This is a genomic window from Rhodoferax sp. WC2427 (genome assembly GCF_040822085.1).
Taxonomy (GTDB): Bacteria; Pseudomonadota; Gammaproteobacteria; order Burkholderiales; family Burkholderiaceae_C; genus Rhodoferax_B.
On the sequence record NZ_CP162006.1, the window covers coordinates 3,382,847 to 3,440,517 of the forward strand.

The following is a 57,671-nucleotide window of genomic DNA, read 5'->3' on the forward strand; positions in this document are numbered from 1 at the left end:
TCCCATGGCCACCTCCACCCAAGTTGCCTACCAGTTCATGCCCTGGGTCCGCCGGGGTTTGAGTGTGGCGCTGACCGCCAGCGACACCCTGGGCGCAGGCCCGCTGCTTCCGGCGCGCGCCACCGCCCAGGTCAACGTAGGCCTGGCTGCGCCGCACGCGGGCACGCCCATCGACCCGCTGGCACTGCAACTGCACGGCCCCGGCGATGTGGTGGCCATCGACACCCGGCTGGTGCTGCGCACCGACCCCAAGCCGCACGCGCGCAACTTCGAGCCCAACTACCTGGCCATCGTGGACTTCGACCCGCCCGACTTCCCGTGGATGCTGACCCCCGCCCTGGCCCATGCCGACGACCGCCTGCGCCCCTGGCTGGTGCTGCTGGTGCTGGAAAAATCCAAGGTGGGCACGCCCAAGATGCCGCCCCAGGGCCCGCTGCCCACAGTGCGCATTGCCGCCGCCGACGTGGCCACCGAGCTGCCGCCGCTGGGCGAATCCTGGTCCTGGGCGCACGCGCAGGTGGTCAGCCACAAGGACGACAAGCCCGGCATCCAGGCCGATCTGCAAGCCGACCCGACCCGCAACGCCTCGCGCCTGGTCAGCCCGCGCCGCCTGCTGCCGCTGACCGATTACGTGGCCTGCGTGGTGCCCGCGTTCGAGCCGGGGCGCTTGCGCGGCCTGGGCCAGGCCGAGGCCCAGCCCGCCGCCATGGCCACCCTGGGCCCGGCCTGGGACGTACAGCAACGCAAGGATGTGCTGCTGCCGGTGTACTACCACTGGGAGTTTTCCACCGGGCCGGGCGGCGACTTTGAATCGCTGGCGCGGCGGCTCAAGACACCCACCGCCTACGCGGGCAACGCCGAGGTGGCCGCCCTGCTCAGCCGCGTGGGCACCGCACCGATGGGCGTGGACCCGGTGCTGACCGGCTTTGTGCAGGGTGCGGTGGCCACCATGGAAGGCGCGCTGGTGCCCATCCGCTACACCCCCGGTACGGCACCCGACCCGACGCAGGCCGACAGCCTGGCGCTGATCGTCAACACCCCGCAGGCCAACGTGGCCGACCCGGTGGCCGACGGCCCCACCAATGCCGCCGGGCGGCGCATCGAGGTCAAGCCGCAGATGGTCGGTGGCTGGCATGCCAAAAAGCACCAGGTGGCGGTGGACGAGGCCGCCACCCACTGGGTGGCCGGGCTGAACCTGAACCCGCGCTACCGCGGGGCCGCAGGCTATGGGGCCGAGGTGGTGCGGCAAAACCAGGAAATCTTCATGGACGCCGCCTGGGGCCAGATCGGCCGCATCCAGGAGGCCGAAATGCGCTTCAACCTGACCCGGCTGGCCATCGAGGCGCAGCGGGCCCTGAAGGCCAAGCATTTCGACACCCTGCCGCCCGAACGGTTGCTGCAGGTGATGGGGCCCGCGCTGGGCCGCATCGAGGCCCGGGCGGTCAACGGTACGGCCTACCGCATCGGCAGTGCGGCCGGTTCGGTGGCCGGGCAGATCGCCCGCAGCAGCCTGCCCGTCGCGCTGGCCGACACCACCATGCGCCGCGCCACCACGCCCCAGCGGCGCAGCCTGCGCATGGCCGCACGGCTCAACGCCAACCTGCCCGCGCTGGCCGGGCAGACCCAACGCTACCTGGGGGCCATGGCTGCCGCCACCCAGCGCAGCGCCGCCTTCACCGTGAACGCATTTTTGCCCGATGGCATCGTCAGCAGCAAGATGCTGGATGCCATGGATCTGGAGGGTGCCGCCGACCGCCTGCTGGACCTGCGCGGCCTGGGGCTGGGCCAGACCACGGTGGGCCAGGCACGGGCACTGCAGACCGCCGGCAAGGGGGCCGCCATGGCGCTGGCCAAACGTGGCATGCCCGGGCTGCAGATCCGTGCGGGCCAGCACCTGGGCGTGTTCACCGACCTGCATGTGGAGCGCTTCAGCCAGTTGGCCAGCGCCATGCCCACGGTGCAGTCCACCGACTGGGGCGTGGTGGCCAGCACCATCGAGTCGCTGGGCCACCGGGGGGTGGAGGGGGTGTTGGTCGAGGCGCGTGCCGCAGGCAACAACCAGCAATCCAGCCTGCAGTTCAGCACCCTGAAGCTGGATGCCCGCAGCGGCAACCTGCGCCTGAACCGCGCCCTGGTGCGCGAGTTCGACAGCGCCCGCCGCGACACCACGCCCGCCGCCCGCAAGGGCGCGACAGCCCGCGCCTTGGCCGGTACCACCCTGGGCAGCCTGCGCATTGCCGACAGCCGCAAGTTCAGCACCGCGGGCGTGTTTGCCGCGCTGCCGATCAATGCGGTGCAATCGGTGGTGCTGGATGCCGAGAAGCCCCACTTCAGCGTCAACACCGGGTTCGAGATCGTCGGTTCGCTGGCCGCCCCGCACGACCTGGCCGTGGCCACGCTGACCCTGCCACCCGCACTGCGCCAGCGCGCGGTGCTGAACCGCTATGCCGTCGCCACCCGCGGTAGCCAGCAGCTGTGGACCGACGGCTTCGCGCAAAGCCAGGTGCAGGTGCAAGCCGTGGATTTCAGCCTGGTGGCCGCCCGCAGCGCCATCACCGTGGCCACCCAGCCCGACACCACGCTGCGCGCGCGGCTGGCCAGCACGGTGTCGGTGGCACACCTGGCTGCCACCGAGGGCAACGCCTTTGTGTCGGCCTATTTGTCCACCACCGATGCCTTCGCCCGCCAACGCTTCATGGTGCCCGCGCTGTTCGACCGGGTGATGGCCTGGCCCACGCTGCCAGAGCCGCTGTACCAGCGCCTGTCTACCTGGAACAAAAACGCCTTTATGCCGGGGGTGGATGGCATTCCGCAAGACCTGGTGATGCTGGCCAAGGTAAACCAGCATTTCATCGACAGCTTCATGGCCGGGGCCAACTGCGAGATGAACCGCGAGCTGCTGTGGCGCGGCTTTCCCACCGACCTGCGCGGCACCCCGTTCCAGCGCTTCTGGGACCGCAGCAGCATCGGCCCCGCGCCCACCTACACCTACACCCCGCTGGACGACATCCAGCCCCTCCACCAGTGGGGCGCGCAGCCACTGGGCCTGCGCAGCGACGCCATCAGCCCGTTCATCCGGCGCACCAACGGCGAGCGTATCAACCCGGTGGTGCTGCTGGTGCGCGGCCAGTTGCTGCGCCGCTACCCCAACACCGCTGTCTACGCCTGGAAGAAGACCCCGGGAGCCGACACCCTGCTGAAAGACGCGCAAGGCCTGCCGCCCGACGGCGCGCTGGCCACGCCACGCTTTAGCGGCACGATTGGCGACGACATCAGCTTCTTTGGCTTTGACATCGACGACGAAAAGGCCGCCGACTGGTGCTTTGTGCTGGAAGAGCAAATGACCGAGCCGCGCTTTGGCTTCGATGTGGATGAACCCGCCCCCGGCCAGGCCCGCACCGGCCCACCCCGGCGCAACGCCTTGCGCACCGCCATGGCCACGCCGCTGCACAGCCAGTACAACGCCTACAAGGCCTTGTCGTGGAGCAACCTGGCCGTGCCCCCCGGTGGCTTTGTCACGCTGGCCGGCCTGCGCCAGGCTCCGCCACCGGCATTTGCGAGCTTCCCCATGCTGACGGCCCAGGCCAACGCCGCAGAAATCGCCCGCGCCCTGCTGCAACAACCGTTCCGCGCCTACTTTGTGGGCGCCGACCTAGTTACCTGAATTCCCCGTTAAGGACGCCGCCATGCCCGCACTGAACCTGAATCTGGACGCACTGCAGGCCGCCCGCGCCGAGCTGGTGCGCCAGCGCGATGCCCAGCGCAGTGCCACCCTGGCCTGGCAGCAGGCCCAAGCCGCACTCGATACCCTGGCCCGCACCGGTGCCAGCGCCGATGCGTTGCAAGCGCAGGCCCAGCAGGTGGCCGACCTGCGCCGTACCGCCCAGGCGGCCCTGCAAGGCACGGCACAGCGCCTGCAAGGCATCCAGAACCTGTCGCAAGACCTGCTGGCCCACCTGCAACTGCCGCAGGACAACCCGGCCCCGCTGGTCGAGGCCCTGGATGCCGCCCACCCGGTGGCCCTGCTGCCGGTGGCGGTGCAGACCCGCTACACCGCCGATGCCAGCGAACTGATGGTGCGCATTTATCCCGATGCCATCCACAGCTTTGGCCACGAGCCGGGCCTGAGCGAAGCCGAAACCGCCGAGGGCAAACGCTACTGGGCAGAGCGCTTTGCCACCCCGAGCGACACCGAGTCGCCCTGGCTGCAGATCGCCCGCATCTACACCCCGGCCCGTGCCGCCTGGATTGTGCGCAGCACCACGCCCACCAACTTTGACCAGCTGGGCCGCCGCATCGACGATGCCGACGCGGTGCTGGTCAGCCCCGAGTTTGACGACGCGGCCATTCCCCAAGCCAGCCGGGTCGGTGCCACCGTCTACGCCACCGCCCTGCCCGACCGCTTTGTGGTGGTGGGCCAAAGCCGGGGCCGCGAGGTGTTCCGCGTCTGGGGCCAGCCGGTGGCCGACCTGCTGCCGATGAACCCGGCGTTCGACCCGCTCACCGCCACCGACGAAGCCGAGGCCGAGAAAGACCCCTTTGGTGGCGACCGCGCCTGGCTGGTGGACTTCCCCGCCGCCGTGAAGGCGGGCATGGCCATCCGCGTCACTGCCAACGATATGCGCAACGGGGCTACGCTGTCCGACCCCATCGACCGCCTGGTGGTGCTGGGCGTGGACTGGACGCAGACCCCCGACTCCGCCGCCACCCTGCTGGCCAGCCTGCTGGACAACCACCAGCACAGCGCCGGGCTCAAGCTGGTGGCCCAGGGCACACCCACCAACAACACCAGCACCACCCGCGCCGCTTTTGCCGCCAACGGGGCCGACCTGCTGGCCGACATGGACCCGCAAACCACCAGCCAGCGCTCGGCAGACGGGGCTTTTGAGCTGGCCACTGCCGGGGGCCGCCTGCAAGGCCTGCTGGGCCTGCCGGTGGAGGTGTTTGACGCAGGCACGGTGCCCGGCGCCACGCTGCGCGAATCGGCCAGCGCAGGCCACATGGTCAACGCGCTGTGGAGCGCCACCCTGGGCTACACCCTGCGCTACTTCTGGAACCCGCGCGACACGGCGCAGGCGCTGATCAGCGACGCGGCGGTGGAGCAGCTGCGCGCCTGGTCGGTCCGCTACCTGCGCCCCGGCGGTCCGCTGTCCACCCTGCGCGTGGGCCAGCAGCCCTACGGCATCCTGCCCATCTGCGCGCGCGATTTCGTGCCCAGCCCGCGTTCCGCATTGGAGCGCGAACTCACCGAGGCGCTGGACTGGCTGCGTCCGCACTGGGACAGCGTGGTCTACAAGGTGCCCACACTGCGCAACCCCAGCGCCGAGAGCCTGCACCAGGTGCTATCCATGCAACCCTGGGCCTGCGCCAAGCGCTACAACGAAGTCATCGGCCCGGCCACCACCCAGAACAACCCGGCGTTTGCCGAGTTGGTGCAGTTCCAGGGCGCGTTTTTGCGTGGCCTGATGGGCCAGTTGCTCAGCCGCAAGAGCGCCGCGGTGCAGGTGCCCTACCTGTCGCTGTGCGCCATGCGGCCCAAGCAGAATTCGCTGGATGCCGTGCCCTGGGTGCAGCGCGACCCCGACAACATGCCCCGCGAACGCGAGGGCGCGGCCCTGCTGCAGCCCAACTACATCGCCACCCTGCACAACCACCTGGGCGACCCGGTCAGCGACCTGCGCGCGCGCATCGTGCCCATGCAAAACGGCAACTCGCTGCTGGAAGCCATGCTGGCCTTTGCCGCCGACGAAGAAATCCTCAAATCGGGCCACGCGCTGTTCTACGCGCATGTGCAAAACAGCGCCAGCGTCAGCCCGCTGGTGAAAAGCCAGTTCCAGCGCATGGGCCTGGCCGAGTACGTCGGCGTGGCCACCAGCACCCTGGTGGGCGACCAGGTGGAAGTCAACACTGCCCGCAGCATGATGGGCGTGCGGCTGGAGGGCACCACCGCCAACCGCTCCGTGGAGGGGCACATCGCCCAGTACCTGGGCCAGTCGGCCACCTTGTGGCCCGAGCAGATGCAAAACATCGCCAGCTTCAAGGACAGCCTGGCGTTTTTGCAAGACTGCAACGCAGGCGAGCTGCAGCAGGCCTTTCGCACCACGCTGGACCTGTACGCCCACCGGCTGGATGCCTGGATCACCGCCCTGGCCACGCACCGGCTCGACACCCTGCGCGCGGCCCGGCCCCAGGGCCTGCACCTGGGCGCATTTGGCGTGGTGGAAGACTTGCTGCCCGATGTGGTGCGCCGCAGGCAGTTGCCGCCCGGCCAAAGCCAGGCGTTGGACAGCCTGGGCTACATCCATGCGCCTTCGGTACAGCAAGCCACCGCCGCCGCCGTGCTGCGCAGCGGCTTTCTGGCCAACGGGCAAGCCCCCGGCCAGGCGTTTGACATCGACCTGCGCTCCCAGCGGGTGCAGCGCGCCAAGCAGCTGCTGGAGGGCATCGCCAACGGCCAGTCCATGGCCGCCCTGCTGGGCTACCGCTTCGAGCGCGGCATGACGCACAGCGCGGGCCAGGCGCTGGCCCAGTACATCCTGGAGTGCCGCCAGGCCTACCCGCTGCGCCCCGCCGGGGCCAGCCCGCAGGACGAAGCCAGCGAGAGCATTGCCGCCCGCGACGTGGTGGACGGCGTGCGCCTGATGGATGCCTACCGCACCGCCCGCGCCGCGGGCACGGCCTTCAAAGTGCCGGGCGTGCCCGACGCGCTGCTGCTGCCCCACGCCGAGATCGCCGTGCTGATCGACGACCTGCTGGAGCAGATGGACGCGGTGTCCGACCTGCTGGTGTCCGAGAGCGTGTACCAGATGGTCAGCGGCAACCTGGACGGCGCCGGGGCCGCCATGATGACCCTGGACAAGCAAACCCGCCCACCCGAGCCCCGTGTGGCCGACACCCCGCACAGCACCCGCGGCTACACCCAGCGGCTGGTGGTGGCGCTGGAATCCGCAGACCCCGGCCCCTGGGCGGTGGAGGGCGAGCTGACCGCCCGCATGGAGCCGCGCCTGAACGCCTGGCTGGCCCGGCTGCTGGGCGACCCTGGCCGCTACCAGTTCCAGGCCCAGGTATTCAGCCCGCCCACCGGGGATAACGGCGACTGGGTCGTGACCGACACCGTGCTCACCGCTGGCATCGCCGAGCTTGGCCTGTCACCACTGGCGCTGGTGCTGCACAGCGAAGCCCAGCAAGGCGCGGGCCAAAGCGGCGTGCAGGAGCGCCTGGGGCAGCTGATGGGCAACAAGCTGCGGGCACAACTGGGTGCCGCCGCCGACGGCCTGGCCGTGGTGCTGCAGGCCGACGCGCCCGAGGCCGGGCAAATCGGGCTGGTCGCCTTCGAGTCACTGGCCTGGGTGCTGCGCCGCCTGCTGGCTAAAACCCGCCCGTTGCGTCGCATGGACATGGTGCAAGCCCGCGACGGCGTGGAGAGCGCCGCCACCCAGGACGATGGCGAAGCCGCCGGGGTGGACCTGGCCGAGCTGGAAGTACGTTGTCAGGATGCCGAACGCCAGGCCGATGCCGTGCTGGCCCTGCTGGCCGATGCCAGCGCCGCCGCGCCGGAAGACCTGGATACCCTGGATCCGCTGGATCCCGCCACCCCCGCACTGCTGGCGCAAACCCACACCGCCCTGGCCGCCGCCTATGCCCTGGGCTGGCGCAGCGCCGCAGGCCATACCCCGGTGGCCGCAGGCGACGGCCAGGGCCAGCCGCTGAGCGATGACGACACGGCAGCCCGTGCCGTAGGCCGCGCCCGCGCCTTGCTGCTGGAAATCGGCGGCCGCACCACGGCAGCCCGCACCGCGCCGGTGTCCGACGGGCGCGGCGGGCAACTCCAAGCCTTGTTGGACCGCATCCACGCGGTGATGGGCAAGGATTTTCCGGTGCTGCCGCTGTTCACCCTGGGCGCATTTGCCGCAGATGCCGCCGCCAGCCTGGGCGACCGCGACATGCTGCTGGGCAAGGCCGCGCTGGGCAACGACGACGCGGCCATTGCGGGCTGGTTGCCCAAGCTGGCCTGCGTGCGCGAAGCCAGCGCCCTGCTGGCCGACACCCTGCTGGCGGCAGAGGCGCTGGGCGAAGACAGCGGCTACCTGGACGACCCGCTGGACTTCCAGCTGCTGCAGTTCCCGCGCAACCCGTTAAACCACTGGGCCGCCCTGCCCCCCGCGCCCAAGCAAAAGCTGCAGGACCTGCGCGGCGTGGTGGCGATTGCGGCGCACGCCCCCGGCGGCCTGCGGGCGCTGGATGCGGCCAGCACCCTGTCGGGCCTGTTTGTCGATGAATGGATGGAAACCATCCCCTCCGACACCGAGACCACTGGCGTGGGCTTCCATTTCGACGCACCCGGGGCCCGCCCGCCGCAGAGCATCTTGCTGGCCGTGCCCGCCGACCCCGCCGCCGACCACTGGACACTCGAGAGCCTGCTGGACACCGTCAATGAAGCCATGGCCCTGGCCCAGCTGCGCGCCGTGCGCCCACAGGACCTGGAAGGCCTGGGCCTGCTGCTGCCGGGCATCTTTTTGTCCAACAACTTCAAGCAGGACGTGCCCTCCATCGACTTCGCCAGCATGGTCAGCAAGAACCTGTACGCCCTGCGCGCCGCCAGCGGTGTGGCCAACGGCAAAGCCACCATGGCCGCAGGCACCGCCCAGTTCGCCACCAAATCCTGAGGAACCGCCATGCCCATCTCCCTTACCGCCGCACGCATCTCGGTGGTCTCGGCGCTGATTGCGCAGCCCGAGCCCTCGCACACCACCTGGTCGCGGCTGGAGCCGCTGCCCACCAGCGACGACGTGGCCGACAGCCTGCAGGCCCGCATTGCCGACCCGCTGTGGATGCTGGCGCGGCAATGGCAGTTCAACGAGTTCCAGGGCGAGGACGCGGGCAGCCCCATCGCCGCCGCGCTGGCGGTGGCGGGCCTGCCCGTGAGCAGCCTGCTGCCCCGCGCCGATGCGCTGGACGGCACCCCCCTGCCGCCCGGTGCCGCGCCGCTGGAGGCGCTGGTGGAACACGAGCAGGTGTTCCAGGTCCACCCCAAGCTCAACGCCCAGGCGGGCCAGCAACTGATGCGCAGCCTGCGCGCCGCCGGGCTGGGCACTCTGGCCCAGGCGCTGCGCAAGCAGTTCCCCGCGCCCCTGCCCGCCCCCGATGATGCCGCCGCCGACAACGCCGGGTTTGTGTGGCACACCCTGCTGGACCAGCGCGCCATCCACGCCCAAGCGCTGGCCCAGGCCTTCGGCGCCCTGCCCGACCGCGCGGCCGAAGAGGCGTTTGGCAGCATCGCGGGGGCCAGCATCGCGCAGATGGATGCCTTTTTGGCACTGCTGCACCACTGGGTGGACTGGCTGGCGGAGTTTGCGCTGGACGGCACCGCGCCCGGGGCCAGCCCCTACTGGAAGCCCGAGCGGCTGGAGTACAGCTTTGCCCTGGGGGCCCAGGGCGATGGCGCACCGGTGCGCCTGGTGGCCGACGAGTACACCGACGGGCGGCTGGACTGGCACAGCTTTACCCTGGGTGCCGCCCACGCCGACGCAGGCGGGCCGGACCAGACCGTGTCGTACCCGACCCAGCCGCCCAAACACCTGCCCTTGCCCACCACTGCCCGCTACCCCGGTATGCCCGCCGACCGGTACTGGGAATTTGAAGATGGCCGCGTCAACTTCGGCATGTTGGGCGCCGCCAAGAGCGACCTGGCCCGGCTGGCCGTGCTGGAGTACGCGCTGGTGTTCAGCAACGACTGGTTCACCCTGCCGCTGACCCTGCCGACGAACGCGCTGTACACCGTGCAGAAGCTGGACGTGCGCGACAACTTCGGCATCACCCTGGCCATCCCAGCAGCGGGCTGGAACATGTTTGAGCTCAGCCTGCAGCCCGGCGCGCCGCAGCGGCTGGACAACACGCTCTACCTCTGCCCTGCCCTGCACAGCCTGGAGGGCCCGCCGCTGGAGCACGTGATGCTGGTGCGCGACGAGATGGCCAACATGGTCTGGGGTATTGAGAAGCGGGTTCAGGGCAGCTCCGGCGAGCCCATCGACCGCAAGTTCGAAAGCACCCGCCTGTCCACCACCCAGACCCTGCGGCCCACGGTAATAGCCGACGCGCCGCCCGCCAGCGCCGGTGCCCTGCTGCAGTACACCCTGCAAACCCCAGTGGCAGCGCACTGGGTGCCGTTCCTGCCGGTCAAGAAGCAGGGGGCCGACGTGCTGCACTGGAGCATCCAGCTGCAGCGCGGCGTGGTCACCCACCACTACCAGACCACACCCGCACGCATGGCCGAGCCGGTCAACGCCAGCTACAGCGCCTTCATCCAGCGCCTGCGCGACAACGCCTTTGTAGAAACCACCGGTGCGCTGGGCACCGAAGACCACCAGCTCGAAGGCTTCATGTTCCACCCCCGCGGCAGCCTGCTGCGGCAAGACCCCAACGTGGACGTGAAAACCGACTTCCTGCGCATCGCCGAAGAAGAGGTACCCCGCGACGGCATCAGCCTGCAGCGCCGCTTCAACTACGCCCGCGACAGCCAGGGTCGCGCCCTGCTATGGATAGGCCGCAACAAGCTGGTGGGACGCGGCGAAGGCGCCAGTGGCTTGAAGTTTGATGTGGTGAAGGCGTGACCGCTATGCAATTTGCAGTAAATCTTGCAAGAAAAATAGGCCGCTAGCGCCCATTCCATCAGCACGACAAGCTACTAAAAATAGAGCTAAATGTGCTGCAATGTGCCGGGTGACACCGCCACGGTGGACGGGGCCGAAATGCGGCCCCAGGCGGGCACAGCTACATCCTCCAAAGTGAGGATGTGGAGTGGCGGATTGCATCCTAAAGTGATCTAGCGCCAAGGGTTTTTGCCACGGCGCGCCATGCCGCCCCTCTGCAACCCACTCACTGAAAGGCTTGTATGACTGCCCCCGCCACCACCACTCCAGACAACTACGGCCTCCGCTACTGCACACAACCGCTGCAACGGCCCCGCGTGTTCGCACCCGATGTGTCGGCAGGCCGCGTGAGGGCCATCACCAACTCCGACAAGAAATGGGCCGCAGGTACCCAACTGACCTACTACTGCTTCCAAACGGGCGATGCCGTTCCCACGGCCTGGCAAGGCTCGGCCGCCGACCGGGCCGCAGTGGATGCGGCCTTTGAAAAATGGTTTGACCTGGACATTGCCATCTCTTTTCGGCGTGTGACCCGGCCTGAGGATGCGCAGGTGCGGATTGGCTTTGAGCCTGCAGGTGGCTCCTGGTCGTATGTCGGCCGCGACGTGGCCAACGTGCGCGACCCGCTGGAGCGCACCATGAATTTTGGTTGGCCCCTGACCACCCCCTATGGCGGTGACACCGCGCTACACGAAATCGGCCATACGCTGGGGCTGGAGCATGAACACCAGAACCCGTTCTCCGGCATCGTCTGGAACGAAGCGGCGGTGCGCAGCTACTTCCGGGGTGGGCCCAACTTTTGGCAGGACGATGCGATCAACCACAACATTCTGAACAAAATCAACCCAGACGACGTCAAAGGCACCAAGTGGGACCCCGACTCGGTCATGGAATACCACTTCGGCCCAGGGTTGATACAGGAACCGGCGGGCTACCGCGAGGGACTCACACCGCGCGGCGGGTTGTCCGAATTTGACACGGCCTGGATCCGGGTGGCCTACCCCGCAGCGGCGGTCGCCAACATCCCCCAGCTGCAGGTCGCCATGTCGCTCAAACTGGACCTGCAAGCAGGGCAAACGCGGGTGTTCAGCTTCCAGCCTCCGCGCACCCGCACCTACCGCATCGGCACCTTTGGTGACTCCGACACCGTGTTGGTGCTGTTTGAAGTGACGCCCAGCGGCAATGTCCAGATTGGTGGCGACGACGACAGCGGCGTAGACCGCAACGCCCTGCTCCGGATGCGCCTGAGCACCGGCCGCACCTACCAGATCGGGATCCGCCTGTTCTACGCGGAAACCGCCAGCGAAACGTCACTGATGGTCTGGTGACGGCGTTCGTCGCTCACACCACCCGCAGCCAAAACCAGTATGCCGCCAGCGCCACCAGCAGCCACGAGCCGCCACGGACCACCGCGCTGGCGTACCAGGGCTGGCGCACCACTACCTGCGACAGCAGCACCCAGGCGGCGACAGCGGTCAGTTGGCCAGCTTCCACGCCCAGGTTGAAGCCGGCCAGCGCCCAGGGCAGCAACCCAGCGGGGGCGGCGGCTTCGATCAGCAGGCCCGCGAAGCCGTAGCCGTGCACCAGGCCGAACACCAGGGCCAGGCGCTCGGGGCGCAGTACCCGCACGGGGTAGATGTTGAGCAGCGCGGTGAAGGCGATGGATGCGGCAATGGCGGGCTCGACCCAGCGCGGCGACGCTTCGGTCCAACCGAAGGTGGCCAGTGCCAGGGTGATGGAGTGGCCCACGGTAAAGGCCGTGACGGTGCGCAGCAGCGACCACCAGGGGCTGCGGCCCGCCACCGGTGCGCCCTGCCCTGCGGCCCGGCCCAGGCGCAACTGCAGCGGTAGCACCAGGGCCAGCAGGAAGGCCATGTGGTCGTAGCCCTGCAGCAGGTGGTGCATGCCGAGCTGCAGGTAGTCCCACAGCGTTGCGGCAATGCCATGGATCGCGCGGGGCGGGGCGGCCACGGCCTGGCGCAAGGCCAGCGGCAGCGCCTGCTGGGGTGCGGCGGTGGCCAGCAGGTCATGGCCGTCGAGGTGGCCGGTGACGATCAGGCGGTGGTTGCTGTCCTCTGCCTTGAACAAGGTGTAGCGCAGGTCCAGGGCCGTGCCGGGCGGGCAGGCGGCGGGGCTGGTGGCGCGCAGGTAGGCGCCGTCGCTGCGGGCCTCCAGGCCGTCAAACGTCCAGTGCAGTGTGCAGCCGGGGCCTGCACCGACCAGGCCGGTGTGGCTTTGCAGCAGGGCCAGCGCGGCGGGGGTGGCGGCCTGCACTTCGGCCCAGGTGACCTGGCCGTCGGCATTGGCATCGACCGGGATGAGCAGGTCCAGGTCCTTCAGGGCCACGGCGAGCTGCAGGGTCAGCGCGCTGCCTTGCTGGCGCACGTCCAGGTAGGCATCGCTGCCCTTGTGGGCCCAGGCGGGAGCGCTGAGGCACAGCGCGCACAAGATGGAGAGCAGGCGTTTCATGGGCGGCTCCGCGCGTCGACGATGCCGACTTGCTGCATGTCTTTTTGCAACTGCTGCACCGCCGCCGTGTCTTGGGCCTGGCGGGCGCTTTGCAGGGCCACCCACCAGTCGATGGGTTCGCGCTGCAGCTCCAGGTTGCGGCGGGCGATTTGCAGCGCACCGGGCGCGTCGTCGTCCAGCCACAGGGCGACCAGGGCTTGCTCGCGGCTGTGCAGGCTCAGGTCGTCGCCGCGGCGGGCGAGCTCGGCGTTCCATTCCCCCAGGGTGGCGCGCAGGGTTTTCCATTCGGGGTTGTTCAGGCGGCGCAGGGCGGTGGCCTGGCGCAGCAGCACAGCGTCGGTTTGGGGCAGCGGCTGCAGCACGGCCAGGGCCTGGGCGGTGTGGCCGGTGCGCAGCAGCAGGTCGCTCAGGGCGATGCTGGTGTAGAGGTCGGGTGCCGCCTGCAGGCTGCGCTGGTAGGCGGTGCGGGCAGCGGCATCCCGGCCAGCGCGTTCTTCGCTCTCGGCCAGCAGGGACTGTAGCCAGCTGGTCTGTGCAGGATCTTGCGTGGCGGCCAGCAGCCGGGTAAAGCCTGTGCGGGCGGCGGCGCTCTGGCCTTGCAGCGACTGGGTTTCCAGCTGGCAGGCCAGGGCGTAGAGGTTTTGCCCGGCGCGGGCCACGGCTTCGCAGGCACGCAGGGCCTGGTCGTAGCGGCCCGACAGGCGCTCCAACGCGGCCAGGTTCAGCCAGCCCTGGGCGTGCTGGGGGGCACGGTGCACGGCGGCTTGCAGGAGGCTGCGTGCGGCCTTGAAATCGTGGCGGCCCTGCTGCACCGTGGCTTGCAGGATGGCCATGTCCACCGGTGCGTCCGGCTTGTCCCACCAGGGGGCCAGCACGGCCTGGGCACGGCCCCAGTAGCGGGTGTCGCCGGTCTGGCGGGCGGTGGCGATGTGGGCGCGGGCCTGGGCGGCGGCGGCAGCCGGGTCGGCGGTGGCGGTGGCGGTGGCCATGGCGGCGGGGCGCACGCGGGTGATGGTAGGCAGGCGCTCGACCACTTCGTCGCCCCGGCTGGGGTGCAGCGCGGTGGCGGCATGGGCCGGGGCGCACAACAGCAGGCAGGCGAGCCAGAAGATGGGGGGGATGCGCATGGTGGGAAAATTTGGGTTGCTATTGAATAAGTAGCTGCTTGCGCTGATGGAATAAGCGGTAGGGGCCGATTTCTTGTAAATCCTGCCCCTCCCCAACCCTCCCCCGCAGGGGAGGGGGGGAGACAGGTCAGATGTCCGCGGGGTCGTCCGATTCGCTGGTGGCCAGTTTGGTGTCGGCCAGGACCACCGGGTCACGGCTGTCGCTGGTGTTGGCGATCTGGGCCTTGGAGAAGGCGACCACATCGTCCACCCGGGTTTCCACGCCCACCGGAACTTCGGTGGTTCCAGCCACGAACTGGTCGGCCACGGGGCCATCCCCTCCCCCGCCGCCACAGGCCGCCAGCATGCCCACGGCGACCGCGGTGGGTGCTATCCATTTGAAGTGCAACATGGTGCGGGTCCTTATCAGTTAGAGCCAGAGTTAGGCGTGTTGAGGTAGGGGAAACGCGTGAGGAAGGGCACGGTGGCCTGGTCCACGCCGTCGTGGATATTGGCCGACTGGGCACCCAGCGGCACGCTGGAGGCTTTGCAGGCCGAGGTCAGGCTGGGCACGCCGGGTACGCCATTCAGGCCCAGGCTGTTGTTGTCGCCGTTGATGACGCACAGGCCGCCGAGCATGGCCACCAGGGCGATGTCCACCACGTCGTCCTTGGGGCGGCGGCCGTTGGGGAAGCCCGCCAGGTCCACCGCTTGCGACAGGTTGGCCGTGCCGCCTACGCGCAGTACCTCACCGGCCACGCCCAGGCGGTTTTGCAGGGCAAACGGCACGGGGGTGATGGCAGTGTTCAGGCGCAGCACCTCGGACGGGGTGGCCTTGGCGGGCTTGTTCACGCCGGTGATGCCGGTCAGGAACACGGTGGCCAGGTCGGTACGCGGCAGGTTGGTGGGTGCCACGGCGGTGGGGCTACCAGCCAGCACCAGGCCCAGCAAGGCGGGCAGCGTGGGGTTGGTCACGTAGGTCAGGAACTGGCCGTCGTTCTCGGGCTTGGAAGCGTTGAATTTGTCTTTGTCGGGCAGGCCGATCACCACCTCGTTCACCAGGGGGTTGCCCAGGCGCGACACCTGCACCCAGGCACCACCGGCTTTTTCGCTGGCCTGGTGGCCCGACGGCGGCTTGCCGTTGAGCAGCCGGGCCTGGCGCAGGCTGGCCGTGGTCCACCCGCCAATGACCGGCTCTGCGCCCGCTGTCAAACAGCCTTTGTTGACTTCCAGCGCGATGGTGGTGATGTTGGTCTTTTGCACCACGGCCTGGCCGCCCATGCCGACCGCGTCCTTGTTGGCCGGGTCGAGCAGGAAGCCGACGGGGGCATTGACCAGGTCAAAGATCGGGCCCAGATTGACGGCAAAACCGTCCTGGCGCTGGCCGACGAAGACCTTGCCATCGTCCATGCCAGCGGGGCAGCCTGGCACCTTGATGCTGAAGACGTGCTTTTGGGCATAGGCCTCGTAGGCCGCCGCACCGCCCAGGGTTTTCGCACCGATGTAGTCCACCGGCTTCTCAAAGGTGGCGCCGCCGCTGGCCTTGGTGACAGCAGACACGGTGCCTTTGCGCCGGTCGCCACGCACCACGTTGACGGTGTAGGTCTCGTTGACATTGAGGTTGGCATCGTTGACGTTGGCCACGGCACCGGCCTGGACCAGCGGAATCGCCACGTTGGCGGTGCCAATGGGCAGGGCCACGTTGTTGAGCTTGTTGTTGAACTTGAACTGGAAGGTCAGGTGTTCCTTGCCGTCGCCCACGTTGTCGATGTGGATCTCGTACAGCGCGTTCGGGTCCATGGCAAAGTAGTTGGGGCCGCCGTACGGGGCCTGCAGGGGCTGGTAGTTGGCGATCATGGTGACGAAGTCGGAGCGGCCACCGCTGCCGTTGTTGGCCACGCCCTCGTAGCTGCGGAACATGTAGAAGTCGGTGCCGTCCACCTTCGGGCTGGTGGTGATGAACGGCGCCTCGCGGTGGCTGGACGCGAATGCCGCGCCGGTCAGCGCGAGCAGCAAACACGCTGCGGTGATGGGGTTGCGTTTGAATTGCATGGTGATCTCCTGGGGGTCATGTCCATTGGTGCCAATAAACACTATTGGCTCTTGGGATACGCAGGCGGCTTTACCGTGGATTCACAAACCGGCACTATTTCTCGCAATCAGTCTGCATGCAGCGACTATCTGCTTCACCTTTGATAGCTGCTCATGCTTATGGAATAAGCGCAATATGCCTATTTCATGGAAAAAATATTTCACCACCCTGGATGGCCAAGCGCTCAACCATCGGGCCCGAAAACTGCGGCAGTCTTGTTACAAAATTTTTGAACCTGTCTTGATATGTATCAAGCTCGCCACATACAGTGGGGCTTTGAGCTTGAAAGCTGCTGGCCGCACGGGCCTAATCGCAGCCTGTTACCAAATGTAGTTACCGCTGCACCGAAGGAGCCCTATGCGATCCAACCTGCCCGTCACCACGCAAGAGTACGAGTACCCATCCAACGAGATGCTGGTGTCCACCACCGACACCCGGGGCCACATCACCCACTGCAACAGTGCGTTCGTGCAGGTCAGCGGCTTTAGCTACGACGAACTGGTGGGCCAGCCACACAACCTGATCCGCCACCCCGACATGCCGCCCGAGGCCTACAAGGACATGTGGAGCACCATCGGCCGTGGCCGCCCCTGGACCGGCATGGTGAAAAACCGGCGCAAAGACGGCAGCTTCTACTGGGTCGAGGCCAACGTCACCCCCATCATGGAAGGCGGCAAGCCGCGCGGCTACATGTCGGTGCGCACCAAGCCCACCCGCCAGCAGGTGCAGGATGCCGACGCGCTGTACGCCCGCATGCGCAGTGAGCGCGCGGCCAACCGCCCGACCTTTCAACTGCGTGGCGGCACCGTGCGCCCGCTGGGCTGGCGCGGCGCGCTGGCCCGTCTGGCCCACGTTGGCATGACCCAACGCTACATGCTGGTGCTGGCGGCCATGGTGGGCGTGGGCGTATTGCCGATGCTGCTGGGCGTAACGGGCCAGTTGGGCGTGCTGCTGCAAGTGGGGCTGCAACTGGTCTGTGCGGCGGTGATGGTGCTGTGGTTCAAGACCCATGTGACAGACGTGGTGCTGGAGGCCGAACGCTTTGCCAGCGACCTGTCGGGCTGCAACCTGAACACCGCTATTTCGCTGAACTACCCGGCCCCGCTGGGCTCGCTGGTGCGCTGCCTGTGGCAGATCCAGATCAATATGCGGGCAGTGATCGGCGATGTGAACACCGAAATCCATGGCTTCACCCAGGTCGCCGCCGAAATCGCCTCGGGCAGCCTGGACCTGTCGGAGCGCACCGAATCCCAGGCCAGCAGCCTGCAGCAAACCGCCGCCAGCATGGAGCAACTGTCCGGCACGGTCCAGCAAACCGCCGAAACCGCCTTGCAGGTGGCGCAGCAAAGCGACAAAAGCACCCACGTGGCGACCCGGGGCGGCGAGGCGGTGCACCAGGTGGGCCTGGCGATGCAAAACATCGACAAGTCGTCTAAAAAGGTGCAAGAGATCATCGGCGTGATCGAGGGCATTGCCTTCCAAACCAACATCCTGGCGCTCAACGCCGCCGTGGAAGCGGCCCGCGCGGGCGAACAGGGGCGCGGTTTTGCGGTGGTGGCTTCCGAGGTGCGGTCCCTGGCGCAGCGTAGCGCCGGGGCGGCCCGCGAGATCCGCACGCTGATTGCCGAATCGGCCGAGCAGATCGCGGCGGGCAGCCACCAAATGGCGGACGCGGGGCGCACCATCGACGAGGTGGTAACTTCGGTCAAAGAGGTAGGCGCACTGATCCGCCAGATCACCCAGGCCACCGTGGAGCAATCAGACGGCATTGCCCAGGTGAACGAAGCGGTGAACCAACTGGATGCCGTAACCCAGCAAAACGCGGCGCTGGTCGAAGAATCCGCAGCCTCCGCCGAGGGGCTGAGCGGCAGCAGTCTGGCGCTGGCGCGGTCCGTGCAAGTGTTCGTCCTGGCGTGATCCGTCCGGGTATGTTGCCAGACGACACGGGCCTGTCGGCCTTGCCAGAGCGGCCCTGCAAACCGCTGCTGCGCGCAACCAACCTGGCCGAGGCGCTGCAAACCATGGCGACCTGCCAGTTCGAGCCCGCGCTGAACTCGCTGGGCAGCCAGATCGCCATCATCGACCAGCAAGGAACCATCACCTACGTCAACCAGGACTGGATCGAATTCGGCGTCCACAACGGCACCGCTGCCGACTACCCGTGGGTCGGCAGCGACTATCTGGAAGCCTCCAAAGGCTTCAGCGCCGTCGAGTCGGAGCAAGAGGCCTCTTTGGTGGATGGCATCCGCAAGGTGCTGAGCGGCTTGGCGCCCACGTTTGACTGCGAATACTCTTGCCACAGCCCCGACGAGAGGCGCTGGTTTGTCATGCGGGTCGTGCCTTTGCACACCCACCCCGGGCTGTACGTGGTGTCCCACCACAACATCACACGGCGCAAGGAGCAACTGCTGGCAGGCCAGGCGGCCCTGGAAGAATCGGCCCTGCACAGCCAGGCGGTTCTGGACAATATGGTCGATGGCGTCGTCACCATCGATATGCGCGGACGCATCCAGTCCTTCAACCAGGCCGCCAGCCGGATGTTCCAATACACACCGGCCGAAGTGCTGGAGCGCAATGTCTCCATGCTGATGCCGGAGCCACACCGCGGCCACCACGACGGCTACCTGCTGCACTTCCAGCACACCGGCGAAGCCCGCGTTATCGGCAAGCCGCGCGAGGTCGAAGGTGTGCGCAAGAATGGTGAAGTGTTTCCGATGAGCCTGTCGGTCTCGCAGATCATGCGCTCCGGGCAGCCCACTTTCATCGGCATCGTACGTGACATCACCCAGCGCCGACTGCACGACGAAGAAATCCGCCGACTGGCCTTCTATGACCCGCTGACCAGGCTACCCAACCGCCGCCTGCTGATGGACCGTTTGCACCAGGCCATGGCCAGTTCTTGCCGCAGCCTGCACCATGGTGCGGTGATGTTCCTGGACCTGGACCATTTCAAACAGCTCAACGACGGCTGGGGCCATGATGTGGGTGACGAGCTGCTGCAACAGGTCGCCGCCCGCCTGAACGCCTGCGTGCGCGAGGCCGACACCGTGGCCCGCCTCGGCGGCGACGAATTTGTGGTGTTGCTGGAAGCCTTGAGTCCGCTGTCCTCCGAAGCGGCCACCCAGGCCGAGGCTATTGCCAACAAGATCCTCTACACGCTGGGGCAGAGCTACAAACTGCGCGGCCAGATGTACGACAGCACCCCCAGTATCGGCATCGTGCTGTTCGCCCAGGACCGGGACAGCATGGAGGATTTGCTGAAAAAGGCCGATGTCGCCATGTACCAGGCCAAATCGGCGGGCCGCAACACGGCCCGCTTCTACGACCCGGCGATGCAGGCCGTGGCCATGGCGCGTACCGAGCTGGAACGCGACCTGCGCCATGGTTTGAGTACCCAGCAGTTTGTGCTGCACTACCAGATCCAGGTGGACAGCAAGGGTGTACCCACCGGCGCCGAAGCCCTGGTGCGCTGGCAGCACCCGCTGCGCGGGCGCGTCTCTCCGGGCGACTTCATCCCGCTGGCCGAAGAAACCGGCCTGATCCTGCCCCTGGGCCAATGGGTGCTGGAAACCGCCTGCACCCAACTGCAGGCCTGGGCCCAAAACCCCACCACCGACCACTGGAGCATGGCCGTCAACGTCAGCGCCTGGCAGTTCGCCCAGGTCGACTTTGTGGCCCACGTGACGGCAGCGCTGGCCAAAACCGGTGCCCGACCGCACCTGCTCAAGCTGGAGCTCACCGAGAGCATGCTGGTCAACGACGTGGACGACGTGATCGCCAAGATGAACGCCATCAAGGCCTATGGCGTGAACTTTTCGCTGGACGACTTCGGCACCGGCTACTCGTCGCTGTCGCACCTCAAAAGCCTGCCGCTGGACCAGCTGAAAATTGACCAGTCTTTTGTGCGCGACGTGCTGACCGACCCCAGCGATGCCGTCATCGCCCGCACCATCGTGGCTCTGGGCCATAGCCTGGGCCTGAAAGTCATCGCCGAAGGCGTGGAAACCGCCGAGCAACGCCACTTTCTGGCCGGTATTGGCTGCGACGCGTTCCAGGGCTACTACTTTGGACGGCCCGAGCCCGCAGACATGCTGGCGCAGCGGACCTGATCAACCTAGATCCGGCAGTTGAACCCGCCCGAGGGTGCTGTGATCGGCATGCCAGATTAGGCGCGACAACAACGCGGGCTACTGCCCGCTAGGCGGAGCAACGACATATGGCGTGGCGAGCGCAGTGCCCTCGGGTGGGTAGCGTTCTCACCCAAGAGGTGATGGCCATAAATCGCCACAAACCTAAGCCCAGAGTGGCCTACCAGACCAGCACAAGCGGTCAACTGCCGGATCTAGGTTCAGGCTGCCGCCGTACTGGCCCGCTCGATCAGTTGGTAGGGCAGCTTGCGGCTGCTGGGCTCGGGGCCATCGGCCAGAGATTGCAAAATCGCCTTGGCCGCCACCCGGCCAATGTCGGCCGTGGGCGGTCGCACCGTGGACAGGGGCGGCTCCAGCTGGCGTCCAATGGGAAAGTCGCCAAAACCCAGCAGCGCCAGTTGCCCAGGCACGGCGATCCCCTGGCGGACAGCCTGCATCAGGGCCCCGCAGGCCAGATGGTCGGTGGCAAAGGCCACCGCCGTCACCCGCGCGCCCTTGGCCGCCAGTATCTTGGGCAGCACTGCCCGGCCCGCGTCAAACGCATCGCCCATGGCCGCGCGCAGCACCGTGGCACGGGCACCCTGGGCCTGCACCGCGGCCACAAAGCCTTCGCCGCGCTCGTGGGCCCGAAAGTCTTCGGCCACACCGCTGTCCACATAGGCCAGCGAGGTATGGCCCAAGGCCAGCAGGTGCCGGGCCATGGCCTCGCCCACCGCAAAGTGGTCAAAGCCAATCTGCGCAAAACCGTCTGCATCGGCCCGCGTGGTGGGGTGGTCCCAGATTTCCACCACCGGGATACCGGCGGACTGGGCATCGCGCAGCAAACGCAAGGCTCCGAGCGTGTGGTGGCGGCCCGTAACCACAATGGCCGCCGGGGCCCAGCCGGTGAGCACCCGCAACTGCTCTTCTTCCCGCTCCTGGGAATAGCCGGTGGACAGCAGCAACAGCTCGTAGGCACTTTCACGCAGACCCTCGGTCAAGCCCTGGATGGTCTCGGCAAAGATGGAATGGCCCACGTTGGGGATCAGCGCCGCCACCAGCCGTGACGCGCCGCTGGCCAGTTGCCCGGCCTGCTGGTTGGGCACGTAACCGGTCTGCTCTATCGCCTCGCGGATCCGCAGGGCGGTGGCTTCGGCCACCAGGGTGGGCTGGCGGATGTAACGCGAAACGGTAATACGGGTCACGCCCGCGGCATCTGCCACATCGTGCAGCGTAGGCCGCCCATGGCCGCGCCGCTGGCGCTTGATCGGGTCCGGGTTCATTTTTGATGTGCGCTAGGGTTTTTGCTAATGCACGAAGTTTCCACTGCCGTTAATGTTACCGGTAACAGTCAAACCGATCATCCCATTTCCGAAAGCCCTTATCCATGACCCAATCCCTCGCAGATTTGCGCAGCCGCCGGTGGTTCGCCGCGGGCGACATGCGTGGCTTTGCGCACCGCCAGCGCATCCAGCAAATGGGCCTGCGCCGCGAAGATGTGCTGGAGCGCCCCATCATCGGCATCATCAATACCTGGAGCGACCTGTCGCCCTGCCACGCGCACCTGCGTGAACGCGCCGAGAGCGTCAAGCGCGGCGTGCTGATGGCCGGCGGCATGCCATTCGAGCTGCCCGCCATGAGCCTGGGCGAGGTGATGGTCAAGCCCACCACCATGCTGTACCGCAACTTTCTGGCCATGGAAGTGGAAGAGTTGCTGCGCTCGCTGCCGCTGGACGGTGTGGTGCTGCTGGCCGGGTGCGACAAAACCACCCCCGGCACGGTGATGGGGGCTATCAGCGCGGGCCTGCCCATGCTGTTCTGCGCCGCCGGGCCCATGATCAGCGACCGCTACCTCAAACGCGGCGAGCCCACCCGTGCCGTGGGCGCAGGCACCCATACCCGCATGTTCTGGGACGAATACCAGGCAGGCCATATCAGCGAAGAGGAATGGGTGGGCCTGGAGGCCAAGATGACCCGCGCGCCCGGTACCTGCAACACCATGGGCACGGCCAGCACCATGACCTCCATCATCGAAGCGCTGGGGCTGGCCTTGCCGGGCTCCACCTCTATCCCCGCGATGGATGCGGGCCACAGCCGCATGGCCGCCGACTGCGGCACGCGCATCGTGCAAATGGTGTGGGACGACCTGACCCCGGCCAAGATCCTGACCAAGGGCTCGTTTCAAAATGCCACTGTGGCGCAGATGGCGCTGGGCGGCTCCACCAACGCCGCCGTGCACCTGATCGCATTGGCCCGCCGCGCCGGAGTCAACCTGCAACTGGAAGACCTGGATGCCATCGGCCAGAAAGTGCCGGTGCTGGCCAACCTGTACCCCAGCGGCGACAAGCTGATGGAGGACTTCCACTACGCCGGTGGCATGCCCGCCCTGTTGAACCGGGTGCGCGCCCATTTGTCGCTGGACGAAATGACCGTCACCGGCCACAGCCTGGCCGAGAACATTGCAGGCCGCGACAGCCTGGACGACAGCGTCGTGCGCCCGCTGGACAACCCGGTCAGCCCTTCTGGCGCGCTGGCGGTGCTGCGCGGCAACCTGGCCCCGGATGGCGCGGTGATGAAGCCCAGCGCCGCCAGCCCGAAATTCTTCCACCACCGTGGCCGCGCCCTGGTGTTCGACTCGCCCGCCGAGATGAACCAGCGCTGTGCCGACCCGGATCTCGACTGCGACGAGAACACCGTGCTGGTGCTGCGCAATGCCGGGCCGGTGGGCGCACCCGGCATGCCCGAATGGGGGGGCCTGCCCATTCCCAAGAAGCTGCTGGCCCAAGGCGTGCGCGACATGGTGCGCATCTCCGACGCCCGCATGAGCGGCACCCACTACGGCAGCTGCATCCTGCACGTCAGCCCCGAGGCGGCGGTGGGCGGCCCGCTGTCGCTGGTACGCGACGGTGACGAAATACGGGTCGATCTGACCACCCGCAAGCTCGAACTGCTGGTGGATGAAGCCGAACTGGCCGTACGCCATGCCGCGCGGGTGCCACCACCGCGCACCTACCAGCGCGGCTACATCCGCCTCTACCAGGAGCATGTAACCCAGGCCCATGAGGGCTGCGACTTCGACTTCCTCCAAGGCACGGCACCCACGCCGCAACCTCCCATTTACTAAAGGTCCCCCATGAACCCTTTCAAGCAACTTCTGCAAACCACCGGTGCCGCCACGCCGGTCGGTACCTGGATCATGTCGGCCAGCCCCCTCGTCGCCGAGGCCATGGGCCACGCCGGATTCGACTGGGGTGTGGTCGACATGGAACACACGCCGCTGGACCTGATGGACCTGGTGCACATGCTGCAAGCGGTCTCGGGCACCCCCTTGCTGCCGGTGGTGCGCGTGCCCTGGAACGACACCGTGAACATCAAGCGCGTGCTGGACGCCGGTGCCACCACCCTGCTGGTGCCCTTTGTACAAAACGCCGAGCAAGCCCGTGCGGCCGTAGCCGCTACCCGCTACCCGCCCGAAGGCTGCCGTGGCATGGCGGGCATGAGCCGGGCCTCCAAGTTCGGCACCACGCCCCAGTACCTGACCACCGCCAACGCGCAGATGACGGTGATCCTGCAGCTGGAAACCACCGAGGCCATAGCCCAGCTGGAGGCCATTGCCGCGGTACCGGGCGTCGATGCGCTTTTCATCGGCCCGGGCGACCTGTCGGCCACCATGGGCCATGTGGGGCAGCTCACCCACCCCGAGGTCCTGGCCGTCACGGCCGATGCCGTGGCCCGCGCCAAGGCCCTAGGCATGCCCATTGGCACCGTGGGCGGCACCACCGAGGTGGTGGCGCAGTACCGCGCCATCGGTTTCGACTTTGTCGCCATTGCCTCCGACCTGGGCCTGCTGATGCGCAGCGCCCAGGCCGCGCTGGCAACCGTACGCAACACGGGCGCAAGCCCAATCACCCCTACCAACGGAGGCTACTGATGGCTGCTGTAGAACTACGCCGCGTCGTCAAAACATACGACGGCAAACACACCATCATCCACGGCCTGGACCTGGACATCCGAGAGGGCGAATTCTGCGTCTTCGTGGGCCCATCCGGCTGCGGCAAAAGCACGCTGCTGCGCATGATCGCCGGGTTGGAAACCATCACCAGCGGCGAGGTGCGCATCGGCGGCGAGGTGGTCAACGACAAGCCCCCGCGCGCCCGCGATATCGCCATGGTGTTCCAGGACTACGCGCTGTACCCGCACAAGACGCTGTACGACAACATGGCCTTTGGCCTGCGGCTGCGCAAAACGCCCGAGGACGAAATCAAGCGCCGGGTGATGGATGCCGCCAAACTGCTGCGCATCGACCACATGCTGGACCGCCGCCCCGCCGCCTTGTCAGGGGGCCAGCGCCAGCGCGTGGCCATCGGCCGGGCCATCGTGCGCAAGCCTGCGGTGTTCTTGTTCGACGAACCGCTGTCCAACCTGGATGCGCAGCTGCGCCAGGAGATGCGCACCGAGATCAAGCGCCTGCACCAGCGCCTGGGTGCCACCATGATCTACGTGACCCACGACCAGGTGGAGGCCATGACCCTGGCCGACCGCATTGCCGTGCTGAGCGCCGGGCACAAGATGCAGTACGACACGCCCGATGCCATCTACAACCGGCCCGCCGCGCTGTTCGTGGCGGGCTTTACCGGTGCGCCGCCGATGAACCTGATCGATGCCAGCCTGGCCCACGGCGTGGCCGATGTGGGCAACAGCGTGCAGATCACCCTGCCGCCCCGCTTGGCGGCCCACGGCGGCGCATGCAAGCTGGGCGTGCGCCCGGAGAACCTGCGCCTGGCCCCCCAGGCGGGTGACATCGTGCTGCCCGCCAGCGTATCCCTGCTGGAGCCACTGGGATCGGAAACGCTGGTGTCGTTCAAGGTGGGCAGCTCGGAGCTGATTGCCCGGGTGTCGGCCTCGTTCCGCGAAGCACCGGGCACCCAGCTGGCCGTGCACGTACACCCCGACCACCTGCACCTGTTCAATCCGCAAAACGGCGCAGCGCTGAACTGAGCCACTAAAACCCCAAGGAGACACTCATGCACACACGCAACACCTTTCTCGGACTGCTGGGCTCGGCCCTGCTGGTCAGCGGTTTGGCCACCGGCAGCGCCCTGGCCGACACCAAAATCCGCGCCTTCGCGGGCGGGTCCGGGCAGCGCCCCGACCTGATGCGCAAGCTGTTCGACCAGTACCAGGCCAAGAACCCCGGTGTCACCATCGATATGGAAACCGGCGGTGCCACTTCGGAGCTGCAACGCCAGTACCTGGGCACCGTGCTCAACGCCAAGGACCCGTCCATCGACGTGTTCATGATCGACATCGTGAACCCCGCGCAGTATGCCGGTGCGGGCTGGATCGAGCCGCTGAACAGCTATATGGGCGATACCGCCACGGCGATGAAACCCTACCTGCCCGCCTACGCGTCGGCCAACGTGATCGACGGCAAGATCGTGGCCATGCCTGCGTTTGCCGACGCCATGTTCATGTACTACCGGCGCGACCTGCTCGAAAAACACAAGATCGCCGAGCCCAAGACCTGGGACGAGTTGGCCGCCGCCGCCACCAAGATCCAGAAGGCCGAGGGCGATGCCAACCTGCAAGGCCTGTCGATCCAGGGCGCACCGATCGAAGGCGCGGTCTGCACCTTCCTGCTGCCTTACTGGAGCCAGGGCCACGAGTTCAACGACGCCGCAGGCAAGCTCACCTTGGACAAAGCCGCCGCCGCCAAGGGCCTGAACCAGTGGCTGACCATGGTGGACCAGGGTGTCGTCAAGAAGAACGTAGCCGAAGTCAAAACGCCCGACACGGTGAACGAGTTCAAGGCCGGCCAGGTGGTGTTTGCCGTCAACTGGGGCTTTGCCTGGGACCGTTTCAAAGACGATGCCGACAGCAAGGTGGTGGGCAAGGTCGGTGTGATGCCCTTGCCCGCGGTGGCGGGTGGCAAGAGCGCCACTTGCATCGGCGGCTGGCAATGGGCCCTGAGCGCGTTCAGCAAAAACAAGCCCGAGGCGGCCAAGCTGATCAAGTTCCTGTCCAGCCCCGAAGCCAGCAAGTTCCTGGCGGTGCAGGGCTCACTGCTGCCCACCGCACTGGGGGTCTACCAGGATGCCGACGTGGTGAAAGCTGTGCCCTGGTTCAAGGATGCCGCTGCCGTCGTGGCCGCGGGCCGCAGCCGCCCGCAGTCGAAAGACTATGGCCAGGTCAGCGACATCATCCGCACCACCACCAGCGCCGTGCTGGCCCGCACCAAGAAGCCCGACGAAGGTGTGGCCGAGATCGACTCGCGCCTGCGCCGGGTCATGCGGTGATGGCTGCGCTGATGCACCCCAAAGAGAACCTACCGTGGCACTGATCAACCGTCTGCGCGACCCCAGCGACAAGACGCTGGCGGTCATGATGCTGGCTCCGGCCTTCCTGCTACTCGCACTGATCGTGGTCTACCCGATTGGCAGGCTGATCTGGAACAGCTTTTTTGACCTGCGACTCTCCGGCGGCGGCGATGCGAAATTCGTCGGGCTGGACAACTACGCCCTGGTCCTGCAAGACCCGGACTTCTGGAACGCCACAAAAAACACGGTGCTGATTACCCTGATCACCGTGCCCGGTGCGCTGGTAGTGGGCCTGGGCCTGGCGATGCTGGCCAACCTGCCGTTCAAGCGGCAATGGCCAGTGCGCCTGGCGCTGCTGCTGCCCTGGGCCTTGCCCCTGGCTTTTTGCGGTTTGATCTTCGCGTGGTTCTTCCACTCGGAGTACGGCGTGGTCAACGATGTGATGCGCCGTGCAGGCCAGCAGGCGCCGCGCATGTGGCTGCTGGAGCCGACCTGGGCCTTCGCAGCCATCTGCATCACCATTGTCTGGAAGACCAGTTCCTTCATGGCGCTGATCCTGCTGGCGGGCTTGCAGATGATCCCCAAGTCGCTGTACGAAGCGGCCGAGGTGGACGGCGCGTCCAAACTGCAGCAGTTCTGGCAGATCACCATCCCGATGCTGATGCCGTCCATCATTGTGGCGTTGATCTTCCGCACTATCACCGCGCTGCAGACCTTCGACATTCCCTACACGATGACCAAGGGCGGGCCCGGCAATTCCACCGAAACACTGGCCATGCTGATCCACAAGACCACAATCGACTACCTGGACGTGGGCTATGGCTCCACCCTGGCGGTGTTCATGTTCGTACTGTCCCTGTGCGTCACCGGTGTCTACCTCAAACGGATTGGAAACAACGCATGAACACGCTATTTGAAGGGCGCTCGCTGCGCTTCATTGCCGCCACCATGGTGGTGCTCAACGGCTTCTTTCCGGCCGTGTGGATTCTGCTGACCTCGCTGAAAACCGAGGGCGAGTTGGTGCACAAGCCCATCACCTACCTGCCGCACGAGCTGGTGCTGAGCAACTACGTGCAGGCCTTTGCCGACCAGCCGCTGCTGAAGTACCTGGGCAACAGCCTGGCAGTGGCCGGCATGTCCACCCTGGTGTCGCTGGTGGTGGCCGCGTTTGCGGCCTACGCCATCGCCCGGCTGAACATGAAGTACCGGCAACTGGTGCTGACCTGCATCGTCGCCTCCAGCATGTTCCCGCTGGTCACGCTGCTGGTGCCCATCTTCGAGACCATGCGCAACCTCAACCTGCTCAACACCTACACCGCCCTGGTGCTGCCCTACACGGTGCTGAGCCTGCCGGTGTGCACCCTGGTGCTGGTGAGCTTCTTCCAGAGCATCCCCAAGGACCTGGAAAACGCCGCCATGATCGACGGCTGCACCCGCATGGGCGCGCTGTGGCGGGTGGTGGTGCCCCTGGCCGCTCCGGGCGTTTTTACCGCGGGCATTCTGGCCTTTGTGAACGCCTGGGACGAGTTCCTGCTGGCCTTGTCGCTGAACGCCAGCGCCTCCATGCGCACCCTGCCGGTCGGCATTTCGCTGTACCAGGGGGAATTCACGTTTCCCTGGCCCGTGATCTCCGCCGCCTTGGTGGTGGCCATCGTCCCCATTGCGGTACTGATTGCAGCCTTCCAGGAACGCGTGGTCGGCGGCCTGACCCAGGGCGGCCTCAAAGGCTAAGCCCCTTCCATTGATTTCCAACCCACTGAAAGAAGACCCCATGCACTCCACTTCCAAACTGTCCATGCTGGCCGCTGGCGCACTGGCCTTTACGTCCTGCGCCATGGCGCAAAACGTCACGATGTACGGCCGCGTCGATGTCGGCCTGCAGAACATCAGCAATGGAACCACCCGCACCGGTGTGGACAGCGGCACCTACACCGCATCGCGCCTGGGCTTTCGCGGCACGGAGGACCTGGGTGGCGGACTGTCGGCCCTGTTCTTCATGGAAATGGGCATCAACGTCGACAAGGGCGAAGCTGCGGGCGGCTCACGCCTGTTCAACCGGGGCTCGTATGTGGGGCTGTCCAGCGCCAGCGCGGGCACCGTCACGCTGGGCCGCCAGTACGTACCGATCTTCTGGCCCTTCCTGTTTGCCGACGACGCAGGGCCGCTGCGCCTGCACGGCTACAGCGTGGTGCAATCCATCCAGCGCAGCAATTTGTTCAAGGCGAACAGCAGTGCGCTGAACACGCCCGTTGCCAACGGCGGCCTGGCATCGGCCAGCAGCGGCATCTACAGCGTAGGGATCACGTCGGGGTTTGAAAACAACCTGATCGTCTACAAGACACCCACCATGGGCGGTCTTACCGTGAGCGCCGCCTACGGCGCCCCCGAAGGCTATGCCGACAGCGCCAAGGTGATGGGGGCCAATGCCGAGTACCGCCAGGGCGACCTGTACCTGGGCGCGGGCTGGAACCGCAAGCAAGGCCAGGTCACCGGTGGCACGGCCCCCCAGAAGATCAACGAATCCATGGTGGGCGGGATGTACTCCGTCACCAAGGAGTTCAATGTTTGGGGCAATGTGCACGGCTGGGACCTGGAAGCCGGTGCCGTTACAGGCAACAAGTTCAAGGGCCACGACGCGATGGTGGGCGTGTCCTACAAACTGCCCACTGGCCAGCTGTGGGCCAACTATGCGGCCAAATCGGTCAACAACTGCACCGACTGCGGCTCGCGCGGCTTCGGCGTGGGCTACCACCACCTGCTGTCCAAGCGCACCGATGTCTACGCGTCTTACGGCCGCGTCAACAACGACAACAATTCCGCCAACAGCCTGAACAGCTTTGCACCCACCACGGCAGGCACTGCCGTACGCGGCATCGGCGTAGGCATTGCGCACCAGTTCTAAACCCATTTCCATTCAGATAAAGAGTCAAGCCATGGCACAGACCATTCGTTACGGCATCATCGGCTGCGGCAGCATGGGCCGCGAACACATTGAAAACCTCAAGGCCCTGGCGGGTACCCAGGTCACCGCCATTGCCGACCCGCACGCGGCCAGCCGCGCGGCGGCGCTGGAGATACTGCCCGCGGGCGTGCAGGTCTTCGAGCACCACCAGGCGCTGCTCGACAGCGGGCTGTGCGACGCGGTGGTGATCGCCACACCCAACTTCACCCACATCGAGATGATGCGCGCCGCGCTGAAAACCGACCTGCACATCCTGGTCGAAAAGCCCCTGGTCACCCGCATCGAAGACGGAGTAGAAATGGTGGCCCAAGCCCAAGGCCGCAAGGGCATCGTCTGGGTGGCGCAAGAGTACCGCTACATGCCACCGGTGGCCGAGATGATCCGCATGGCGCACGCGGGTGCGGTGGGCAAGCTGCACCAGGTAGCCATCCGCGAACACCGCGAACCCTTCTACCCCAAGGTGGACGACTGGAACCGCTTCAGCGCCAACACCGGCGGCACCCTGGTGGAGAAGTGCTGCCACTACTTCAACCTGATGGACCTGATCCTGGGCGAAAAGCCGGTGCGCGTGTTCGCCTCGGGCGGCCAGCGCGTCAACCACCTCACCGAAGAATACGGTGGCCGCCGCCCCGACATCCTGGACAGCGCCTACGTGATCGTCGAATACGCCAGCGGGGCCCGCGCCATGCTCGACCTGTGCATGTTTGCCGAGAACTCGGTGGACAACGAGCATGTGGTCATCGTCGGCGACGAAGGCAAGCTGGAATCGCTGCTGCCCTCGCTCACGCTGCGCCATGGCCGCCGCGAGGACTGGGGCCGCCGCGAAACCTGGGGCCAGCCCTCGGGCACCGGCAAGGGCGTGGCGGTACGCCGGGTGTGGGATACCAACATCAAGTACGCAGGCCAGCACTTTGGCGCTTCCTTCATCGAGCACCAGCATTTCGCCGCCGCCATCCGCAACGGCACGCCGCCCGAGATCACGCTGGAAGAAGGCCTGCGCAGCGTGGCCACCGGCCTGGCCGCGCACCGCAGCATAGAAACCGGCCGTGCCGTGCTGATGAGCGAAATACTGCCCGCAGGCTGGTGATGGCAGACCACCACGGCATCACACTGCAGGCCGGGCCGCTGCGCCTGGCCGTGCGGCCCGACCTGGGTGGCAGCCTGGCCGGGCTGTGGCACCAGGGCAGGCCGGTACTGCGCTCCACCGAGCCGGGCCTGCTGACCGGGCCCCGCCAGTCGGCCTGCTTTCCGCTGCTGCCCTATTCCAACCGGCTGGGGCATCGGCGCTTCGCGTGGCAGGGGCAGAACTACACCGCCGAGCCCAATTTCGACGACAGCCCGCACTCGCTGCACGGCGTGGGCTGGCTGCGCGCCTGGCAGGTGGTGCGCCAGACCGCTGACCACCTGGGCCTGCGCTACACCCACACCCCCGACGGCCACTGGCCGTTCGCCTTCGAGGCCGAGCAGGACATCGCACTCACACCGCAGGCACTGCGGCTGGACTTGCGGCTGCGCAACACCGACGCGCGCGAGCAGCCCGTGGGCCTGGGCTGGCACCCCTACTTTCCCCAGCGCGACGGCAGCCATCTGCAGGCGGATGTGACCAGCCGCTGGGAGCGCGATGCCCTGCTGCTGCCCACGCATGCCACGGCCCAGCAGGGCATTGATGCCTCGGTGCGCTCCGTCGACCTGGACCACTGCTTCGGCGGCTGGCCGGGTGTGGCCCTCATCCGCGACGCACAATTTGCGCTGCGCCTGTCGTCCACCCTGCCCTACCTGGTGGTATTCACGCCGCCGGGGCAGCCGCACTTCTGCGTAGAGCCAGTCAGCCATGTGAACAACGCCATCCAGCATGCAGACCCCGTGAGCCAGGGGCTGGTGGCGCTGGCACCCGGTGCCGTGGCTACCGCGTCGCTGACGCTAGACGTGGAGGCGCTGTGATGGACATCCGAGCTCTCCCCGTGCCCGCCAACCTGCTGGGCGAATCGCCCCTGTGGCACCCGCTGGAACAGGTGTTGTACTGGTGCGACATTCCAGGGCGGCAGTTGCACCGCTTCGACCCCGCGTCCCAGCAGCACCACCAATGGGCTTTCCATACCGAAGTCGCCTGCTGCGCAGCGCGTGCCCAAGGCGGCCTGCTGCTGGCCCTGCGCGACGGGCTGTGGCATTTCAACCCCGAAGGCGGCAGCCGTATCCAGGTGGCCGCTGCGCCCTACCCGCAGGCCACCGAGCGCTTCAACGACGGCAAGGTGGACGCGCAAGGCCGCTTCTGGTGCGGCACCATCCACGAGCCACGCGATACGCCCAGCGCCAGCCTGTACCGCTGGGCCGATGGCCAGCTGCAGCGGGCCGCGGGCGACATCACCGTCAGCAACGGCCTGGCCTGGAGCCCATCAGGCCGCACCCTGTACTGGGCCGACACCCCGGCGCACGTGGTCTATGCCTGCGACTTCGATATGCAGCAAGGCAGCCTGTCGCACCGGCGGCCGTTTGCCCGTTTCACCCCGCGCGATCCGGCTACAGACCTGGCGCACTACCGTGGTCGCCCGGACGGTGCCACCGTTGATGCCGAAGGCTGCTACTGGGTGGCGATGTTTGAAGGCGCCTGCCTGCAACGCTTCTCGCCCCAGGGCGAGCTGCTGCACATCCTGCCCCTGCCGGTGCGCTGCCCCACCATGCCCTGCTTTGGCGGGCCGGACCTGCGCACCCTGTTCATCACCACCTCCCGCGAGAAGCGGCCCGCGCAGGAACTGGCCGACATGCCTTGGTCCGGCCAGGTGCTGCACCTGCGCGTGGAGGTTCCCGGCCTTGCCACCCACTTCGTGAATTCACCATGACCCACGCCACCACCTACTACCCCTCCCTCAAAAGCCGCGTTGTCTTCATCTCGGGCGGCAGCTCCGGCATCGGTGCCGAACTGGTGCGCGCCTTTGCCGCCCAGGGCGCGCAGGTGGCCTTTTGCGGCCTGCGCTCCGACGGCGGCCAGCCGCTGGTCGAAGAAATCACCGCCGCCGGACACCCCACCCCCTTCTTCGCCCCCTGCGACGTGCGCGATGTGGAGGCCTACCAGGCGCTGCTGGCCGATGTCATCCAGCGCCTGGGCCCCATCCGCGTGCTGGTCAACAACGCCGGGCGCGACGACCGCCACGCCATGGAAGACGTGACCTCGGCGATGTGGGACGAGCGCCTGGCGCTGAACCTCAAACACTACTTCTTCGCCATCCAGGCCGTGGCCCCGGGCATGGCTGCTGCCGGAGGCGGCTCCATCATCAACATGGGTTCGGTGTCGTGGATGCGCGGCCGCCCCAACCTGGTGGGCTATACCACCGCCAAGGCCGGCATCCTGGGCCTGACCCGCACCCTGGCGCGCGAGCTGGGCGCGCGCAACATCCGCGTCAACGCCATCGTGCCCGGTGCCATCGTCACCGAGCGGCAAACCACGCTGCACCGCGACCCGGCCGCCGACCAGCAGTTCCTGGACGCGCAGTGCCTGAAGATCCGCCTCGACCCCGGCCACGTGGCCCGCCCCACGCTGTTCATGGCCGCCGACGACAGCGACGGCATGACCGGCCAGCACGTGCTGGTCGATGCCGGTATCGCCCAGCAATCCGTGATTTCCTGAAACCGTATGACCACCATGACCTCCCCCCTGGCACTGCTGAACGACCCCACCCTGCTCCAAACCGACGGCCTGATCGGGGCCGAATGGGTCGCCGCAGCGCAGCGCTTTACCGTGCACGACCCCGCCACCGGCCTGCCGCTGGCCTCCGTTGCCAACCTCGATGCCAGCCACGCGTTGCAGGCCGTGGCGGCCGCCGAGGCCGCAGGCCCGGCCTGGCGCGCCCGCCCGGCCAAGGAACGCGCCAGCCTGATGCTGCGCTGGTTCCATCTGGTCCACCAGCACGCCGACGACCTGGCCCGGCTGATGACGGCAGAGCAGGGCAAGCCCCTGGCCGAATCGCGCGGCGAGGTAGCCTTTGGTGCCAGCTTCATCGAGTGGTTTGCCGAGGAATCGCGGCGCATCTACGGCGAGACCATTCCCACCACCGACCCCGACAAGCGCTACCTGGTGATCCGCCAGCCCATTGGCGTGTGCGCGGCCATCACGCCGTGGAACTTCCCCATCGCCATGGTCACCCGCAAGCTGGCCCCGGCCCTGGCCGCTGGCTGCACCGTGGTGCTCAAGCCCGCCGAGCAAACCCCGCTGTGCGCGCTGGCGCTGGCCGGGCTGGCGCAGCGCGCCGGTCTGCCGCCGGGGGTCATCAACGTGGTGCCCGGCGATGGTGCCAACTCCATCGCCATTGGCCGCGCCTGGTGCGAGAACGATGCCGTGCGCCACCTGTCGTTCACCGGCAGCACCGAGGTGGGCCGCATCCTGATGCGCCAGTGCGCGCCCAGCATCAAGAAGCTGTCGCTGGAGCTGGGTGGCAATGCGCCCTTCATCGTCTTTGACGATGCCGATCTGGATGCCGCCGTGGAAGGCGCCATGGCCAGCAAGTACCGCAACGCCGGGCAAACCTGCGTCTGCGCCAACCGCTTCTATGTGCAAGACAGCGTGTACGACCGCTTCGTGGACAAACTCGCCGCCAAGGCCCGCGCCATCCAGGTCGGCAACGGCTTCGACGCGGGCGTGCAGCAAGGCCCGCTGATCGATGCCGACGCACTGGCCAAGGTAGAAGCCCACGTACAGGACGCGCTGGCCCTGGGCGCGCGCCTGGTCTGCGGCGGCGCACGCGTGGGCGAGCGCAGCTACGCCCCCACGGTGCTGGCCGATGCCACGGCCGCCATGCTGTGCGCCCGCGAGGAAACCTTTGGCCCCATGGCGCCGGTGTTCCGCTTCCATACCGAGGCCGAAGTGATCGCCCTGGCCAACGCCACCGAGGCCGGGCTGGCCAGCTACTTCTACAGCCGCGACATCGGCCGCATTTTCCGCGTGGGCGAGGCGCTGGAGTACGGCATGGTGGGGGTCAACACCGGGCTGATTTCCACCGCCGAGGTGCCGTTTGGCGGTGTCAAGCAGTCGGGCCTGGGCCGCGAGGGATCGCGCCACGGCATGGACGACTACGTGGAGCTGAAATACCTGTGCCTGGCGGGCATGGCATCCTAGTACTCAGGCACGTAAGTAGAGGAACAAAATGAAAGTGATGATTTCGCGCGCAGGCCTAGGCGCAAAACGCAGACATAGCTCTGGCTATGGCGAGGCTTTGCAACGACGGGATGGGTGCGAAAGCGCGCTTTCATGTTCCGATACTTGCGTGGCTGAGTACTAGGCCCATGACCTTATCGCAGCACCTGCTTTTTCTGCTCTGCGCGGCCACCGCAGGCTATGTGCAGAACCTCACCGGCTTCGCCTTCGGGCTGGTGCTGCTGGGCCTGGTGGGCCTGCTGGGCGTGGCCTCGATTGCCGACGTGGCCAATGTGGTCAGCATGCTCACGCTGGTCAATGCCGCGGTGCTGTACTACGCCACACGGCCCAAGTTCGAGACCCGCATCCTGCTGCCCACGCTGGCAGCCAGCCAAGTGGGCGTGGTGGCGGGCGTGCTGCTGGTGAACTGGCTCAGCAGCGGCCTGGTGGTGGTGCTGGGCCTGTTGCTGGGCCTGACCATCATTGGCTGCGCGGCGTTGCTGGCCCGCACCGCGCAGGCCCTGGCACAGCGCTCGTCGACCACCAGCTTCGTGGCGGTGGGGCTTGTCTCCGGGGTGCTGGGCGGGCTGTTTTCTACCGCCGGGCCGCCGCTGGTGTACCACCTGTACCGGCAGCCCCTGCCCCAGCGTGCCATCCGCGACACCCTGGTGGCCATTTTTGCCGCCAACGCGGTGCTGCGCCTGGGCATGATGCTGCCCACCGGGCATGTCAGCAGCAACGCCCTGCTACTGAGCCTGGAGACGGTGCCGCTGGTGCTGCTGCAAACCGGGTGGATGGCCCGCCACCCGTCGCGCTTGCAGCCCGCCACGGTCAAACGCATCGTCTGCCTGCTGCTGGCGCTGGTGGGTTGCAGCCTGGTGGCTTCGTCCTTGCACGCCCTGCACATTTTTAGATAAAAAGTGGCTCCTGCGCTTATTCCACCAGCACAAGCAGCTTCTATTTTTGTAGCAAGCCTGTTTTGCGGCGCTGCAGGCCCCCCATCACGCCCAGGCCCAGCAGCACCAGCGCCAGGCTTTCAGGCTCGGGAATCTGCTGCTGGGTGAAGGTGGCACCCAGGTCGGCATCGCTGAGGGCAAAGACGAAGATCTTGTTGTCGCCCGCCAGGCCCGGCACAAAGTCGTTGTCGTTGGCCACGTACAAGGTGTGCGACAGCACGCCGTCCAGGGTGATGTCGTCGCCGAACGCCAAGCCTTCGATCTTGGACGGGATCTGGTCGGCGGCAATGCCGTTGGCGGTGAGCACATTCACCAGGTCCAGCACCAGGGTCTTCTTGACTGCGGCGGCTTTCAGCGCGGCCTGGTCGGCGGCAGATCCGGTGAGGCTGCCCACGTCGGTGGCACCGGCCAGGTCGATGCGAAAGAGCTGCTTGACCACGGCGGTGCTGCCGTCGCCCAGGCCCTTGCCGTCGCGCTCGTCCACCAGGAACTGGTGGTTGTTCAGTGCCACGATTTCGCTCACGCCGGAGCCGGTGGTGAGCTGGTAGGCGTATTCGTGCGTGGCGCCGGTGGCGATGTCGATGGTGACGATGCGCACCATCTTGTTTTTGTCCTGCTCCAGCGAGGCCTGCATGATGCCGATCAGCGTGGTGCCGTCGGGCGAGATCGCCAGGCCTTCCATGCCCTTGTTGGTCACCCGGCCCGTGGTGTTGCCCGCGATTTCCACCGCGCCCTGGGCGCTGAGGGTGCTGATGGCCAGGTTGTTGGGCAGGGCAAAGGTTTTGAGACGCTGGCCGGTGGCGCGGTCGAACTGGTACACAAAGGGGCCGTATTCGTCCGAGATGAACACGCTCTTGCCGTCTTTGGAGACGCGCACCGCCTCGGGGTCGAGCCGGGCGTTGTTCGGGCTGGTGGAGGGCTGGCTGGCATCGAAATTGTCCGAGCGGCCGGTGAAGTAGTTGACCCCGGCGCTGTTCTGCACCGGTGCGCCGTTCGGCAGGCCTGCCGCCGTGCCGCTGCCGTAGACCAGCGGGCTGGCGCTGCTGAGCAGCGTGGTGGCGGTGAGCGTGGGGGTCAGGGTGTAGGGCAGCTTGCCCGAGGCGGTGGCCGCCAGGTCCAGCTTCAGGGTCTGGAAGCGGGCGATGTAGGAGGTGGTGTCGTCCACCTGGCTGTTGTAGGCGGTGGCGTTGGGGCCGCGGTCGGGCGTGGCCACAAAGGTGTTGCCACCGGCCCAGGCCAGGCCGGAACCCAGGCCGCCCAGTACATTGCCGGCCAGGCCGTTTTCCAGGGTGCCGGTCAGGCCCGACAGGTCGGCGCTACCGCCCAGGGTGCCGATGGCGATCAGCGTGGGCGTGGCCTGTGCGGCCGTGGCGGCGAACAACGAGGCAAGGACGAGCGAAAGGATGGAGGTGCGGTGCATGGTGCGTAGGGTTGGTTAACACCCGCAAGGACGCTGCGGGCCAACCCGGCAGCGTAGGCACCTCCCGTGACCGTGTGATGACTTACTGCCGCGCGGTGCGGATGTTGGCGGGCAGCGTGCCCGGGTGGCTGGTGCGGAACGGGTTGATGTCCAGCCCGCCGCGGCGCGTGTAGCGGGCGTAGACCGTCAGCTTGATGGGCTGGCAGCGGGTCCAGAGTTCCATGAAGATGCGCTCCACGCACTGCTCGTGGAATTCGTTGTGGTTGCGAAAACTCACCAAATATTTGAGCAGCCCGGCCTGGTCGATCTGCGGGCCGCTGTAGCGGATCTGTACGCTGCCCCAGTCGGGCTGTCCGGTGACCAGGCAGTTGCTTTTGAGCAGGTTGCTGGTCAGCACCTCGGACACCGGGGCTTCAAGCAGCGCGGCGCTGAGCAGCGTGGGGTCGGGGCTGTAGGTGTCGAAATCCATGTCCAGCCGGTCCAGGCTCAGGCCGTCGAGCTCGTGCACCGGTTCACGGTCAAACATCTCAGGCAGCAGGACACGCACGCCCACGCTGGCCGGTGTGTCGCTGCCGCGCCAGGCGGCTTCGCTGATGTCGGTGCGGATGCGGGCCTGCACCGCGGCGGCATCGGCAAAGCGGGTGTTGTTGAAGCTGTTCAGGTAGAGCTTGAAGGACTTGCTCTCCACGATGTTGGGCGTTTCGCAGGGCACGGTGATGTGCGCTAGCGCCACCTGCGGCTTGCCGCGCAGGTTCAACCAGCTCAACTCAAACGCCGTCCACAGGTCGGCCCCGAAGAACGGCGTGGTGGTGTCGGTCAGGCCGATTTCGGCGCGCTTGGTGGCGCGGGGAATGGGGAACAGCAGCGAAGCATCGTACTGGTCGATGTAGGCCGAGGATTTGCCCAGCTGGGACTGGTCGGGGGTGTTGGCATTGCTCACAGGGGTTTACTCTCTATTTGATAGCTGCTCACGCTTATTGGACAAGCACAGGCAGCCTATTTGATCAATTAAATTCGTGCTGCCGCAACCATTTGGTGGCGATCCACTTTTCGCCCGCCAGCACCGGCGCGCCGCCGTGCAGGCTCTGGCTGCAGGGGTGGGGCCGGTCGTAGCTGAAGAACACGGCGTTGCCGCGCTGCGGGGCCACTTCCAGTTGCACATCCGGAAACAACGTCGCACCGCCCAGCTCGGGGGACTGCAGGTAGATGATCAGCGTGGCCACGCGCTGGCCGCCGCGCTCCAGGATGTGGGGGGTGCCCGGCTCGTGCGGGTCAAAGTAGTCGTAGTGCGGCTTGTACTCCGCGCCCGGCTGGTACTGCAACACCTGCAGGCCTTCGCCATGGGTCTCGGGCCACTGCAGCAGGTGGGCGATGCGGGATTCGATGCGCTGGATGAGGGGGTTTTCGCCGCGCTGGAAAAACATGCCGTCGCTGGTGCGGTCGACGTGCACTTCTTCGCCGCCGCTTTGGGTTTCCACCGTCAGCGAGCGGCTCAGGCGCGGGCGCGCCAGTTCCACCAGCGCGTCGCATTCTTCGTCGCTGAGCAGGCCGCCCAGCACCACCAGCCGCGGAATGCGCAGCACCGACAGCACCGCCACCTGGCGGTCGCCCGCGTCCAGCCACAGCGGCGAGCCGTCCAGCGCAGGGCTGGGCACCGGGGCCGCTGCGGGCTTGGGGGCCTGGTGCTGGTGGGCGGCCATCGTGGCGTGCAGGGTGGCTGCCGCCACCGCTTCGTCCCAACCCGACGCCAGCATGGACGCCAGCACCACGTCGGGTGCAAACCCGGCATCGGCCTGCTCGACGATCCATTTGCGCAGCGCGGGGGTGGCGGTCTGTGCGGCGGCACCGGGTTTAGGCATGGGCGGCTCCATTGCGTCTAAACACCAGCCGGTCGGGCTCGGAGCGGGCCGCATCAAAACCATACCCCTCCCGATCGAAGCCCTGCAGCTGCCCGGGCAGGCTCAGGCGGTGCTCGGCGGCAAACCGTACCATCAGTCCGCGCGCGCGTTTGGCCATGAAGCTGATGACCTTGTACTGGCCGTTGCTGCGCAGCTCTTCAAACACGCACTCGACCACCCGGGCCTTGAGCGCCTTGCGGTCCACCGCCTTGAAATACTCTTGCGAGGCCAGGTTCACCACCACCGGCGTGGCATCGGCGCGCAGGCGCTGGTTCAGGTAGACCGATATCTGCGTGCCCCAGAACTTGTACAGGTTAGCCCCCTGCGGGTTGGCCAGCCGGGTGCCCATCTCCAGCCGGTAGGGTTGCATCCAGTCCAGCGGGCGCAGCACGCCGTACAGGCCGCTGAGGATGCACAGGTGCTCCTGCGTCCAGGCCAGCGCGTCGGCGGGCAGGCTGGCGGCGTTCAGCCCACCGTAGACATCGCCATTGAAGGCCAGTACCGCCTGCTTGGCGTTGCGGGCGGTGAAGGTGGGGCTCCAGGCCTGGTAGCGGGCCACGTTCAGGGCCGACAAGGCATCGCTGAGGTGCATCAGCTCGGCAATTTGCAGGGGTGACTTCTCGCGCAGCAGCGCAATCAACTGGGCCGACTGCCGGGTAAACAAGGGCTGGGTGTGGTGCTGGCCCGTGGCGGGCGTTTCAAAGTCCAGGGCCTTGGCAGGCGACAACAAAAACAACATGGGCAAACATCCTTTGCCGCCATTATCGGACGCAACCCCGCAGGCGTGCCCGGGCCCCGCCTGCCGTTTTGCCCCCGGCATATAACAATCCAAGGGGAAGTGCTAGGATATTTGCACCCGCGTCCATTTATGGAACACCCCGCCCAGGCGCTGAGATGCCTTTATCTACCTGCGAAAAATGACATCGCTCTCCAGCCAGTTACTGAGACGCGTTTTTGCATGGTATCTGGTGCTGGTATTGACGACTTCATTGGTGCAGCTTTATTTCGTATACCAATCGATAGACAAAAATATCAGGGCGGAAATATTAAATATTGAAACAGCGTTTGTGCCCGGCATGCGGCAGGCTGTGTGGAATTTCGACCCGGAGATGATCGAGGTGCTGGCCAAAGGCGCGGCGCGGGCCTCGGTGGTTACCGGGCTGGTGGTGGTGGACAAGGAAGGCGTGGTCCAGACCACCCAAGGCCGGGTACCCACCACGGCCGACAACAGCGCCCTGCCCTTTTGGCAACGAACGGCAGTGCGCACCATCGCCCTGCAGTCCTTGGGCAGCGGCAACGGCAACACCAATGGCCTGGACGCCATTGGCACCATCCGCATCTACACCCATTTTTCGGTGATTTTCGAGCGGCTGACCTCCAGTCTGCTGGCCTTGGCCACCAATGCCCTGCTGGTGGGCCTGGGGCTGTGGGTGGTGCTGGCCTTGTCGATCAACCGGGTGCTGTCGCGCCCGCTGGTGGCATTGACCCAGGCGGTGACCTCTCTGAATATGGCCGCCGATCCGTCCAAGTACCAGAACATCCCCTACCCGGACAAAAATGAACTGGGGGTATTGGTGGCGGCACTCAACAGCCTGTGGCTGCGCCTGCTGGAGGCCAAAGAATCGCTGGAAGCCACGGTCGACAACCGCACCCAGGAGCTCAAGGCCACCAGCCAGCAGCTGGCCCTGCGGGCCGGGCAACTGGAACGCAGCGCAGAGCAGCTGCGGCGCATTCTGGAAGACAGCCCGATTGCGGTACGTATCCTGACGCTGGACAAGAAATTTGTGTTTGCCAACAAGCGGTTTTACGACCTGTTCAATGGCGGCAGCAGCACCGTCTCCCGCACCGACATGGAGTACATCTACAAAAACAAGGAAGACTATTACACCCTGGCCCGGATGATCCGCATCTCCGGAACGGCCGGCCCGCCGCGCCTGATGGAGTTCATCAAATCCGACGGCACGACGTTTTGGTCCATGACGACGGTGGTGAAAGTCCATTACGACGATACCGAATGCTCACTGGGCTGGTTTTTTGATGTGACCGAACTGCGCCAGGCCCGCGAAGCCGCCGAAGCCGCCACCGAGGTCAAAGCCAATTTCCTGGCCAATATGAGCCATGAAATCCGCACCCCCATGAACGGCATTATTGGTTTGAGCCGACTGGCGCTGAAAACCGATTTGAATCCCAAGCAGCTGGATTACCTCCAGAAAATCCAAAGCTCGGGCAACCATTTGCTCGGCATCATCAACGATATTCTGGATTTTTCCAAAATCGAGGCGGGCAAACTCAATATCGAAAACATCGATTTCTCGCTGGGCCATATTCTGGACGACATTGCCGACATGATGGCCGAGAAAGTCCAGCTCAAGGGGCTGGAGTTTTCGGTAGACATCGACGCAAGCGTGCCACCCGTGCTGGTCGGCGACCCGCTGCGGCTGCGGCAAATCCTGCTGAACTACTGCAACAACGCCCTCAAATTCACCGAGACCGGCCACATCCGGCTGGTCGCGCGCGGCAAGATGGCATCGGCCACCAGCGTGCTGTTGCGCTGCACGGTGGAAGACACCGGCATCGGCATGGCCCCGGCGCAGCAAAGCCAGCTGTTCCAAAGCTTTTCGCAGGTGGATGCGTCCATCACCCGGCGCTTTGGTGGCACCGGCCTGGGGCTGGCAATTTGCAAGCACCTGGCGGGGTTGATGGGCGGCTCGGTGGGGCTGGACTCCAGCCTGGGCCAGGGCAGCAGCTTCTGGTTTACCGCCCTGCTGGGGGTGGTCCAGGCCCAACCGTCGGCCAGCCCGCACACCGCCACGCCCGTGGCAGACGACAACCCTGCGAACCTGGCGGCTCTGGCAGGCGCGCGCATCCTGCTGGTGGAAGACAACGAAATCAACCAGATGGTGGCGGCCGAGCTGCTGCAGTCCACCGGGTTTGTGGTGGCGATTGCCGAGAACGGCCAGATCGCCGTAGACATGGTGCAGGCCCAGGCCTATGACATCGTGCTGATGGACATGCAAATGCCGGTGATGGATGGCCTGACGGCGACCCGCGCGATCCGCCAGATCCGCCGCCTCGACCACCTGCCCATCGTGGCCATGACCGCCAACGCCATGCAGCAAGACGCCGAGCGCTGTGCCGCCGCTGGCATGCAGGACTTTGTGACCAAGCCCATCGAACCGCTGCGCCTGTGGGCCGCCCTGCTGCGCTGGGTCAAGCTGCCGCAAGGCCTGGCGCGGCCGGTCGCCCCCGCGTCGGCAGTGGCGCTGGACACGCCAGAGCCCGAGCTGCCGAATGTGCCAGGCCTGGACATCGCTGCGGGCCTGAACCGCGTGGCGGGCAACCGCAAGCTCTACGCTTCGCTGCTGCAGCGCTTTGCCCAGGGGCAAAAATCCCTGGTGGCCCAGGTGCAGGCAGCGCTGGAGGCGGACGACTGGGCGCTGGCCGAGCGCCTGGCCCACACCGCCAAAGGCGTGGCCGGCAATATCGGCGCGCTACCGATCCAGCAACTGGCGCAACCGCTGGAAGCTGCGATTGCTGCGCGCAGCCCGCGCGCGCAGATCGATGCGCTCTTGCATGCCCTCGATGTGCCACTGCAAGCCCTGGTGGCCCATCTGGCCCATCTGGCCCCGCTCGACGGCGCGGCAGCACCTGCAGCCCAACTCCACCCACCACCAGTGGATCCGCGGCAGGCACGCTTTTTGTGCGCGCAGCTCGAAACCCTGCTCCTGGACAGCGATGCCGACAGCATCCATTTTCTGCAACAGCACGCCAGCAGCTTGCGCCAGGTGCTGGGGACACAGTTTGAAGCTTTGGAAAAAACCATTGGGGATTTTGATTTCGATGCAGCCACGCAGTGTCTACAACACGCGATGAAGGCGTAAGCTGTTGCAATTTGTCACCCACTCAAAGGAAATCGCCATGCGCATCCCATTGGTTTCTCTGGTCCTGCTCGGCGCGGCGGCCGCGGGGCATGCGGCGGTGCAAATGGCCACGTTTCCCATTCCCGGGCATGTGGAAAGCGACACCAAGGGCCTGTTTATCGAGCTGGTCCGCGAAGTGGCCAAACAGGCGCAGACCGACATCCAGATCCAGGTCATGCCGCCACCCCGGGCGGTACAAGGCTTTTTGGGCGGCAGCTTCGGCGGCCTGTTTCCGGCGCTGGATGTCAACTTTGCGGCCAACCAGCCCATCGCCCGTACCAGCGAATCCATCGACTGCAAAGAAGATTTCGTTTTCACCAAAAAGGGCAGTCCGTTCCTGAAAACCCTGGCGGACCTGAAAGGCAAGCGCGTGGGCATCACCCGCGGCTACCCCTACGCGCGCGAGGTCACCGACAGCAGCGCCTTCGCGGTCGAGACCGCCAACACCGACGAGGCCAACATCCAAAAGCTGGTGGCCGGGTACCTGGACGCCTTTGTGCTCGACGAAAAGACCGGCCTCAAGGCGTTCGAGAAACTGGGCATGGCAGCGCAGATGCAGTACGCCGCCAAGGTGCCGGTGTCACGGCAAGACGTGTACTACGCGTTCCAGAACACCGCCGAGGGCAAAGACCTGGCCGACAAGTTCTCGCAGGCCCTGAAAAAAATGAAGCAGAGCGGCCAGTTCCAGAAGATCACCCAGGGCATCACTTTCGCCCACGGCTGCGCCAAGGCAAACTAGACCGAACGATCGTTATTTCTCGTACGCCACCAACCGTCGGCGTTCATCCTCGCTGAAATGGCTCTGCTGTAGCTGGGCCAAAGCCTGCTGGCGCTGGTCTTCCGAGCCCGTGCCTTCGGCGCTGAGAATGGCATTGCGCGCTGCCAGGTAAGCCGCCATGCGGCTCTGCCAGGCTTGCTCCTCGCGGTCCACCTCGGCCAGCCGCGATGCGGCCTGGGTGCCAAAAGCCTGGGACCGCATGCGGTAGACATCGTCGTCGCTGGCACCTTTGGCACGCATGTCCAAAGCCTGCTGCTGGTTGTTGAGCAGAGCCTGGTTGGCGTTGCGATCTGCCAGCAAGGCCGCAGGCAGGGCCGCATCGAGTGCGGCGAGCTGGGACTTTTTCTGGGCCGCGCTCAGCCGCGCGTCCTGGTCGATAGCCAAGCGGGCCAGGGCATCCGCGTCATAACGGTCTTCAAAGCCAAACATCCCCTGCACCTCTTCGGCAGTGAAATAGCGCTCGCGCAACTGTTGCACCGCCAGCATCCGCTGGCGGATAGCCTGAACGCCGTTACCCGCCAACGCAGGGTCCTGCTCCAGCTCGACCAAGGCGCGCTTGAAAGCCAGGTACAGGCCCAACAGCCGCTTGGCATCCTGGGCCTGGGCGGGCGACAGGGCCAGGTCAAGCTCGTGGGCAATACGCTGGCGGATGGCTTCGGTACTCGCCTCCCCCACGGCACTCAGGTAGTAGTCGAACATCCGCACCAACTGCGTATAGGCCGCCGGGCTGGTCTGCATGCCTGCCACGCGCAGCGCCTGCAGATCGCCATCGGGCTGGGTGCCCTGCATGGAGGGCACGAAGGGTGCGCGCGCTCCGGGCACCGCCCCTGCGCTGGCAGCAACAGTCGGCGCATCCAGGCCGCCGTGCCGCCACCATACGACCGCAGCCACCGCCAGGACCCCTGAAACGGCCCATATCCCAACCCGGGCTTTCTGCATGGCGACCTCAAAGACCCAGGTTCTTCAACCGGTTGGCCTGCTGACGGTACAGCGTCACCGGGTTGGTTTCAAACAGGTTCACCAGGCCTGCGACCTGGTTGACCTCATCCAGGTGGTTCATCTTGTAGTCATCTCGGATCACCCGGCCCAGATGCGTGGAGCAGCTAGCCACCAGACCATCGTTTTTGGCGCCTGCAAAGGCCAGCGAGGTCAGTGCCAAGGCGGGGTCCAGAATGTCCAGCGGGTGGGTAAAAGGCTGGGCTCCGCTCCAAGAGAAGTACATCACACCGCGCACCGAGTACGCACCCTCGCCGCAAGCGCTCGTCGGAACGCCCTCGGGATGGGCGAGGTTGAACTTGAGCGAACCCGCAGTGCTCAGCGATGTCGCCGCACCCATGGAATTCTGGGGTTGCTGCGAAGCCGTTGACAAGGCGGCAATCAAGGTCGCCAAGCCATTCGTGGCAGATACCAACACCGTATTACTCAAGGCCCCAGGGGGTGCCACGCCCAGCAGCAAATCGGCCACGGCCGAGCCCTTGTTGACACCACCCACCGCGGTCACCGATGCCACCAGGTCGGGCCGTACCGAAGCGACATAGCGCGATGTCGGAGCACCGTGGCTGTGTCCGATCAGGTTGACCTTGGCAGCACCAGTCACTGCCAGGATCTGCTTGACCTGGGATAGCAACTGCTCGCCACGCACCTCGGTGCTGTTGGCGGCAGAGACCTGCGTCACGTACACCGTGGCCCCGTCCGCCCGCAGGGCTGCGGGTATTCGGTACCAATAGTCCAGTGGGCCGATATTGTCAAAACCCAACAGACCATGCACCAGCACGATCGGGTACCTGGTTTGGGAATACCCCTGCGCCCACGACGTCGCAGGCAAGCCAGCCAATGCCAGCAAGCAAGCGGCCAGCCAAGTCGTCCATATTTTTTTCAAAGCCATCTCCAGCAGAACCTTGCGGTTCATAAAGTTTGTCGGATGTATGCCGCGGCGCCTGGTGGCCGTGGGCGACCAGGCGGCTTGGCGGAACGGTGGAAACCATGCCTGCGTGCGCTGTGGCATACCGGATGAGGATGCCAAGGCAGAGGATCTTGGCTGCGTTGAAGATAGACAACGAGCCAGGACAAAATAAGTACGTTCGTGCTTTTACGAAATGCTAGTGAGCCAGTCCGGGCTTGTCATACTGGTAAACCCAAACCGAGGGCCGGCCAGGGCCCGCGATTGACTCCTGCGCGACACCGGCTGGCTGACCGACCGGTTCTGGAGCTAGCGGCCTTTGCGGCTGCGCTTGTGCTGGTACATCAGCGCGTCGGCCTGGGACAGCAAGGCCTCGATGGGTTCACGGCCGTCGGGCGCGATCGGCACAATGCCGTGGCTGCAGGCAATCGCATAGCCGCTGTGGCTGAACTGGTTGCGCCGCTCCAGCGCGGCCAGCAGGCGCTCCACAATGCCCTGGGCCAGGTCGTGCGGGCAGTCAAACAGCAGCACCACAAACTCGTCACCCCCTAGGCGGGCCAGGACGTCGGAATCCCGAAAGCTGCGCCGCATCTGGTCGGCAAAAGCCAGCAGGGCCTTGTCGCCCTCGGCGTGGCCAAAGTTGTCGTTGATGGCCTTGAACTTGTCCAGGTCAAAAAACACCAGCGCACACGGCAAGGCCTTGCGCGCGGCCAGGTGCAGCGCGTGCTGTGCCAGCGCCAAAAAGCCGCGCCGGTTGTGCAGGCGGGTCAACTCGTCCAGCGTGGCCAGTTGGTAGGTGGAGATTTCTTGCTCCACGATGGCGGCCAGGTCACCCAGTAGCTGGACGTCTTCCTCGCCAAAGCGGCGCGGCTGCGGGTCCAGCAGGCACAGCGTGCCCAGCGTGCTGCCGTTCGTGGCCCGCAACGGCCAGCCCGCGTAAAACCGCACGTGGGGCGCACCGGTGACCAGCGGATTGTCAAAAAACCGCAGGTCGCTTTTCGCATCGGATACCACCAACAGCTTGTCGCCCAAAATGGCGTGGCCGCAAAAGGAAATGTCGCGCGGTGTCTCCTTGGCGTCCAGACCTTGGGCCGACTTGAACCACTGGCGGTTTTCGTCCACCAGGCTGACCAGCGCAATCGACACGCCAAACATGCGCCGGGCCATGCGGGTCAGGCGGTCGAAGCGATCTTCGGGCGGGGTGTCGAGCAGGTTGAGCGAATGCAGGGTACTCAGCCGAAACGGCTCGTGGGACGGGATGGCAGGCTTGATCATGGAAAGTCCTTCTGCAAAGGGCCCAGGTCACCACGGCGTGGCCCGCGGGTTATACGCTACTTTCCCCCCAATGCCCCATGCAAACACACTTGACCTTGCCGAGAAAATTTATAAGAAAAGTGCCTCTTGCGCTTATTCTTAGAGCGTGAGCAGCTACTTAACTTATAGCAATGCGGAACCCCACAACCCTGCCCGGTAAAATCGCGCCCTTCCAGAAAGAACCCCGATAGACCATGACCGACACCGCTTCCACCGCCCCCGCCCAGCCCGGCTTGCAATCCCTGTCCAAATCCTTTGAACCCGCCGCGCTGGAAGCGCACTGGGGACCGGAATGGGAGCGGCGCGGCTACGCCACGGCGGGTTACCGGGGCACGGGCCAGGCCCAGGCCGGTGTGGAGGCCTTTGCCATCCAGCTGCCGCCGCCCAACGTGACCGGCACCCTGCACATGGGCCATGCCTTCAACCAGACCATCATGGACAGCCTGACGCGCTACCACCGCATGCAGGGCCACAACACCGTGTGGGTGCCCGGCACCGACCACGCGGGCATTGCCACGCAGATCGTGGTGGAGCGCCAGCTGCAAGAGCAAAAGGTCAGCCGCCACGACCTGGGCCGCAAGAACTTTGTGGAAAAAGTATGGGAGTGGAAGGAAAAGAGCGGCAACACCATCACCACCCAAATGCGCCGCATGGGCGACAGCGTGGACTGGGAGCGCGAATACTTCACCATGGACCCCAAGCTGTCCAAAACGGTGACCGAAACCTTTGTGCAGTTGTATGAGCAAGGCCTGATCTACCGCGGCAAGCGCCTGGTCAACTGGGACCCGATCCTGCAAAGCGCGGTGAGCGACCTCGAAGTGGAAAGTGAAGAGGAAGACGGCTTCCTGTGGCACATCAGCTACCCGCTGGCCGACGGCTCGGGCGCGCTGACCGTGGCCACCACCCGCCCCGAAACCATGCTCGGCGACGTGGCCGTGATGGTGCACCCCGAGGACGAGCGCTACACCCACCTGATCGGCAAGATGGTGACGCTGCCTTTGTGCAACCGCGAGATCCCGGTGATCGCCGACGACTACGTGGACAAGGCTTTTGGCACCGGCGTGGTCAAGGTCACGCCCGCGCACGACCAGAACGACTACGCCGTCGGCCAGCGCCACAAGCTGCCGATGATTTGCGTGCTGACGCTGGATGCCAAGATCAACGACAACGCCCCCGCTGCCTACCAGGGCCTGGACCGCTTCGTAGCGCGCAAGAAGATCATCGCCGACCTGACCGAACTCGGCCTGCTGGTCGAGACCAAGAAGCACAAACTGATGGTGCCCCGCTGCACCCGCACCGGCCAGGTGATCGAGCCCATGCTGACCGACCAGTGGTTTGTGTCCATGACCAAACCCGGCCCTACGGGCACCAGCATTGCACAAGGCGCTATCGATGCCGTAGCAAGCGGCCAAGTGCAGTTTGTGCCCGAAAACTGGGTCAACACCTACAACCAGTGGATGAACAACATCCAGGACTGGTGCATCAGCCGCCAGCTTTGGTGGGGCCACCAGATCCCGGCCTGGTACGACGAAGACGGCAAGGTCTATGTGGCCCGCAACGAAGCAGAAGCGCAGGCCCAGGCGCCCGGCAAGACGCTGAAGCGCGATGAGGATGTGCTGGACACCTGGTACTCCTCCGCCCTGGTGCCCTTCAGCACCATGGGCTGGCCCGAAAAGACGCAGGACTTTGACCTGTACCTGCCCTCCAGCGTGCTGGTCACCGGCTACGACATCATCTTCTTCTGGGTCGCCCGGATGATCATGATGACCAAGCACTTCACCGGCCAGGTGCCGTTCAAGCACGTCTACATGCACGGCCTGGTGCGCGACGCGCAGGGCAAGAAGATGAGCAAGTCCGAAGGCAATGTGCTGGACCCGGTGGACCTGATCGACGGCATCGCGCTCGCCCCTCTGCTGGACAAGCGCACCGTGGGCCTGCGCAAGCCTGAGACCGCACCCACCGTGCGCAAGAACACCGAAAAAGAGTTCCCCGAGGGCATTCCCGCCTTTGGCGCCGACGCGCTGCGCTTTACCTTTGCGTCGCTGGCCTCGCTGGGCCGCAACATCAACTTCGACAGCAAGCGCTGCGAGGGCTACCGCAACTTCTGCAACAAGCTGTGGAACGCCACCCGCTTCGTGTTGATGCAGTGCGAAGGCCAGGACTGCGGCGTGGCCGAGCACACACCCGCCGAATGCGGCCCCGGCGGCTACCTGGACTTCAGCCAGGCCGACCGCTGGATCGTCTCCAAGCTGCAGCAGGCCGAGGCCGAAGTGGCCAAGGGCTTCACCGACTACCGCCTGGACCTGGTGGCCAACACCATTTACGACTTCGCCTGGAACGAGTTCTGCGACTGGTACCTGGAAATCGCCAAGGTGCAGATCAACACCGGCAGCGACGCGCAAAAACGCGCCACCCGCCGCACCCTGATCCGCACGCTGGAGGTCCTGCTGCGCCTGGCGCACCCCTTGATTCCCTTCATCACCGAAGAGCTGTGGCAGAAGGTGGCCCCTGTGGCCGGTCGTGCGGGTGAATCCATCAGCATTGCCGTGTACCCCGTGAGCCAGCCTGAGCGCATCGATGAAGCGGCAATTGCGCATATCACCAAGCTCAAGGGCCTGGTCGACGCCTGCCGCAACCTGCGAGGTGAAATGAATGTGTCGCCCGCCACCCGCATGCCGCTGTACTGCGTGGGCGATGCCGCGTTCATGCAGTCCGTGGCGCCGGTGTTGCAGTCCCTGGCCAAGCTGAGCGAAGTCAAGCTGTTTGACGACGAAGCCGCCTGGCAGGCCGCCGCACAAGCCGCCCCTACCGTGGTGGCGGGCGATGCGCGCCTGTGCCTGCACATGGAAATCGACGTGGCAGCCGAAAAAGCCCGCCTGGGCAAAGAGGCCGCGCGTCTGGAAGGCGAAATCGCCAAGGCCCACAACAAGCTGGGCAACGAGGCCTTTGTGGCCAAGGCGCCGCCCGCCGTGATCGCCCTGGAGCGGGGCCGCATCACCGACTTCGGCGCAACGCTGGAGCGCCTGAAAGAGCAGTTGGCGCGCCTGGGCTAAGCGCCTGCCTGGCGCCCTCTCCCGCCAGCGGGAGAGGGCTGGGGTGAGGGGCCCTACCGCCGACGCAGCACGTGGATGTAGTCGGCCCCGGCAGTCTGCTGGTCCACCAGCTCGTTGCCGGTTTGCTTGGCAAACGCCTGGAAGTCGCGCACCGAGCCCGCGTCGGTAGACACCACCTTGAGCAGCTGGCCGCTTTGCATGTCGGTCAAGGCTTTTTTGGCCTTCAGGATGGGCAGCGGGCAGTTCAGGCCGCGGGTGTCGATTTCTTTGTCTGTCTGCATGGGGCGGGTGTCCTAGGATGGATTTTGATTTTAGTGGCTTGCACTCTCAACCGGGTTGGGCAGCATCGGCTCCATGAACTGCGGCTCATAGCCCCGACCGCGCAAGAACTCTGCCATCGCATAGCCAGTCCCGGCGGGCCAGCATTTCACGTCGGCCAGGTCGTAGAGCCGGTAGTCCACCAGCTCGGGCGACAGGCGCACCTCGCCGTGGGCCACCGCGTGGTAGACGATCAGCACCTGGTTCATGCGCTGAAAGTCGTACACGCCCACCAGGTTCAGCGCCGAAGTCTGCAGGTTGGTTTCTTCCAGGATCTCGCGGGCAATGCCCTCCTGCGGGGTTTCGCCCGCCTCCATGAAGCCGGTGATCAGCGCGTACATGGCGTTCGTCCAGGCCACGTTGCGCGCCAGCAGGATCTGCCCGCCGTATTCCACGATCGCCCCCAGCACCGGCGTGGGGTTGTTCCAGTGCGTGAAGTCGCAGGCCGGGCAGCGCAGGCGCTGCTTGGGGCCACCGTCTTCCAGCTGGCTGATCAGGGCCAGAGGCGTGGCGCACTGGGGGCAAAACTTGAAGGCTGAGGGCATAGGGAAGAAACTCCGCCGTTGCTACATAAAAAGTAGCTACTCACGCTTATGAAATAAGCGCTAGCAGCCAATTTTCTATAAATTTTTAAGCCGGAAACACACCAGTGGACAAATACCGGTCGCCCCGGTCGCAGACGATGAACACCACCGTGGCGTTGGTCTCGCGCTCGGCGATTTGCTGCGCCACCCAGCAGGCACCGGCGGCAGAGATGCCTGCAAAAATGCCCTCTTCGCGCGCCATGCGGCGGCACATTTCCTCGGCATCGTCCTGGCTCACATAGGCCAATTCGTCCACGTGCGACGGGTCGTAAATCTTGGGCAGGTAGGCCTGCGGCCATTTGCGGATGCCGGGGATGCGCGAGCCCTCGCTGGGCTGGGCGCCGATGATACGGATGGCCGGGTTCTTTTCTTTCAAAAACTTCGACACACCGGTGATGGTGCCGGTGGTGCCCATGGCGCTGACGAAATGGGTGATCTGGCCGTGGGTGTCGGCCCAGATTTCCGGGCCGGTGGTTTCGTAGTGGATGCGCGGGTTGTCGGCATTGGCGAATTGGTCCAGCACCCGGCCCTTGCCCTCGCGCTGCATCTGGTCGGCCAGGTCTCGGGCGTATTCCATGCCGCCGCTCTTGGGCGTGAGAATCAGTTCGGCCCCAAAGGCCTTCATGGTCTGGGCGCGCTCGATGGACAGGTCCTCCGGCATGATCAGCACCATGCGGTAGCCCTTGACCGCCGCGGCCATGGCCAGCGCAATGCCGGTGTTGCCCGAGGTGGCCTCGATCAGGGTGTCGCCGACGCTGATTTCGCCGCGCTCCTGCGCCCGCTGGATCATCGACAGCGCGGGCCGGTCCTTTACCGAACCGGCCGGATTGTTGCCCTCCAGCTTGCCCAGCACCACATTGCCCCGCTCGGCGTTACCGGCTGCACCGATGCGCTGCAGCGCCACCATCGGGGTTTTTCCGATGACATCTTCAATTGTTGGATATTTCATACCCTGCACTGTGCCATAATATTGGTCTTGCTTCTGCATTGCCCGGGTGGTGAAATTGGTAGACGCAGGGGACTCAAAATCCCCCGCCGAAAGGCGTGCCGGTTCGATTCCGGCCCCGGGCACCATTCAAAATTCTCTAGCGTTTTCAACACGTTAGAAACTTCTGAAGATCACCCCAAGTACTGGGGGATATTTCAGAATCGTTAGTCAGGTACAGTTTCGGTACAGTGCTGCGGCGCTAGCCCCTACTGGAACACTATGGCAACGATAGTCAAGACCCCCTCAGGCACATGGAAAGCACTGATCCGCAAAACGGGTTGGCCACCGACTGCCAAAACTTTCCGCACCAAACGAGACGCTGAGGACTGGTCGCGCCGTACCGAAGACGAAATGGTTCGCGACGTATACATCCAGCGCGGACCGGCCGAGCGCATGACCGTCGAGGTCGCCCTCACTCGTTACCTGCGCGAAGTCACTCCCACCAAACGCGAGTCCACCCAAGCCGGCGAGCGCAAAAAAGCTCTGGCACTGACCCGGCATCTTGGCAAGTACTCCCTCGCCGCACTGAGTGCCGAAATCGTCGCCCAATACCGCGATGCCCGACTGGCTGGCGATGATGACTCCGATGGCAAGCCCGTCCCGCGCAGCAACAACACCGTGCGACTGGAACTGGCATTGCTCAGCCACCTCTTCACCATCGCGATCAAGGAATGGGGCATCGGCCTGCCGTTCAACCCAGTTTCCAACATCCGCCGCCCGGCACCAGGCGCTGGCCGCAATCGACGGCTGACGGTGGCCGAGAACAAGCGCCTGCTGGCCGCTGTGGACGGATATTCCAATCCGATGTTTAGCTGGATAGTGCGCGGTGCACTAGAGACCGGGATGCGACTCTCTGAGATTGCTGGCTTGCGGTTGAGCCAAGTTGACCTGCAACGCCGCGTTATCCGCCTTGATCACACCAAAAATTCTTCGCCTCGAACGGTCCCCCTTACGGCAGCTGCAACCCATGTTTTTCAGAACGCAGTGAACAACCCCATCCGCCCAGGCGAAACGGACCTCTTGTTTTTTGGCGATCCTGGCAAGGACGGACTGCGCCGCCCCTACGTGTTCGACAAAGCTTGGACACAGGCCAAGCTCGATGCCGGCCTGGTGAACTTCAGATTCCACGACCTGCGCCACGAAGCGGTCAGCCGCTTTGTCGAGGCTGGATTATCAGACCAAGAAGTCGCGGCCATCAGCGGGCACAAGTCTATGCAGATGCTGAAAAGGTATACACATTTGCGGGCGGAAGACTTGGTGGAGAAGCTGGATAAATTGAGGCACTAGCTGGCAGGTAGGCGCTCTGTGTCATTTTTCAGACAGCCAGCACGCAATTCGCAGAAATTTTTGCCCCTGTATGTAAGCCAATGCTCCCCCGGCACCGGCAAGCCATTGATTTTTATACGAATTTAGCAAACGAACCCGATTTTCCTATCCACCAAGCGATCCAATCTTGGTTGCCAATAGTGGCCAAGAGCGGATACCAAGATATGGAATATTGGCTTTTAAATCAACGACTTACAGGAAGCACAAGCTTGTCCGATTACTTCTGACTACTGAGAATTGCGCCTAGCTAGTCCCGATATAGGTGCATTTATGAAGACGGAAGAATTTCTGCTAGGCCGCTTTGGCCCGCTAATGAGCATTGCTGACGTGGCAGGAATTTTGGGGCGTTCTGCCGATGGATTTCGGGTTGCACTCTATTCGGACGGTGATGTATCCCGCCGTCTACGGCCAACCATGGTGCGAATCGGCCGACGGGTCTACTTCCGCACACTGCAACTCGTAGACGCCTTGGGCCTGGATAGCCAGGAGGCCAATGGCACACTCCCACGCCCGTCGAAATCCTGATGCCTTGGTTACTGGAGGCTGCCGACTTCACTGATCGGAAATTGCCAGTTGATCCAGATCGTCCGACAGGCATTCATTCCAAGAAGGCGGTCAAGGCGAGTTCAGCCAAGGTTGCGTGCCTTCTTGATACCGCCATCGCCATTCAGGAAGAGGATGCCACTGCAGCGGGCCAGATCGGCTACATGGCACGCGCCATGATCTGGGCCTCACTTCCACACAAGAAAGTCGATGGGTCGCATTACAAACGGGACAATGGCCTCGCGTCCATCACCATGCTTGTGGACCCCGACATCGGTCTTCCCTACGGCAAGCTGCCCCGGCTCATTTCTGCATGGTTGACGCGAGAGGCAAAGCTGACAGGCTCACGTGAGCTGACCCTGGGCCGTAGTCTCAACGAGTTCGCCCAAAAACTCGGGCTATCGACGAATGGTGGCCTGCGTGGCGATACGTCCCGACTGAAAGTACAGGCCACGAAGCTGTTCAGCACTTTCGTTTCGCTCAAGGCACACCAGGGCCAAGACTTCGCCTACAAAAACGTCGCACTGTCCGACGAAGGGGTCCTACTTTGGAACCCGAAGAAGCCGCATGAATCGTCGCTTTGGGAAAGCACGATCACTTTATCAGAAGCGTTCTATCGCGAGTGCATGGACTATGCCGTTCCATTCGATCTTCGCGTGTTGCACAGACTGCGTTCGCCACTGGCGATAGATCTGTATTTGTGGCTAACGTGGCGCATGTTCATCCTGCGTCGGCCGGCCTTGATTCCATGGACCTCGCTGCGGTTTCAATTCGGCGTTGGTTACGCCACTACCCCCCAAGGGATGGCGCATTTTCGCGCGGAGTTACATCGCTGCCTGCACGATGTACAAGCCCTGTACCCGGCCGCAAAGCTTTCATTTGAGCGTGGTGGCTTGAAGCTGCGTCCCAGCCCGCCCCATGTGAATGCGCTCCCGTGATCATCAGAATCTGACGATGACACGGAATAACCAAAAGCCGGCAGTTGAGGTCAGGACCTCTTTTACCGGCACGCTGGCACCACAAGGGCACAAAGGTCGCGTGTGGACGTTCAAACAGTTCTGCGAAGCATGCGACACGCCTGATGCGAATCGCGTACGGGCAGTACTTGTCGCAAGCAATACTACCGGCTTCGCACTATACGCACGTCAGAACAGACATCTTCATCGCGTTACACAGGATGACCGTCCCTTGATATTTCGGACCATCGAGCAAGCCCTAAACACCCTAATAGACGTGCCACACCTGACCTCCGAAATCACCATCGTCACAAAAAACTGGTAATACCGGCATGCTTAGAGCCTTTGCGATCAAAAGATACAGCCCGTTGATCGTCTCAGCCAACGCGCTGTCGTATTTGACCCCTTTAGAGGCCACTGATAGCTTTAAGCCAGCCTCGGTCATGCGCTCACTGTAGCGGATCGACAGGTCGAATCCACCTTGAGACCGCCTGTCGAAAATGATGCGCCAGGACATCGTCCACCGACGGCTTGCGGTCATACAACGCCAGCTCCAGCGCGTCGAGTACGAACTCCGCGTGCATCGAGGCGACCGATAGTGTGATCTCCGCCGCTGCGACCCAAGGGCAACTGCTTGCAGCCGAGCAAGGTTGAAGTGATTCAGTGTTTCACGCGGGTGGTATTGCCGACGCCGGATCGCTACCAGTCCGATAGCCAGCCTGCCGAGCAGCTTCTCGATGACTGTCCACGGTCCAGTCAGTGCGTAGGAAGTCCAACACCTGAAGCACCTCGTTTTCTCCAACTGAGATCTGGACCGGCATGAGCTCAAGGTGAGAAGCGGCATTGACCAACTGGATAGGGGTTCTCAGGTGTCTTAGGAAGTCTTCCGGCGTTGGCTTGTCTCCATCCCAAAGAAACAAGACCGCAGATGCTGGATCGATAGCACTCAAACCGGCCTCGCGGCTGAAGCTGCGCGGTCCGATCTCGGACTGCTGGAAGAACCTGGCGATGCCACCTTCATCGGCGAAATGGAGCGCATCCTCCTTAGTGAAAGTCGCATACGGCAGCGAATTGACCACGCAATGGACGACCTGCTTGCCCACAGCCTCCGGCATATAGGTGCTCAGAATGTCGGGGTATCGCTTGAGGCCTTCGGCTAACCGGGCGACCTGCTTGACGACTTTGCGAATGCCGAGTGAAAAGAAGTAGGCCCTGGCTGGATCTCCACCGGAAAGGCCGCGGCTCTTGCACTCAAACAGGAAAAGGTAGTCCCCCCAGACAAACGCCACGTCGTAGTCGTAGGTCTCACCTTCGCGGTCGCAGATGATGTTCTTGGCCTTGATGCCATGCTTGCCCAAGAGCTTAATCATGCTCTTCTCGAAGCGCTTGCCGCGCCCGTCAAGATTGACTTCCAGCATCCCAAGCGTCGACAGGATGATGTTAGGGATCGAGGACGTCGCAGCAGAGATTGCAAGCAGCAGATAGCCGCCGTCCTGCAGCTTGATCAGCGGCTGATCAAACAGATCACGGCTTGCCTTGCGGTAGGTTGCATGGCCGATGAAAACCTGGGCTCTTTCCTCTTGGAGACCTAGGCGCTGCAACAGCTCCACGAGTTCGGTGTTGCTGAATCTGATGGTCAAACGATCAGCGTCACGAGGCTGCAAAGCTTTGTGGGCGACATCCTGGAGAACCGAGTAGCCGCGAACCCACTCCGCGAGCGTCAACCCAGCGTATTCAGACTGGTCGTCCGTGATCTCGCCTGACAGCAATTGACTGAGCGCAGTAGCTCCATGTATTTCTTGAAGCGAAACCGCCTGGTTGGGCAGCAGATCAACCTCACTGTCAGTTCCGGAAACCGCCTTCTCGTAGCGCGAATCGACGAGCACGGTCGTCCAATGCTGCCGCAAGCGCTCAGCCAACCGGGCATTGGCAACATAGTTGTATAACTCAAGGTAGTCATCAGACGGACGGGAATCCCACAGGCGCTTTACCCCGTGCTCAGCCCAAACCGGCGCAAGATCCTCTTTCCGCGTCAAGGGAGCGTCCAAATAGCGATGCCGGCGTTCCGAGAACTGCCAGTGCCTCCAAGCTGCGGCCAGCATCTGCACAGACCCAACAGCGAACCGGTCTTGGTCTGTCGGCGTGGGAAGCGAGGGCAACACAAGCACGCCCGTGTCGTCATACCAGCCATGGATATGAGCTTCCATACCGAGGGTGCTGGCGAGCGTCGCAAGAAGGAGTTCGTGAACCCCTTCAGGGTTGAACTCGTTTCCGCCCTCTCCCTTCATGGTGACTTTTCCAAGATCCAGAACCCCGCCAGCGGTGGAGTTCTCGTACATCTGCTTAAGCAGGTCGATGTACTCACGATTGGAGCGGTCGAGCAATGCCAAGACCCGAAGTTCCGGAGAAAGCGCTGCTGCTTTGGTCTTGGCGAGCAGTCCAAGGATCGACTGGTAGACACCGTCGATCTCGTTGAGTCGAACTGCGTGCGATCGGACAAACTCGGCTTGCTTCGGGCAGCTCTCGCCATCGAGATGGGAAGCCAGCTTCTCGAGGAACTTGTCGCGATTCTTCTGCTTCTTCGGATTGATCCGCTTCAAGACGAGCATATCACTGCGCCGCACGAGGCCGACTAGCTTGTCGACGTCCTGTGGAGTCATTGCGGTATCTGCCAGATGGTCTTCAAGAACCTGCCAAGAAAGCTTTTCAAGAGCTTCGCTGACAGGCGTTTCGCTGAGTTCAATCGTCATTTGACCCCCTAAGAATTTTCGTTCGCTCTATTGTGTGGCTATTACCAGCGGGGCCAGCGATTGCTTCACCTCAGGTCGCGTGAGTACCGGTGCCGAGGCCTATGTTAGCAACCGCTGCGG

General features: G+C 65.1%; 42 protein-coding genes, 1 tRNA gene and 1 pseudogene. 26 read left to right on the forward strand and 18 right to left on the reverse strand.

The window, feature by feature from the left end:
• Positions 1-4: 4 nt before the first annotated feature.
• The 4 genes from AB3G31_RS15955 to AB3G31_RS15970 all read left to right on the forward strand — a co-directional run bounded on the left by AB3G31_RS15955 (position 5) and on the right by AB3G31_RS15970 (position 11,977).
• Positions 5-3,664, forward strand: a complete 3,660-nt coding sequence (locus AB3G31_RS15955) for a hypothetical protein (RefSeq protein ID WP_367847066.1) — start codon at positions 5-7, stop codon at positions 3,662-3,664.
• 22 nt (positions 3,665-3,686) lie between these two features.
• Complete coding sequence (locus AB3G31_RS15960) at positions 3,687-8,666, forward strand: hypothetical protein (RefSeq protein ID WP_367847067.1); 4,980 nt, start codon at positions 3,687-3,689, stop codon at positions 8,664-8,666.
• 9 nt (positions 8,667-8,675) lie between these two features.
• Positions 8,676-10,610, forward strand: a complete 1,935-nt coding sequence (locus AB3G31_RS15965; protein ID WP_367847068.1) for a hypothetical protein — start codon at positions 8,676-8,678, stop codon at positions 10,608-10,610.
• 281 nt (positions 10,611-10,891) lie between these two features.
• Positions 10,892-11,977: a M12 family metallopeptidase gene (locus AB3G31_RS15970; RefSeq protein ID WP_367847069.1), complete on the forward strand. Its 1,086-nt coding sequence runs from the start codon at positions 10,892-10,894 to the stop codon at positions 11,975-11,977.
• Positions 11,978-11,990: 13 nt separating this feature from the next.
• Here the strand turns inward: AB3G31_RS15970 and AB3G31_RS15975 are convergent, their stop codons facing one another.
• The 4 genes from AB3G31_RS15975 to AB3G31_RS15990 all read right to left on the reverse strand — a co-directional run bounded on the left by AB3G31_RS15975 (position 11,991) and on the right by AB3G31_RS15990 (position 16,276).
• Complete coding sequence (locus tag AB3G31_RS15975) at positions 11,991-13,118, reverse strand: HupE/UreJ family protein (RefSeq protein ID WP_367847070.1); 1,128 nt, start codon at positions 13,116-13,118, stop codon at positions 11,991-11,993.
• Complete coding sequence (locus AB3G31_RS15980) at positions 13,115-14,245, reverse strand: tetratricopeptide repeat protein (protein WP_367847071.1); 1,131 nt, start codon at positions 14,243-14,245, stop codon at positions 13,115-13,117. Before AB3G31_RS15980 ends, AB3G31_RS15975 begins: the two co-directional genes overlap by 4 nt.
• Positions 14,246-14,372: 127 nt before the next feature.
• Positions 14,373-14,636 (reverse strand): hypothetical protein, encoded by a 264-nt coding sequence (locus tag AB3G31_RS15985; RefSeq protein WP_367847072.1) that lies wholly within the window; start codon positions 14,634-14,636, stop codon positions 14,373-14,375.
• Between the two features lie 14 nt (positions 14,637-14,650).
• The gene (locus tag AB3G31_RS15990; protein WP_367847073.1) at positions 14,651-16,276 is read right to left on the reverse strand and encodes a DUF4331 domain-containing protein; all 1,626 of its coding nucleotides are present in this window, start codon (positions 16,274-16,276) and stop codon (positions 14,651-14,653) included.
• 397 nt (positions 16,277-16,673) lie between these two features.
• On the opposite strand from AB3G31_RS15990, the gene AB3G31_RS15995 reads away from it, so the two are divergent.
• Both AB3G31_RS15995 and AB3G31_RS16000 read left to right on the forward strand, forming a co-directional pair.
• Complete coding sequence (locus AB3G31_RS15995; protein ID WP_367847074.1) at positions 16,674-18,233, forward strand: methyl-accepting chemotaxis protein; 1,560 nt, start codon at positions 16,674-16,676, stop codon at positions 18,231-18,233.
• Between the two features lie 11 nt (positions 18,234-18,244).
• Complete coding sequence (locus AB3G31_RS16000; protein WP_367847075.1) at positions 18,245-20,425, forward strand: EAL domain-containing protein; 2,181 nt, start codon at positions 18,245-18,247, stop codon at positions 20,423-20,425.
• Positions 20,426-20,664: 239 nt separating this feature from the next.
• Here AB3G31_RS16000 and AB3G31_RS16005 read toward each other — a convergent pair whose 3' ends face one another.
• Entirely contained in the window at positions 20,665-21,726 is a 1,062-nt protein-coding gene (locus AB3G31_RS16005; RefSeq protein WP_367847076.1) for a LacI family DNA-binding transcriptional regulator, read from the reverse strand.
• A 104-nt stretch (positions 21,727-21,830) separates the two neighbouring features.
• Between AB3G31_RS16005 and araD the strand changes: the two genes are divergently transcribed.
• From araD to AB3G31_RS16070, 13 genes are all read left to right on the forward strand, one after another.
• Entirely contained in the window at positions 21,831-23,567 is a 1,737-nt protein-coding gene (gene araD / locus AB3G31_RS16010; RefSeq protein ID WP_367847077.1) for an L-arabinonate dehydratase, read from the forward strand.
• A 9-nt stretch (positions 23,568-23,576) separates the two neighbouring features.
• Positions 23,577-24,374, forward strand: a complete 798-nt coding sequence (locus tag AB3G31_RS16015) for an HpcH/HpaI aldolase/citrate lyase family protein (protein ID WP_367847078.1) — start codon at positions 23,577-23,579, stop codon at positions 24,372-24,374.
• Entirely contained in the window at positions 24,374-25,441 is a 1,068-nt protein-coding gene (locus tag AB3G31_RS16020; protein WP_367847079.1) for an ABC transporter ATP-binding protein, read from the forward strand. Before AB3G31_RS16015 ends, AB3G31_RS16020 begins: the two co-directional genes overlap by 1 nt.
• Before the next feature lie 26 nt (positions 25,442-25,467).
• Complete coding sequence (locus AB3G31_RS16025) at positions 25,468-26,739, forward strand: ABC transporter substrate-binding protein (RefSeq protein ID WP_367847080.1); 1,272 nt, start codon at positions 25,468-25,470, stop codon at positions 26,737-26,739.
• 34 nt (positions 26,740-26,773) lie between these two features.
• Positions 26,774-27,664 carry a carbohydrate ABC transporter permease gene (locus AB3G31_RS16030; protein WP_367847081.1) on the forward strand — a complete coding sequence of 297 codons (891 nt, stop codon included), beginning with the start codon at positions 26,774-26,776 and terminating at the stop codon, positions 27,662-27,664.
• Positions 27,661-28,491 carry a carbohydrate ABC transporter permease gene (locus AB3G31_RS16035; protein ID WP_367847082.1) on the forward strand — a complete coding sequence of 277 codons (831 nt, stop codon included), beginning with the start codon at positions 27,661-27,663 and terminating at the stop codon, positions 28,489-28,491. The genes AB3G31_RS16030 and AB3G31_RS16035 overlap by 4 nt, the downstream gene beginning before the upstream one ends.
• Before the next feature lie 40 nt (positions 28,492-28,531).
• Complete coding sequence (locus AB3G31_RS16040; protein ID WP_367847083.1) at positions 28,532-29,662, forward strand: porin; 1,131 nt, start codon at positions 28,532-28,534, stop codon at positions 29,660-29,662.
• Positions 29,663-29,693: 31 nt separating this feature from the next.
• Complete coding sequence (locus AB3G31_RS16045) at positions 29,694-30,809, forward strand: Gfo/Idh/MocA family protein (RefSeq protein ID WP_367847084.1); 1,116 nt, start codon at positions 29,694-29,696, stop codon at positions 30,807-30,809.
• A complete protein-coding gene (locus AB3G31_RS16050; protein WP_367847085.1) occupies positions 30,809-31,663 on the forward strand; it encodes an aldose 1-epimerase in 855 nt (284 codons plus the stop codon). Before AB3G31_RS16045 ends, AB3G31_RS16050 begins: the two co-directional genes overlap by 1 nt.
• Positions 31,663-32,559 (forward strand): SMP-30/gluconolactonase/LRE family protein, encoded by an 897-nt coding sequence (locus AB3G31_RS16055; RefSeq protein WP_367847086.1) that lies wholly within the window; start codon positions 31,663-31,665, stop codon positions 32,557-32,559. Before AB3G31_RS16050 ends, AB3G31_RS16055 begins: the two co-directional genes overlap by 1 nt.
• Positions 32,556-33,344 (forward strand): SDR family NAD(P)-dependent oxidoreductase, encoded by a 789-nt coding sequence (locus tag AB3G31_RS16060; protein ID WP_367847087.1) that lies wholly within the window; start codon positions 32,556-32,558, stop codon positions 33,342-33,344. Before AB3G31_RS16055 ends, AB3G31_RS16060 begins: the two co-directional genes overlap by 4 nt.
• 6 nt (positions 33,345-33,350) lie before the next feature.
• Positions 33,351-34,829, forward strand: a complete 1,479-nt coding sequence (locus AB3G31_RS16065; RefSeq protein WP_367847088.1) for an NAD-dependent succinate-semialdehyde dehydrogenase — start codon at positions 33,351-33,353, stop codon at positions 34,827-34,829.
• A 167-nt stretch (positions 34,830-34,996) separates the two neighbouring features.
• Positions 34,997-35,764: a TSUP family transporter gene (locus AB3G31_RS16070; protein WP_367847089.1), complete on the forward strand. Its 768-nt coding sequence runs from the start codon at positions 34,997-34,999 to the stop codon at positions 35,762-35,764.
• Between the two features lie 40 nt (positions 35,765-35,804).
• Here AB3G31_RS16070 and AB3G31_RS16075 read toward each other — a convergent pair whose 3' ends face one another.
• The 4 genes from AB3G31_RS16075 to yaaA form a co-directional block, all read right to left on the reverse strand.
• Positions 35,805-37,223, reverse strand: a complete 1,419-nt coding sequence (locus AB3G31_RS16075) for an esterase-like activity of phytase family protein (protein ID WP_367847090.1) — start codon at positions 37,221-37,223, stop codon at positions 35,805-35,807.
• Positions 37,224-37,305: 82 nt separating this feature from the next.
• A complete protein-coding gene (queF, locus tag AB3G31_RS16080; protein ID WP_367847091.1) occupies positions 37,306-38,163 on the reverse strand; it encodes an NADPH-dependent 7-cyano-7-deazaguanine reductase QueF in 858 nt (285 codons plus the stop codon).
• Positions 38,164-38,227: 64 nt separating this feature from the next.
• On the reverse strand, positions 38,228-39,082 hold the full coding sequence (locus AB3G31_RS16085; protein ID WP_367847092.1) for a 2OG-Fe(II) oxygenase: 855 nt from the start codon (positions 39,080-39,082) through the stop codon (positions 38,228-38,230).
• Entirely contained in the window at positions 39,075-39,860 is a 786-nt protein-coding gene (yaaA, locus tag AB3G31_RS16090; protein ID WP_367847093.1) for a peroxide stress protein YaaA, read from the reverse strand. Before yaaA ends, AB3G31_RS16085 begins: the two co-directional genes overlap by 8 nt.
• A 129-nt stretch (positions 39,861-39,989) precedes the next feature.
• Here yaaA and AB3G31_RS16095 point away from each other — a divergent pair, with 129 nt between their 5' ends.
• Genes AB3G31_RS16095 through AB3G31_RS16105 form a run of 3 tightly spaced genes read left to right on the forward strand, consistent with a single transcriptional unit; the run spans position 39,990 to position 43,780 of the window.
• A complete protein-coding gene (locus AB3G31_RS16095) occupies positions 39,990-40,178 on the forward strand; it encodes a hypothetical protein (RefSeq protein WP_367847094.1) in 189 nt (62 codons plus the stop codon).
• Between the two features lie 19 nt (positions 40,179-40,197).
• Positions 40,198-43,002, forward strand: coding sequence for a response regulator (locus tag AB3G31_RS16100; RefSeq protein ID WP_367847095.1), 2,805 nt, complete (start codon positions 40,198-40,200; stop codon positions 43,000-43,002).
• 37 nt (positions 43,003-43,039) lie between these two features.
• A complete protein-coding gene (locus AB3G31_RS16105; protein WP_367847096.1) occupies positions 43,040-43,780 on the forward strand; it encodes a substrate-binding periplasmic protein in 741 nt (246 codons plus the stop codon).
• Between the two features lie 12 nt (positions 43,781-43,792).
• Here the strand turns inward: AB3G31_RS16105 and AB3G31_RS16110 are convergent, their stop codons facing one another.
• The 4 genes from AB3G31_RS16110 to AB3G31_RS16125 all read right to left on the reverse strand — a co-directional run bounded on the left by AB3G31_RS16110 (position 43,793) and on the right by AB3G31_RS16125 (position 46,994).
• Positions 43,793-44,710: a lipase secretion chaperone gene (locus tag AB3G31_RS16110; protein WP_367847097.1), complete on the reverse strand. Its 918-nt coding sequence runs from the start codon at positions 44,708-44,710 to the stop codon at positions 43,793-43,795.
• Between the two features lie 55 nt (positions 44,711-44,765).
• Positions 44,766-45,662, reverse strand: a complete 897-nt coding sequence (locus tag AB3G31_RS16115; RefSeq protein ID WP_367850363.1) for a lipase family alpha/beta hydrolase — start codon at positions 45,660-45,662, stop codon at positions 44,766-44,768.
• A complete protein-coding gene (locus AB3G31_RS16120) occupies positions 45,565-45,876 on the reverse strand; it encodes a hypothetical protein (RefSeq protein WP_367850406.1) in 312 nt (103 codons plus the stop codon). The genes AB3G31_RS16115 and AB3G31_RS16120 overlap by 98 nt, the downstream gene beginning before the upstream one ends.
• Positions 45,877-46,028: 152 nt before the next feature.
• Positions 46,029-46,994: a diguanylate cyclase gene (locus tag AB3G31_RS16125; RefSeq protein ID WP_367847098.1), complete on the reverse strand. Its 966-nt coding sequence runs from the start codon at positions 46,992-46,994 to the stop codon at positions 46,029-46,031.
• A gap of 233 nt (positions 46,995-47,227) precedes the next feature.
• On the opposite strand from AB3G31_RS16125, the gene AB3G31_RS16130 reads away from it, so the two are divergent.
• On the forward strand, positions 47,228-50,086 hold the full coding sequence (locus tag AB3G31_RS16130) for a valine--tRNA ligase (RefSeq protein ID WP_367847099.1): 2,859 nt from the start codon (positions 47,228-47,230) through the stop codon (positions 50,084-50,086).
• A gap of 53 nt (positions 50,087-50,139) precedes the next feature.
• Here AB3G31_RS16130 and AB3G31_RS16135 read toward each other — a convergent pair whose 3' ends face one another.
• From AB3G31_RS16135 to cysM, 3 genes are all read right to left on the reverse strand, one after another.
• On the reverse strand, positions 50,140-50,367 hold the full coding sequence (locus AB3G31_RS16135) for a sulfurtransferase TusA family protein (protein WP_315186712.1): 228 nt from the start codon (positions 50,365-50,367) through the stop codon (positions 50,140-50,142).
• Between the two features lie 30 nt (positions 50,368-50,397).
• Positions 50,398-50,949, reverse strand: coding sequence for an NUDIX domain-containing protein (locus AB3G31_RS16140; RefSeq protein WP_367847100.1), 552 nt, complete (start codon positions 50,947-50,949; stop codon positions 50,398-50,400).
• An 85-nt stretch (positions 50,950-51,034) separates the two neighbouring features.
• Positions 51,035-51,937, reverse strand: coding sequence for a cysteine synthase CysM (gene cysM / locus AB3G31_RS16145; RefSeq protein ID WP_367847101.1), 903 nt, complete (start codon positions 51,935-51,937; stop codon positions 51,035-51,037).
• Between the two features lie 40 nt (positions 51,938-51,977).
• On the opposite strand from cysM, the gene AB3G31_RS16150 reads away from it, so the two are divergent.
• From AB3G31_RS16150 to AB3G31_RS16160, 3 genes are all read left to right on the forward strand, one after another.
• A tRNA-Leu gene (locus AB3G31_RS16150) sits at positions 51,978-52,062 on the forward strand.
• Positions 52,063-52,195: 133 nt separating this feature from the next.
• Positions 52,196-53,263: a site-specific integrase gene (locus AB3G31_RS16155; protein WP_367847102.1), complete on the forward strand. Its 1,068-nt coding sequence runs from the start codon at positions 52,196-52,198 to the stop codon at positions 53,261-53,263.
• A gap of 563 nt (positions 53,264-53,826) precedes the next feature.
• Positions 53,827-54,783: a replication protein RepA gene (locus AB3G31_RS16160; RefSeq protein WP_367847103.1), complete on the forward strand. Its 957-nt coding sequence runs from the start codon at positions 53,827-53,829 to the stop codon at positions 54,781-54,783.
• Positions 54,784-55,159: 376 nt separating this feature from the next.
• Here AB3G31_RS16160 and AB3G31_RS16165 read toward each other — a convergent pair.
• Both AB3G31_RS16165 and AB3G31_RS16170 read right to left on the reverse strand, forming a co-directional pair.
• A pseudogene (locus AB3G31_RS16165) lies at positions 55,160-55,388 on the reverse strand (IS3 family transposase); the annotation flags it as partial.
• A gap of 81 nt (positions 55,389-55,469) precedes the next feature.
• Positions 55,470-57,551: a hypothetical protein gene (locus AB3G31_RS16170; RefSeq protein ID WP_367847104.1), complete on the reverse strand. Its 2,082-nt coding sequence runs from the start codon at positions 57,549-57,551 to the stop codon at positions 55,470-55,472.
• Between the last annotated feature and the right edge of the window lie 120 nt (positions 57,552-57,671).

What these genes read in the sequence shown, in the direction of transcription:
- AB3G31_RS15980 (WP_367847071.1), bottom strand. Translation starts at nt 14,245, where the DNA reads ATGCGCATCCCCCCCATCTTCTGGCTCGCCTGCCTGCTGTTGTGCGCC.
- AB3G31_RS15985 (WP_367847072.1), bottom strand. Translation starts at nt 14,636, where the DNA reads ATGTTGCACTTCAAATGGATAGCACCCACCGCGGTCGCCGTGGGCATG.
- AB3G31_RS16020 (WP_367847079.1), top strand. Translation starts at nt 24,374, where the DNA reads ATGGCTGCTGTAGAACTACGCCGCGTCGTCAAAACATACGACGGCAAA.
- AB3G31_RS16035 (WP_367847082.1), top strand. Translation starts at nt 27,661, where the DNA reads ATGAACACGCTATTTGAAGGGCGCTCGCTGCGCTTCATTGCCGCCACC.
- AB3G31_RS16065 (WP_367847088.1), top strand. Translation starts at nt 33,351, where the DNA reads ATGACCACCATGACCTCCCCCCTGGCACTGCTGAACGACCCCACCCTG.
- AB3G31_RS15990 (WP_367847073.1), bottom strand. Translation starts at nt 16,276, where the DNA reads ATGCAATTCAAACGCAACCCCATCACCGCAGCGTGTTTGCTGCTCGCG.
- cysM (WP_367847101.1), bottom strand. Translation starts at nt 51,937, where the DNA reads ATGAAATATCCAACAATTGAAGATGTCATCGGAAAAACCCCGATGGTG.
- AB3G31_RS16135 (WP_315186712.1), bottom strand. Translation starts at nt 50,367, where the DNA reads ATGCAGACAGACAAAGAAATCGACACCCGCGGCCTGAACTGCCCGCTG.
- AB3G31_RS15975 (WP_367847070.1), bottom strand. Translation starts at nt 13,118, where the DNA reads ATGAAACGCCTGCTCTCCATCTTGTGCGCGCTGTGCCTCAGCGCTCCC.
- AB3G31_RS16130 (WP_367847099.1), top strand. Translation starts at nt 47,228, where the DNA reads ATGACCGACACCGCTTCCACCGCCCCCGCCCAGCCCGGCTTGCAATCC.
- AB3G31_RS16000 (WP_367847075.1), top strand. Translation starts at nt 18,245, where the DNA reads ATGTTGCCAGACGACACGGGCCTGTCGGCCTTGCCAGAGCGGCCCTGC.
- AB3G31_RS16025 (WP_367847080.1), top strand. Translation starts at nt 25,468, where the DNA reads ATGCACACACGCAACACCTTTCTCGGACTGCTGGGCTCGGCCCTGCTG.
- AB3G31_RS15995 (WP_367847074.1), top strand. Translation starts at nt 16,674, where the DNA reads ATGCGATCCAACCTGCCCGTCACCACGCAAGAGTACGAGTACCCATCC.
- araD (WP_367847077.1), top strand. Translation starts at nt 21,831, where the DNA reads ATGACCCAATCCCTCGCAGATTTGCGCAGCCGCCGGTGGTTCGCCGCG.
- AB3G31_RS16140 (WP_367847100.1), bottom strand. Translation starts at nt 50,949, where the DNA reads ATGCCCTCAGCCTTCAAGTTTTGCCCCCAGTGCGCCACGCCTCTGGCC.
- AB3G31_RS16070 (WP_367847089.1), top strand. Translation starts at nt 34,997, where the DNA reads ATGACCTTATCGCAGCACCTGCTTTTTCTGCTCTGCGCGGCCACCGCA.
- AB3G31_RS16170 (WP_367847104.1), bottom strand. Translation starts at nt 57,551, where the DNA reads ATGACGATTGAACTCAGCGAAACGCCTGTCAGCGAAGCTCTTGAAAAG.
- AB3G31_RS16095 (WP_367847094.1), top strand. Translation starts at nt 39,990, where the DNA reads ATGGAACACCCCGCCCAGGCGCTGAGATGCCTTTATCTACCTGCGAAA.
- AB3G31_RS16100 (WP_367847095.1), top strand. Translation starts at nt 40,198, where the DNA reads ATGCGGCAGGCTGTGTGGAATTTCGACCCGGAGATGATCGAGGTGCTG.
- AB3G31_RS15970 (WP_367847069.1), top strand. Translation starts at nt 10,892, where the DNA reads ATGACTGCCCCCGCCACCACCACTCCAGACAACTACGGCCTCCGCTAC.
- AB3G31_RS16125 (WP_367847098.1), bottom strand. Translation starts at nt 46,994, where the DNA reads ATGATCAAGCCTGCCATCCCGTCCCACGAGCCGTTTCGGCTGAGTACC.
- AB3G31_RS16155 (WP_367847102.1), top strand. Translation starts at nt 52,196, where the DNA reads ATGGCAACGATAGTCAAGACCCCCTCAGGCACATGGAAAGCACTGATC.
- AB3G31_RS16040 (WP_367847083.1), top strand. Translation starts at nt 28,532, where the DNA reads ATGCACTCCACTTCCAAACTGTCCATGCTGGCCGCTGGCGCACTGGCC.
- AB3G31_RS16085 (WP_367847092.1), bottom strand. Translation starts at nt 39,082, where the DNA reads ATGCCTAAACCCGGTGCCGCCGCACAGACCGCCACCCCCGCGCTGCGC.
- AB3G31_RS16055 (WP_367847086.1), top strand. Translation starts at nt 31,663, where the DNA reads ATGGACATCCGAGCTCTCCCCGTGCCCGCCAACCTGCTGGGCGAATCG.
- AB3G31_RS16045 (WP_367847084.1), top strand. Translation starts at nt 29,694, where the DNA reads ATGGCACAGACCATTCGTTACGGCATCATCGGCTGCGGCAGCATGGGC.
- AB3G31_RS16060 (WP_367847087.1), top strand. Translation starts at nt 32,556, where the DNA reads ATGACCCACGCCACCACCTACTACCCCTCCCTCAAAAGCCGCGTTGTC.
- AB3G31_RS15965 (WP_367847068.1), top strand. Translation starts at nt 8,676, where the DNA reads ATGCCCATCTCCCTTACCGCCGCACGCATCTCGGTGGTCTCGGCGCTG.
- AB3G31_RS15960 (WP_367847067.1), top strand. Translation starts at nt 3,687, where the DNA reads ATGCCCGCACTGAACCTGAATCTGGACGCACTGCAGGCCGCCCGCGCC.
- AB3G31_RS16050 (WP_367847085.1), top strand. Translation starts at nt 30,809, where the DNA reads ATGGCAGACCACCACGGCATCACACTGCAGGCCGGGCCGCTGCGCCTG.
- AB3G31_RS16005 (WP_367847076.1), bottom strand. Translation starts at nt 21,726, where the DNA reads ATGAACCCGGACCCGATCAAGCGCCAGCGGCGCGGCCATGGGCGGCCT.
- AB3G31_RS16160 (WP_367847103.1), top strand. Translation starts at nt 53,827, where the DNA reads ATGCCTTGGTTACTGGAGGCTGCCGACTTCACTGATCGGAAATTGCCA.
- AB3G31_RS15955 (WP_367847066.1), top strand. Translation starts at nt 5, where the DNA reads ATGGCCACCTCCACCCAAGTTGCCTACCAGTTCATGCCCTGGGTCCGC.
- yaaA (WP_367847093.1), bottom strand. Translation starts at nt 39,860, where the DNA reads ATGTTGTTTTTGTTGTCGCCTGCCAAGGCCCTGGACTTTGAAACGCCC.
- AB3G31_RS16015 (WP_367847078.1), top strand. Translation starts at nt 23,577, where the DNA reads ATGAACCCTTTCAAGCAACTTCTGCAAACCACCGGTGCCGCCACGCCG.
- AB3G31_RS16105 (WP_367847096.1), top strand. Translation starts at nt 43,040, where the DNA reads ATGCGCATCCCATTGGTTTCTCTGGTCCTGCTCGGCGCGGCGGCCGCG.
- AB3G31_RS16075 (WP_367847090.1), bottom strand. Translation starts at nt 37,223, where the DNA reads ATGCACCGCACCTCCATCCTTTCGCTCGTCCTTGCCTCGTTGTTCGCC.